Raw genomic sequence first — 42099 nt, forward strand, 5'->3', positions numbered from 1 at the left:
CGCCCCGCGTATCGATTGATCCGAAGCGGCCGTTGGGCGAGGCGGACGCGTGCGGGTATCGCGGGTACAAGGGACGGCGCGGGGAGTCCGGCCGACCGCCCGATCCACCGCCCGGGGCCGGCGAGCACGGCGGCCACCACCGCGCCCAGGTCGCGCGGGGCGCGCCGCCGGTCGGTGGCGAAGAGGCGCACATCGAGGTGAGTGACCGTCACGCGTCGCTCAGCGCCGCGCGCCGCTCCAGTACCTGCGAGACGGTGCGGGCGATGCTCTCGTCGATGCGTTCGCCGAAGGTGGCCTCCGCGAACTGGGCGAAGCGGGCGACCACTTCGGGTCCGGCGCCTTCGGGGGAACCGGCGTCGAAGGGCGGCTGCGGGTCGTACTCCATGGCCAGCTGGGAGAGTTTCGCGGCGTCCTCGCCGAGAACGCGCGCCGGTCGGCAGGACGGCCAGTCCGGTGTCGGACACCACTGGGTCCAGTGAGTCCGACACCAGGTGGACCCGCATGCCCGCACTCGCGAAGGCCAGGTGCGGACCGACGAAGTCGAGCATGGTGTGACCCCCGTACAGCACCATGCCGACTTCCATCGGACGTGCGGCGTCCGTCCCCCGGCCGTTCTCCTGCGTCGTTTCGCCTGCCAACTCGAGCCTCCGTGGTGTGCCTGCCGAACGCGTGGGAATCACGCTTTTTCGGCAGGCTGGACACCGGTCACGGCATCAACCATCAGCGTTTCTGCCGACCCTCCACGGATTCCCGCCAGCGCCTCGCAGGAGGACGCCGGGCCTCAGCCGAACTGGCCGGGCTGGTAGTCGCCGGCGGGCTGCTGGACGATGACGTTCAGCCGGTTGTAGGTGTTGATGATGGCGATGATGGACACCAGAGCGGCGAGCTGCTCCTCGTCGTAGTGCTTGGCGGCGTTCGCCCACGCCTCGTCCGTGACACCACCGGCCGCGTCGGCGATGCGGGTGCCCTGCTCCGCCAGCTCCAGGGCGGCGCGCTCGGCGTCGGTGAACACCGTGGCCTCCCGCCAGACCGCGACCAGGTTGAGACGCGTCGAGGTCTCCCCGGCCTTCGCGGCGTCCTTGGTGTGCATGTCGGTGCAGAAACCGCACCCATTGATCTGGCTGGCGCGGATCTTCACCAGCTCCTGCGTCGCGGCCGGCAGCGCCGAGTCGCCGATCACCTTGCCCGCGGAGTTGAGGTGCTTCAGGAACGTGCCGAGGAGCGGGTTGCCGAAGAGGTTCAAGCGAGCGTCCATGATGGGCTCTCCTATGCGGTTGCCGTGGTTACACCTCCCTGACGGAACGGCTCGGAGAGATGTGACAGGGCCGAATGTGACCTGCGTCTCTCCGGTGGCGGGAGGGCGCCGGCCGGTCAGCGGGCGAGGCGCGGGAAGGGCGCCTCGGCGCTGCCGCGGTCGATCGCCTCGGCCTGGCCGGGGGCGTAGTCGGGGTAGTTCTCCAGGAAGTGGTTGTAGTAGGTGCCGGCGTCCTGGGGCGCGAACGGCCAGTCGCTGCCGTAGAGGACGTGACCGGGCTCGGCGAAGGACAGCAGGGCGGGCAGCGCGCTGGGGCTCGCGGACAGGGCGGTGTCGAAGTAGAACCGCTTCAGGTCCCGCAGGATGTCCTCGGCCTCGCGCTCGCGGTCGACGACGGTGGAGGTCAGACCGGAGAAGCGGTACGCGGCGTAGGGCAGGAAGCCGCCGCCGTGGGAGAGGATCACGCGCATGTTCGTCGGCGGTCGGCCTGTCCATGGCGCAACTGGCCCTGCTCGACCCCCTGGCGCAGGACGCCGAGGGGGACGGCCTGCCGGTCGGCCGTCTCGCGGCCGCCGCCGAGGTCAGCGTGGACACGGCGACCCGTATGCTCCAGCAGTTGGAGGCCAAGGGCGTGATCACTCGGCGCCGCTCTCCGCAGGACGAGCGTCAGGTACTCGTCCGTCTCACCGAAGAAGGCGCCGAACGCCTGGCGGCGATGCGGACGGAGCTACGGGCGCGCCAGTACGAGGCGCTGTCGCAGTTCACCCCGCAGGAGCGCCGCACGCTCGCGGCGCAACTGCACCGGCTGACCGGCATGATCAGCGCGACCGTACCCGGCCCGCCGGGAACGGAGAGCGCCCCGTAACGGCCAGGCGGCCGACTCGAAGCGGGTGGGACGGTCGCGCGTCGCGGTTCGGAGGCGCTCCGGGGACTCCAGGACGGCCCACGAGGGACGCTGGAGCCCCGGAGCCGAGGGCCTAGTTGTGCTGGGACAACACACCTAGTGCGTCAGCGTGTACCAAGCGGTGCTGCCCACCGTGATGCACACGGCCCAGGCCCACCGCAGCGCTTTGGGGGAGATGCGGACGGAGAAGGTCACGTGCTCGTCGAGGTTGACCTCGAGGTGTCGCCGGCGCTTGCGTTCGGCCATACAGATTCTCCTTGGACTTCGTGGCCCTCGGTCATGTGCCGGGGCCGTCTGGTGAGGGGCTGACGGGGTGTCCGGCTCCAACTGCCAGGAAGGGGGGAACACCACGTCGGAACGTACGCCTGCCCGCGGACAGGTGTCGTGTAGTTAACGCAGCCACGTCGCTCGACGCAACTAAACCCGCACTAACCACTGACAAAGCGTCAGCCGCCAGCTGTCGGAGGGTGACACTACAATCCCCCTCCGGTTCAGGGACATTGATCCGCATAGCTCTCATCGCCGACCATAGCGGCCATACTTACCGGCGGGTATTTCGCAACTTTGCGATAGGGAGCGCATGTAAATGCACTTAACGCGCCAGTTGGCCCCGCGTTCGGTATGGCCAACGCCACATTCCAGGTGGGGATGAAGTACCCCAAGGGCCGCTTGGCTCGCATATTCGGCGTGTCTTCGCGAATGCGTCATGTCCGGCATGGGGTGCGGCGACGCTCAGCAGGAGTTTTTGGCTCTCCGGTGTCAGCTAATTGTCACTCAAATTGGCGGCTGCCTGCTGCCCGGCTAAGTGATTGCCCGAGCGGCCTATCCATGGCGGATGCGACGAGATGATCGCGAATGCAAATCATGTGCGGACGGTGTGTGCGAGCGGTGAGCAATGACGGTGTTGGCCGGAAACCGCCGCCCCTCCCTTCCTGGCAGTTGGAGCAGGGGCGGCGGCCCTCACCAGACGTGGAGAACCACGCCCGCTTACTTCGTCGTTGACCCACGGATGTGCGGGCAGCGTCGCTGTTCCGGCCTCCGCCCAGTCAACGACTGGACCGAGGATAGTGTTTTTCTGTGGGGTTCGGATGCACTACAAGGGGTGAATATGTGTTATTCGCAACACTGTTCTGGCCGTTCAGAAGAATGAAAAACCTCGGCTCCGGACCCGATCTCTCAGCGCGTTCTGATAACGGAACCTGTGGTCCCGCCAGGGCTTCGAGGTGCCGCATGATGAGCATGTGGCCGGTTTTCGTCACCTTCTAATAGGGGGGCGGAATTGCCGACGGCCGCGCGGTTCCTTGGCGGGCGCGGTGGTTGGCGACGTTGACGCGGTTACCGCACAGTCCGGGCATGCAGTAGCGGCGGCTGCCGGGCCGGGTGGTGTCGATGAACGCTCCCCGGCAGGTGGGTGCGGTGCACGGGCGGAACCGCCGCTCGCCGAGGGTGTGCACGACCCCGAGGATGCCCATGCCGCAGATCAGTGAGAGGGCGTCGGCGATGGTCGCCCCGTCCCGGAGCGGGACGGCCCACCGTATGCGGCCCTCGTGTGCGGGATCCGGTATCAGGGTGGCGCCCTCGGCGGGCGAGGTGAGCCTGGTGGCACCGGCGATGAGGTGGTCGCGGTCGGGGTGATCGATCAGGTCCCGCACGGTGGTCCGCAGTGCGTGTACCGCCTGGAGGTCGGCTGGGCGTCCCCGGCGGGCGAGTTCGGCCAGTGCACCCCGAGCGGCGTCGTCGCTTCCGGGCCGGTCGCCGTGCAGCTCGGTGAACGCGACGAGGGCGGCCAGGTCGGGCAGGCGGTCGTCGCCGCGCCAGACCTCGGCGGTGGTGTTGACCAGCTCGGTCGCGATCCCCGCCGCCCAGACGTAATCGTCCAACGCCACTTGCATCGTTGACGCACTCCTCGCTACGTTCGGCTAAACGCAATTTTAACCCTTACGCGCGATGCCGACTGCCGGCCCCCGCCCCCGCTCCCCGCTCCGTCAGGAGACCTCGCCCATGTCAGAGCTGGAGATCGACGCCGTCGTCTTCGATGTGCTCGGCACCCTCGTCGACGAATCCACCGGCATCCGCGCCGGTATCCGTGAACTCGCCCCGGCGCTCGACGAGTCCGGGATCGAGCGGCTGTTGTCGCTGTGGCAGCGGCACATCGACCGCGAGCAGCGCCGCATCCTCGACGGCGCCCGGCCCTACGTCACCACCGAGCTCCTCGACCACGAAGCCGCCCGGCTCGTCGCCGACGCCGCCGGAGTCGACGACCCGGCCGCCGTGGCGGCGCTGGCCCTGTCCGGCCGCCGGCTCCCGCCGTGGTCCGACACGGTGGCCGGACTGGCCCGGCTCGCCGAGCGGTTCCCGCTGATCGGCCTCTCCAACGCGAGCCGGACGGCGCTGCTGGAACTCAACGCCCACGCCGGTCTGCGCTGGCACCAGGCCCTGTCCGCCGAGGACGCCCGGACCTACAAGCCGGATCCGGCGGTCTACGAACTGGCCATCACGGTCTCCGGACGGCCGCCGGAGCGGCTGCTGATGGTCGCCGCCCACGCCTGGGATCTGCGTGGTGCGCAGGCCCTCGGTCTGCGCACCGCCTACGTCGCCCGCCCCGTGGGCGACCCGCCCAGCCCCTCGGACCGGTTCGATCTGCACGCCGAGGGCCTGGCCGATCTGGCCGATCAACTCGACAGGAGCTTGTGCCCGCAATAGCCAGCGCTTGCAATCATCTGCGTATGCAACTATCGTGTCGAGTCACCTCGCACACCGCGAAACACACCCGCGAACGGAACGGCTGGAGCCATGACCCGGACCCCCGAGCAGATCTTCCACGACCACGGCCAGGCGCTCGGCTCGGGCGACCTGGACAGGATCAGCGCCAACTACGCGGAGGACGCGGTCTTCGTCACGCCCTCCGGTGTGCTGCGGGGTCGCGAAGGGGTGAAGCGGGGCATCGGCGCGCTGCTCGGCGATCTCCCCGACGCCGCATGGGAGTTGAAGCCCCAATTCGCGGATGACGTTCTCTTCCTCGAGTGGTCGGCCGTCACCGCCCATGCGCGCGTGGAGGACGGAGTCGACACCTTCGTCTTCCGCGACGGCCTCATCCAGGCCCAGACCGTGCGCTACACCCTGGTCGCCGAAGAGGGCTGACCTGCCTCGCCTCCGGCCAGGGAGGGTGCGGCGGCGCGGTCGGCGCATCAGCGGTCCCGGCACATCAGCGGTCCCGGCACATCGGCGGGTCAGCGCACCAGGGGGAGGAAGACCGTGTCCACGATCTCTTCGAGGGCGTCGTCCGGCACGGGGGCGAAGGTCGTGAGGATTTCATGGCGCAGCAGGTCGAAGGGGAGCGACTTGATGCGTTCGGTGAGGAGTTCCGGTTTGATCTCGCCACGGTCGACGGCGCGGCCGAAGAGTGCGTCGAGAGCTTCCGCGCGTCCCGTCACGAGGGGGTCGCGCAGGTCACCGGGGCTGTTTCCGGTCTCCTGGTGGTAGTCGGCCAGGTGCATGCTCATGATGGTGATGAACTGGACGCGGGTGGAGTTGATCTCCCGCATGAGGGTGAGGATGTCCTCCCGCAGGCTTCCCGTGTCGGGAACGTCCAGGCGGGACTCCTTCAGGGTGTGGACGATGGCCGCCCTGACGAGGTCGTCGCGGTTGGACCAGCGGCGATAGAGAACCGGCGGGCTGGTGCCCGCGCGCTTGACGACGGCGTCCATGGTGAACCTGGCGTAGCCGGTCTCCGTGAGTTCTTCCCAGGCCGCATCGAGGAGCGCCTTCTCCAGTGCCGCTCCGCGGCGTCGCTCGGGCATGCGTCCCTCCCTTAGATAGGCTTGCCTTTCTTATTTTAGCGCCTTACTCTGACCGCCGTAAGATAGATCGCTATATCTTAAGGTGGCTGTTCGTGAGCACTCCTCCCAACCGGTCCGACCCCGCATCAACGGCGGCGGCCCCCGATCGTGTGGACCCCGATCGTGTGGATCCCGCCGTGTGGCGCATGGCGATCACCCTCATCGTGGGCGCCCTCGCCGTCGTCTTCGACACCACCATCGTCAGCGTCGCGCTCAACGACCTGGCGCGGGAACTCGACGCCCCGCTGTCCACCATCCAGTGGGTGAGCACCGGCTACCTGCTGGCGGTGTTCGTGACCATCCCACTCGCCGGATGGGCCCAGTCACGGCTCGGCGGCCGACATCTGTGGATCGCGGCCCTGGGCGTGTTCCTGCTCGGCTCGATCCTGAGCGCGCTGGCGTGGGACGCGACCAGCCTCATCGCCTTCCGCGTCGTCCAGGGCTGCGCGGGCGGCATCATGATGCCGCTCATGGCCACGTTGCTCATGCAGGCCGCCCAGGGCCGCAACATCGGCAAGGTCATGGCCATCATCACCGTGCCCACCGCACTCGGCCCGATCCTCGGCCCGGTCCTGGGCGGCCTCATCCTGCATCTGGCCGACTGGCGCTGGCTGTTCTTCGTCAACATTCCCTTCTGCGTCGTCGGCGCCTGGCTCGCCTGGCGCAATCTTCCCGACGACCGACCGGCGCCCGACCGCCCCCGCGTCCGCCTGGACACCGTCGGCCTGCTCCTGCTCTGCCCGGGCTTCGCCGCCCTCGTCTACGGCCTCTCCCAGGTCGAGGGCAGCGCGGGCTTCGCCGACGCCAAGGTCCTCATCCCGTTGATCGGCGGACTCGTCCTGGTCGGGGGCTTCACGGCCTGGGCGCTGACCCGCACCACCGGCGCCCTGGTCAATGTGCGGCTGTTCCGCCACCGCGCGGTGGCCTCCTCCTCCACCCTGCTCCTCCTGGGCGGCATCTCCCTGTACGGGTCGATGATGCTGCTGCCCCTGTACTTTCAGCAGGTCCGCGGCGAGGACGCCCTCGGCGCCGGACTGCTGCTCATCCCGCAGGGCGTCGGCGCGCTCCTCGCCCGCGGCCTGGCAGGCGCGTACACCGATCGCATCGGCCCCCGCGGGGTCGCCTTCGCGGCATTCGCCTTCGTCGCCGCGGCCACCGTGCCGTTCGCCTTCGTCACCGCCGACACCAGCGAGGCCCTGCTCATGGCCGCGCTGTTCGTCCGCGGCGTCGCTTTGGGCGCCGCCATGATCGCACCCATGGGCGCCGCCTACGTCGGGCTGGAGCACGGAGAGATCCCCGACGCCAGCATCATCACCCGCGTCGCCCAGCAGCTCGGCGGCGCCGTGGGCATCGCCGTCCTCGCCGTCATCCTCCAGCACAGCACCGGAGACGCCCACACCCCGGGCGCCCTGGCCGACGGCTTCGGCACCGCGTTCTGGTGGTCGGTGGCCCTCACCGCCGTCGCCGTCCCGCTGTGCCTGCTCCTGCCCAGCCTCCCCGAACCGGCGGCCCCCGACGACGCCGCCGAAGCGGAAGCCGCCGCCAGGGTCTGAAACGCGACCGCCCGGCCCAACCGCGCACCCCAACCCACATATCGAGGAGTACCTATGGCGATCACGCTCCGCCCGGGAGCCACGGTGATGCCCACCGGAGATTCGATCACCCGACTGCCAGCGGCTGGAGAGCGAGGACGGCCTCGGGTTCGGCTACCCGCCGCGGGTCGCGGGCGAATGGGGCTTCAGGCATCCGGACCCGCCCGTGACCTGGCTGAACACCGGGATCGGGGGCCACAAGGTGATGGATCTGGAAGCCCGTTGGCAGGCGGATGTGGTGAACTCGCCCGCGAATACGGCGCGCACCTACTCGCCGCGGACGAAATGTTCGCCGCGCTCGCCGCGACGACAGGGCCGGAGCACTGGGCCACGGACGGCGTGCACCCGACACCGGCCGGTCACGCCGCACTCGCGTCTGCCTGGCTGCGCCTGGTCGCGTGACCGTATCGCGTGTATTCCCCTGCTCACACCCGGGTTAGCCGGCCGTTAGCGGGGCGGCAGTCTTGCGGTAGGGGGCCTGACCAGAGTGGGTGACGCACCGAAGAGACCACCACGCCGATTGCCCCTGGGGGGACCCGAAATGAGCTCCAGCACCGCTGTCCGCACCGTTCGTCGCCGCACCCTGCGCGTCGCCGCCGCGGCCCTGATCGCGGTCGCCGGCCTGACCCTGACCGCCTGCAACGACTCGGACGCCAACGCCTCGAAGCCCGCGGCCTCCGCCGGGTCCAGCAGCGCGGACTCCTCCACCGGAGCAAAGGGTTCCGATGGCAACGGAGCGAAGGGCTCCGACGCCAAGGCCGACACCGAGGCGGGCGCCGCGGACGTGGCGGCATCCCCGGATCGCACCGAGACCCTGGTGGACGGCAGCACCGCCAAGATCTACAAGCTCGGCGACCAGCACTACCGCCTTAAGATCGTCGACGGCAGTGACGTCCTGGCCACGTTCGAGGCGAACGGGCGCGACGCCGGGCTCGACGGCAACGGCATGTATGTCGTGCTCACGGCGGGCGGCGAGGTCCAGTCCTGGATGGGCGGCGAACACCAGGGGCCGGGCACCTTCAAGCTCGCGGGCGGTTGGACCGCCAAGGTCACGAAGGTCGGCGAGGGCCACTACCGTGCGGAGATCATCGGCCACGGTGACGTCATGGGCACGATGGAGGCGAACGGACACGACGCCGGGCTCGACGCCAACGGCGTGTACATCGTGCTCAGCACCGGCGGTGTGATCAGCGCCCACGAGTAAACGCCCATGAGTAAATGCCTGCCCGGCCGCGGCGGTGGAGCCACCTTCCGGTGGCTCCACCGCCGCGCTTTTCGGGTTCTCTCCGTAGACTGACGGGCATGGCATGCCGCATCAGTGAGCTGGTCCTCGACTGCGCCGACCCCGAGCGGCTCGCCGCGTTCTGGAGCGAGGTCCTCGGCTATGTCGAACTCGACCGGGAGGACGACGGAAGCATCGAGATCGGGCCGCCCGACGCCGGCTTCGGCGGCCTGCAGCCCACCCTCATTCTCAGCCCCAGCAGCGACCCCCGGCCCGAGAAGCTCCGACTGCACATCGACGTCAACGCCACCGACCGCGACCAGGAAGCCGAGTTGGAGCGGCTGCTCGCGCTCGGCGCCAAGCCCGCCGACGTCGGTCAGACCGGCACCGAGAACTGGCACGTCCTGGCCGACCCCGAAGGCAACGAGTTCTGCCTCCTGCGCCGTCGGCTCCAGCCCCTCTGACCGGCTTCGCTGACCGGCTTCGACAAAAACCAGTGGAGCGGCACCGCTCCGCGCCATTACCTTGCTGCCGACCCAAGTCGTCCAGGCAAGGACATGCCGTTGTACACCGTGTGAGACCTCCCAAGCGCTGATTTGTCGCGCGTCGCGCCTATGCGCCGCGCTCTTTTTTGCTGCGGATTTCTCACTGAAACCGGTGTACTTCTGTGCTCTGTAACTGGGTGGTCATGCCCACCTGCCTGCCGACCGTTCTCCGCCGCTGTCACGCGTGCGCGTCCGAACGCTTCCGGGCGAGCGGCAAATTCCGCGTCAACGCGAACCACAAGCTCATCGACGCCTGGCTCCTCGTGCTCTGTACCGGGTGCGGGGCAACGGCGAAGCTCACGGTCTTCGAGCGGATGAATGTGCGCTCCGTACGGCCTGAGCTGCTCGACCGGCTGCATGACAACGACCTTGGCCTGACAGCCGAGTTGCTCCAGGATCCGGTCGTGCGGCGCCGTAATCGCATAGCCCTCGACTGGGACAACGCCTGGCGTCTCGACACCGGCGGATCGGATCACCTGGACCGAGAGGTCATCGATGTCTCGGTCCGCTTCGCGGCGCGGATTCCCGTCCGGCCGGCGCGGCTGATCGCCGAAGGTTGCGGTCTTTCGCGGGCCGAGGTCGACAGACTGATCACGGAGGGGAAGCTCGTTTCGGCGGTCCGGCTGAGCACCAAGCTCACCGGCGACTTCACCTTCATGCTCAAGCGCTGAGCCCTCCTCGGGACCAGGGCCTGTCCGGCACGATCCGCCGGACAGGCCCTGGTCCCGGAACGAACCGTCCGCCCTGCGCGCGTGCCTGGCATGCCCGGGTTGTGACCGGACCAGTCCGGGCCCGGCACGGGGCTGTGCCATCGGCGCCGCCGCGTGCGTACGGTGAGGTAGGAGTAACCCTCGGCCGAACCGTCGTCCCGGGTGGTGGATGTGATCAGCGTCACCGCTCCGGGGCGCCCGTACGCGCCGCCTCGTCGTCCCATGCCGCCAACTCATCCGAAACGCGCCCAGGTCGGCCGCCGGGGCGTAACGCGCCGCCCGCCCCGCGTCGCCTCCCGCATCGCGCAGGTGGGCACCGTCACACGCCGAGGGATCCGCCCACGTGGAGCCGGTATGTAGCGTGCGCCCATGCACGCCACGGATGACTCGACCACCCCGCATGACCACGTCCTCGGACAGCGCGCCGCCGGAGGCTGGATGTTCCTCCTCGAGGCAGCCCGCGACATGCGCACCACCGGGGCCCTCGCCCCCAGCGGCAGGGCGCTGGCCCACGCGCTGACCGAACCGGTGCGCTCACAGGCGGGGCGGCCGCTGAGCGTCCTGGAGGCCGGTGCCGGTACCGGGTCGGTCACCCGTTCCCTGATCCACCAGTTGCCGGCGGGCAGCCGCTTGGACATCGTCGAGGCCAACCCCCGCTTCACCGGCCGGCTGCGCGACCTCGTCCGCACCCACCCGCACCTGGCCGGACGGTCCGAGCGGATACGCGTGCACGAGGCGTACATCGAGGAACTCGACGTACGCCGCCGTTACGACGCGATCATCTCGGCCCTGCCCTTCGCCAACTTCGATCCCCACCAGATCGAGGCGATCATGGGCCGGTATCTGGAGCTGCTGCGCCCAGGCGGCCTCCTGGCCTACTTCGCCTACCGCGGCACCCGGCAGGCCCGCAGCCTGCTGCCCTCCCGAAACCAGGCGCGGCGGCACCGGGCCGCCGAAGCGGTGCTGGCCGACTACCGCCGCCGCTACGCCACCGGCCGCAGCACGGTCTGGGCCAACCTGCCCCCGGCCGACGTCTGGCACCTGCGCCGCCCCGCGGGCAGCCTCCCGGCCGCGAGCCGGACATCCGCCGGAGCCGCAGCCGACTGGTGACCGTCAGCCATGGCCTCGCGGGACGATTTGTTCCGGTTCCTGCGCGGGTGCGCCTCGCTCGGCCTGCCGCTGGTTCCGCGTCTTCGATGTCGATCCGGCAAGCGGAGCGGGGAAGCCGCCGGGGACCAGGGGCCCGTCCGGCACGATCCGCCGGACGGGCCCTAGTCCCGGAACGAACCGTCCGCCCTGCGCGCGTGCCTGGACAGCAGGTGCCCGCACTGCGGGCAGTGCCGCCTGAACCCCTTCTTGACCAGGTAGCTGATGCCGATCGTCACCACATGCATCAGCCCCACCGCCAGGTTCTGGAACAGCCGCCCCAGCCACGACCTCGTACACGTCTCACAGTCCCGGCAACCGGCCGCCATGATGCATCCCCCAACTCGTCGCTGACCTGCCCCGCACCACCAGTGTGCGCAATGGAGAACGCCGCCGAGCGGCCAACTGCCGTCCCTCCGCCGGGTTGTGACCGGCCCAGATCGCGTCCAGCACACGGCTGTGACATCGCGGCGGCGACATCGCACGGGCCATGACGTAGATCACAGAGAAAGGGTGACAGGGTGTTGTCGCGGGCGGCTGCGACTGTCGGCGGCATGACGATCACAGATGAGGACTGCCTCGCCGAAACCCTGGCCTTCAACGAGAAGTTCGAGGCCGACATGGCGAGCCGGCCGGCCCGTGGGCCGGTGCCGAGCGCGGCCACGCTGGCGCTCCTGCGGCGCAACCGGCTCGGCGCCGACACCCCACCGGTGCGACTGGAGCACGGCCAGGACCGCGTCGTCGCGGGCGGGGTGAGAGTGCGGACGTTCGTGCCGGACCGTGTCGACGGCGTGCACCTGCACATCCACGGTGGCAGCTGGGCGTTCGGCTCCGCGGACGGGCAGGATGAAAGGCTCTGGCGGCTTGCCGTGGAGGCCCGGCTGGCGGTGGTGAGCGTGGAGTACCGCCTGGCGCCGGAACACCCGTTCCCCGCCGGGCCCGACGACTGCGAAGCGGTCGCCCGGTGGCTGGTGGAGCACGCCGCGGCCGAGTTCGGTACGGAACGGCTGCTGATCGGCGGTGAATCGGCCGGTGCCCACCTCAGCGTCATGACGCTGCTGCGCCTTCGCGACCGGCACGGCATCACCGGCGCGTTCCGGGCGGCGCACCTGCTCTACGGCCCCTACGACCTTTCGATGACGCCGAGCCTGCGGCTGTTCGGCCCCCGACCGCTGCTGAGCAACACCGATTCGCTCCGGGGCGCGTATGAGCTGTTCACGCCGGGGATGGGGGCGGAGCAGCGCCGGGACCCCGAGGTCTCCCCGCTGTTCGCGGACCTGGCAGGTCTGCCACCCGCCCGCATCGTCGTCGGCACCGAGGACCCGCTGCTGGACGACTCCCTGTTCCTGACCCAGCGTTGGCAGTCGGCGGGCGCGCCCGTACGGCTCGACGTCATCGCCGGTGCGATGCACGGCTTCACCCTGTTCCCCCTCACCATCACCGAGCGGGAACTGCGGCGTGAGCGGGACTTCCTGGCCACCGCGTGACGGTAGCGTCGGCTCCATGAACCGCACCGCCCGGCTGTACGCGCTGGTGGAGGAGTTGCGCGCGGCCGCGCCGCGGCCACTGACGGTCGCGGCGCTCGCCGCGCGATTCGAGATCAGCACCCGCACGGTGCAGCGCGACCTCCAGACGCTGATGGAGACCGGCGTCCCGGTGCGCACCACACCCGGGCGGGGCGGGGGCTGGGCCATCTCCCCGGAGATGACCCTGCCCCCGATCCACTTCACCGCCGAAGAAGCCTCCGCGCTGACCGCCGCGCTCGCCGCTGTCGGCGTCGCCACCCCCTACGCGGGCGCGGCCCGCACCGCGGCCCAGAAGATCGCGGCCTCGATGACCGGCCCCGCCTCGACGGCGGCCCGGGAACTCGCCGCACGGATCGTCACGCGGCCGACCCCGACCGACTCCGAGATCCGCACCGCCGTGGAACAGGCCCTCACCCACAACGTGGCGCTGCGGCTGTCCTACACCGACGCGGCCGGACGCGAAACCGACCGCATTGTGGAACCGGCCGGACTGCTCACCGCCGAAGGCCGCTGGTACCTCATCGCCTGGTGCCGCACCCGCCGCGCCGGCCGAGGCTTCCGCCTGGACCGCATCACCGCGGCGACCCCCACCGACGAGCAGGCCCGGCCCCACCACCTGACCGACCTGCTCCTCGGCTCAACCGCCACCGACGCGGTCCGGCCCACCGCACTGGCTTCACTGGCCTCGCGAACCGACACCCGCCGCATCCCTCCGGAGCCCTCGCCCGGACCATGAGCGTGCCGACGTCCTCCGGGTCCGGCGCGGTGTTTGCCGCCCTTTCATCCGCACACGAGCGCTGAGCGCACTCAAGCACCAGGTCCGGCGGCGCGGTTGCTGCCGGGCCCGGCGCGGCCTCGGCGTTCCGCCGTCGGGGTGGGCAGGGCGCGCAGGCGTTCGGTGTGTCGGGTCTGGAGCGCGGTGGTGGACCGTAGGAAATCCATGACCAGTTCCAACTGCTCCGCGCTGTATTTCGCGCCGAGTTCCCGCTCACCGTCCTCGATGAGCGGGGCAATGAGCTCGTAGCAGCGCCGGCTCCCCTCCGGTGTCACCTTGACCACGCTCTTGCGGCGGTCGACGGGGTGGGGGGTGCGGGTGAGCAGGTCGAGCTTCTCCAGTCGGTCGAGCATGGCGGTCACGCTGCCGGTTGTCAGCCCCAGCTGTCTGCTGAGTTCACGCGGAGAAAGTTCCTCAGCGTCGATCAGCAGTTCCAGGCACCGCAGGTCGGTTTCGTTCACATCGAGGAGCCGGGCGGTCTCGCGATCGGAGTCATCGACCGCGGCCTGGTAGCCCTGAATGACTTTGCCCAGCTCAGCGAGCACCTGTGCCTTTTCGTCCGCCAATCGGAGTACCTCCTTGCCGACCAGATGGCTTGACAGTCGAGTCTCTTGATGTTCAAGATGAATATGTCTTGCTATTCAAGATACATGACTCCCAAGGAAAGTGATCCTCATGCATGTCTTGATCATCGGCGGCGGCACCGGCGGGATGTGCCTGGCCCACGGCCTGAAGAAGGCCGGTGTCTCGGTGGCCGTGTACGAGCGCTACGGTTCCCGTCGCGACGGTCTCTACGGCTATCGGGTCGGCATCGACCCCACCGGCAGCCGGGCGTTGCACGAGTGCCTGCCGCCCGAGCTCTTTGACACCTTCGTCGCCACCTCCGCCCGGGAGCCTCGCCACTTCAACGTGCTCACCCAGTCCCTGCGCACCACCGCCACGTTCCCGCTGCCCCCGGCGCGCGACGCGGTCGGCAGCGAGCGCTCCGTGTCCCGCGCGACCCTGCGCCAGGTGCTCTTCACCGGCATGGACGACGTCGTGCACTACGGCAAGGAGTTCACCCGCTACGAGCAGCACCCCGACGGCACGATCTCCGCCCACTTCAGCGACGGCACCACCGCGACCGGCGACGTCCTGATCGCCGCCGACGGAACCCGCTCGGCCGTGCGCCGGCAGTTCCTGCCCCACGCCGAGATCAAGGACGCCGGCGTCACCGCCATCGCCACCAAGACCGCGCTCACGCCCGAGACCCGCGCGCTGTTGCCGGACGAGGCGCTCAATGGCCTCTCCTTGATCTTCGGAACGAAGGGCATGATCGGCATGCTGCACGTCATGACGTTCAAGCGGGACGCGCAGGGCAGTTGCCCGGGGCTGGAGTTCGACACCGACCGCGACTACATCAACCTCTCCATCTGGAGCTCGCACGATCACTTCCCCGAGGACACGACCCGGCGGCGCGGACGGCAGCTCATCGCAACCGCCCTGGAAGCGGCGGCCAACTGGCACCCCAACCTGCGCCGGATCTTCGAACTGTCGGACCCGGAGGCCGCATTCCCGCTGAAGATAGCGACCTCGGCTCCCGTCGACCCCTGGCCGACGACCAACATCACCCTGCTCGGCGACGCCATCCACACCATGACCCCCGGCCGGGGCGTCGGCGCCAACACCGCGCTGCGCGACGCCACACTGCTGTGCCGCGAGCTGACCGCCGTCGCGGGCGGACGCAAGGAACTGCTGGCCGCGATCGGCGACTACGAGGCCGAGATGATCCCCTACGGCTTCGCGCGCGTCGCCGAATCCCTCACCAGCAATGGCACCAGCGGCGACGACCCGCTCTTCCGGCCCGTCATCGGCCGCCTCGCGCTCTTCGCCGCCCGCAGCTACTTCGCCGCGACCAGCAGGGTCCCCGCCCTGCGCCGCAAGTTCCTGGCCGACCTCTCCGCCTCCCGTGGCGAGGACTTGGCCAGCTCTTGATCACTCGGTGAGGGGTTCGCGCAGCTCGAACCAGATGTGCTTGCCGGTGGGGCGCAGCCCGTTCTCCCAGGTGACGCCCCATGCGTAGGCCAGCTCCCGCATCAGGAACAGCCCGCGTCCGCCCTCCTCGTCGGGCGCCGCGTCGCGGGGGTACGGGTGGCGTTCCGGGGAGCCGTCGCGTACGGCGATCGTCGCGATGCGGTCGCGGACCAGGGTGTCGATGTGGATCAGCTGGGTGTTGGTGTGCTGATTGACGTTCGTCACGGCCTCGGAGACCAGGAGTTTCGCCGTGTCCGCGAGGTCGTGCAGGTCGTTGGCCTGGAGAAGGGCGGCGATGGCGTCGCGGCAGACCCTGGGGCTCTTGGGGGAGTTGGGGGCGCTGAGGCGGTAGGCGTACGGGGGTTCGGCGGCTTTGGCGGTTTCGGAGACTTCGGGCATGGCGGTGCTCCCAACGCGGTGCGTGATTGGTTCGATGCGCTGCGCTACCAGGACCATAAGGCATGGATGAGCACTCGTGCTATCACTCGATGGAATTGGTGCTCTGCTTTGATGTGTGGGAACGTCTCACGCAACACTGTGTTCGGGAGCAAAGGGGAGGGCGCATGCCGAGGACGGCCCCGACTGCGCGGCAGCGACGTCTCGGCGCGGAGCTGCGCAAGTTGCGTGAGCACGCCGGGATGAACGTGGCGCAGGCCGCCCAGCAACTGGGAGTGGACCGGACCCGGATCAGCAACACGGAGGCCGGTCGGTTCGGGGTAAGTGACGAACGTGTAAGGGCGCTCGCCGAGATCTACTCATGCGGCGATCAGGCGTACGTCGATGCCCTTGCGGTCATGGCGACGGAACGCGTCAAAGGCTGGTGGGAGGAATACCGTGGGAAGCTCTCCGCCAGTGCCCTGGACCTCGCCGAGCTGGAACACCATGCTGCGGGCCTGCGCCTGGTGCAGATCATGCACATTCCTGGGCTGTTGCAGACGGAGGACTACGCACGGGCCGTGTTCTCCACGGCTGAGCCGGAGCCGACGCCAGCGCAATTGCGTTGCAGGCTGTCCCACCGCCTGAGGCGCCGGGATGTGCTGGACCGCGAAGATCCACCGCAGTGCACCTTCCTTATCCACGAGGCCGCGTTGAGACTCCAGTTCGGCGGTACCAAGGTGGCGCTGCGGCAACTGGAGTACGTTGTGGAGGCATCGGAGCGGGACAACGTGACCGTACGGGTGGTCCCTTTCTCCGCTGGCGGATTTCCGAATGCGGGGACTTCCACGACGTACGTCACGGGGCCGGTGCCGCAGTTGGATACGGTGCAACTCGACTCGCCGAACGGCAGCGCCCTCCTGGACGCGGAAACATACCTGGCCAACTACAGGAGAGTTCTCGACCGGACCGAGGCGATGGCCCTGTCTCCCGACGAGACCCGTGACTTCGTTAACGGGATCGCCCATCAACTGTGAAGGCATGGAGATGTCCGACATACAGTGGCAGAAGTCCTCGTACTCGGCCGACGCCGAGGGTAACGCTTGCGTGGAGCTGGCCCACGCCCCCGACGCCGCGATCCTCCTGCGCGAGAGCGATGATCCCTGCGTCGTGATCACAACCACCCCAGCTGCTCTCCGAGGGCTTGTCGCGAGGATCAAGACCGGCGGGTTTGACCACATGGCTGGTTGAGGGAGGTGGACACGCATCACTGGCGGAAGTCCTCGTACTCAGGTGACGCGGCCAACAACTGTGTCGAGCTGACCCGAACCCCGGACACCGTCCTCCTGCGCGAGAGCGACGAACCGCAGACCGTGATCGCCACCACCCCCGCCGCCCTCCGGGCGCTGGTCCGGGCCGTCCGGGCCGGGCGGTTCGATCAGCTGTCCCGCTAGGGGACAATGGGCGCCATGAGTCTGTTCCGCGACGACGGCATCGTGCTGCGCACCCAGAAGCTGGGCGAGGCGGACCGGATCATCACCCTGCTCACCCGCAACAACGGCCGCGTCCGCGCCGTGGCGCGGGGCGTGCGGCGTACGAAGTCGAAGTTCGGCGCGCGGCTCGAACCGTTCAGCCACGTTGACGTGCAGTTCTTCTCGCGCGGTGGTGGCGAGCTGATCGGCCGCGGGCTGCCGCTGTGTACGCAGAGCGAGACGATCGCTCCGTACGGTGGCTCGATCGTCACCGACTACGCCCGCTACACCGCCGGTACGGCCATGCTGGAGACGGCCGAGCGGTTCACCGACCACGAGGGCGAGCCCGCCGTACAGCAGTATCTGCTGCTCGTCGGCGCGCTGCGCACCCTCGCCGCCGGGGATCATGAGCCGCATCTCGTCCTGGACGCGTTTCTGCTGCGCTCCCTCGCCGTCAACGGCTACGCACCGAGTTTCGACGACTGCGCCAAGTGCGGGATACCCGGTCCGAACCGGTTCTTCTCGGTCGGCGCGGGCGGGGTCATCTGCGGAGAGTGCCGGGTGCCCGGAAGCGTCGTACCCTCGGCGGAGTCGCTGACGCTGCTGGGCGCGCTGCTGACGGGGGATTGGGAGACGGCGGACGCGTGTGAGCTGCGGCACGCCCGGGAGGGCAGCGGCCTCGTGGCGGCGTATTTGCACTGGCACCTGGAGCGGGGACTGCGGTCGCTGCGGTACGTAGAGAAGTAGCTGCAAGCAGCAGCATGAGCAGCACAGAGAGCAAGGGCTGAGGGAGACATGGCAGGCATCGCAGGACGCGGGTTTCTGGGCCGACAGCGGCGCGAGTACCGGACCCCGGAACCGCACCCGTCCGGCGCCCGGCCGCCGAAGATCCCCGGCGAACTGGTGCCGCGGCACGTGGCCTGCGTGATGGACGGCAACGGCCGCTGGGCCAAGGAGCGCGGGCTGCCGCGCACCGAGGGGCACAAGGTCGGCGAGGGCGTCGTGATGGACGTGCTCAAGGGCTGCCTCGAGATGGGGGTCAAGAATCTCTCCCTCTACGCCTTCTCGACCGAGAATTGGAAGCGCTCGCCCGACGAGGTGCGCTTCCTGATGAACTTCAACCGCGATGTCATCCGCCGCCGCCGCGACGAGATGGACGAGATGGGCGTGCGGATCCGCTGGGCGGGCCGGATGCCGAAGCTGTGGAAGTCGGTGGCGCAGGAGCTCCAGGTCGCCCAGGAGCAGACCAAGGACAACGACGCCATGACGATGTACTTCTGCATGAACTACGGCGGCCGTGCGGAGATCGCGGACGCGGCGAAGGCGCTGGCGGAGGACGTCCGGGCGGGCCGCCTCGATCCGTCGAAGGTGAACGAGAAGACGTTCGCGAAGTACCTCTACTACCCGGACATGCCGGATGTGGATCTCTTCCTGCGCCCGTCGGGCGAGCAGCGGACGTCCAACTACCTGATCTGGCAGAGCGCGTACGCCGAGATGGTCTACCAGGACGTGCTGTGGCCGGACTTCGACCGCCGCGACCTGTGGCGGGCGTGCCTGGAGTACGCCTCGCGGGACCGCCGCTTCGGCGGGGCGATCCCCAACGAGGAGCAGCTGAAGAACGACTCTCAGAACGACTCTCAGAAGGACTCCCACTCCGCGTAAGCGGTACGCGCGGGGGCCCGGGCCCGGGCGGTGAGCCCGGGTCCGATCCTTACTCCGCCGCCACGATGCGCTCCACCGCGGCCGCCACCAGCTGATCCCGCTCCGCCTCCGTGAAGACGTCCGGCAGGGTGAGCTGCTCGACGATCAGCCAGTTCAGCGCCAGTATGAGCAGCTTGACGGCCGTGGCGTCGCCAGGGAGGCCCGACTCCTCGTGGTACGCGACGTTCGCGTCGAGGTCGGCCCGGACCCGCTCGGTGAGGACCTTGCGCAGTTCGGGCCGGCGGGTGGCCTCGAGGCGGAGTTCCAGCAGCGCCAGATAGCCGGTGCGGAATGCGGCGACGCGGCTGACGAGCTCACGCATCAGCTCCGCGTAGGTCTCCCGGTCGCGACCGGCCGCCCGCTGGCGGGCGATCGTGGCCTCGTCGGGCTGGAGCCGCTCATAGACCCGGGCACCGGCCTGGGTGAGTACGTCGTCGCGGCTGCCGAAGTAGTTGGACGCGGTCCCGGCGGGAACGGCGGCCTCGGCGTCCACCGCGCGGAAGGTCAGGCCGCGCGCTCCTTCCCTGGCCAGCACCTCGATCGCGGCGTCCACGAGGGCGGCGCGCCGCTGGTCGTTCCGTCTCACCATTGACACCACTCCACCTGTAGTACTACGTTCCAACCACTACAAGCAGAGTACTACGTATGGAGCGACTAGAGATGCGAAAGCTCGTGTACTACGTCGGTATCACGCTCGATGGCCGCATCGCGGGCCCCGGCGGCGAGTACGACTTCTTCCCCAGCGGCGACGAACAGCAGTCCGCCGCCTACTCGACCTGGACCAATACGCTGTTTCCCGAGACCGTCCCGACCGCCTACCGCGCGGCGGTCGGCCTGGCCGACGCGCCCAACTTGCACTTCGACACCGTCGTCATGGGCCTCGGCGCCTACCGCCCCGCCCTCGACGCGGGGATCACCAGCCCATACGCCCACCTGCGCCAGTACGTGGTGTCCAGCACCCTCGAACCCGACACCGACCCGGCCGTCACCGTCGTCCCGGGCGACCCGCTCGCCCTCGTACGCGAGCTCAAGCGGGAGGACAGCGCGGGGCTGAATGTGTGGCTGTGCGGCGGTGGCAAGCTTGCGGGCGCCCTGCTGCCGGAGATCGACGAACTGGTGATCAAGAACTACCCCGTCGTCGCGGGCGCCGGGATTCCCGCCTTCGACGGTGCCTTCGACCCCACCGTCTTCGACGTCGCCGAGCGCACGGCCTTCCCCAACGGCGTCACCCTCACCCACCTCACCCGTCGCTGAATTGGGACTCCGGCTCACCGCTCATTGCCTGCACGCAGCCAGGCGATGTACTCGGCGACCGCGCGCTCGGTGTCATAGGCGGGCGCGTAGCCGGTGTCCTGCCACGGTCCTCGGGACGCGGTACGGGGCGCGTGCTGGGGCGCGTGCTGAGGCGAGCACTCTTTACTCGCTGTAGAGGCGACATTGAACGGTCCGTGATGGTTGCCGCCCTAGCCTGGAAGCTTTGTACGACGAACGCTCAGTTCAGCGGGGGAGGCGTCGCATGGGCAGCGGCGGTGGGCACGGCGGTGGCAAGGTCCTGGACATCAAGGTGGCGGACATCAAGTCGGTCGCGCCGACGTTCCACCATCAGGCGGTGAAGCTGAGTGAGGCGCTGACCACGCTGATCTCGACGCTGGACGGCTATGGGGAGCCGTGGGGGGACGACAAGCCGGGGAAGGACTTCGGCAAGCAGTACAAGCCGAACCAGAAGCACATCGAGTCGGCGGCCGGCATTCTCGTCCTCGGCCTGACCAGCATCTACGAGGCGATGAACGACATGGCCGACGGGCATGTCGACAACGACAAGCTCATCGAGGGCATGTTCACCAAGGCCAAGCACGGCTCCGGCCATGGGCCGGGCGCGGGCGGGCATCGGTGAGTTTCGGGAGCGAGATCGAGGAGAAGGCCAAGGCCCTCCTCATGAAGCTGGGCATGTGGTGGCCGGACGCCAACTCCGGCACGCTGCGCCACGCGGCCGACGCCTGGCGGACGTTCGCCGACAGCGTGGACGATGTGCGGGTGGCGACCGACAAGGCGGCCACGACCCTCATCCACCACAACAAGGGCGAGGCGATCGACGCCTTTGAGACCTTCTGGGAGCGTTACGCCAAGGGCAAGGACGAGGGCTGGCTGAGCAATCTCGCCAAGTCCGCCCGGAACATGGCCAAAGCGCTGGACAAGTTCGCCGACACGGTCGATGACGCGATCGAGAAGCTGTGGACGCAGATCAGCATCGACGCCGTCGCACTCGTTGGCGGCGGGCTGCTGACCATCGTCACTGGGGGCGCCTCCGATGGAGTAGCGGCGGAGATCATCGCCATGGCCGCCGGCCTGGGCGTCGCCGTGGAGGAGTCGGTCGCCATCATCGCGGCGGAGATGCTGACCGGCGCGGTCTTCACCAGTGTGCTGTCGGTGACGATCGATGCGGCGGTGGCGCAGCCGGTGAAGATCGCTCTGGGGCAGCAGCAGGGTTTCAGCCTGGACGAGGTCAACCAGGCGGCCAGGGACGGCATGATCGACGGAGGTATTTTCGGCGCCGGGCTGGGGGTGCTCAAGCCCGGTGTGATGCCGAAGCTCACCGGCGTCCCGGACCTGCTCAAGCCGCCGAAGGTGCCCTCGCTGCGCCCGAACCTCATCGAGGAGGGCCCGGCCGCGCGCCCGGCCAAGAAGTGCCCGTGCACGGGTGAGCCGATCGATATCGCGACCGGCGCGATGCTGATGGAGCACACCGATCTGACGCTGCCCGGTTCGTTGCCGCTGGTCTTCGAGCGCACCCATGTGTCCTCGTACCGGGGCGGGGTGTGGTTCGGCCCGACGTGGGCCAGTCTGCTGGACGAGCGGGTCCAACTGGACGCGGAGGGTGTGGTGTTCGCCGCCGCTGACGGGATGCGGCTGGTGTATCCGGTGCCGGAGCCGGGGGTGCCGACGCTGCCGGCGAAGGGTGCGCGGTGGCCGCTGGAGTGGGACGGCAAGCCGGACGGCGTCATGACGGTCACCGATCCGGAGGCGGGTGTGGTGCGGACGTTCGTCCGTCCCGCCGCCACGGAGGAGCCGGGTGCGGTCTATCTGGCCCTGGAGAGCATCCAGGACCGCAATGGCGCGCGCATCGACATCGAACGCGCCCTGAGTGGCGCCCCGCTGGCCGTGCGCCATTCCGGGGGCTACTACCTGGCCATTGATACCGAGGGCCAGCGGGTCACGGCGCTGCGCCTGCTGGACGAGCCGCCGTCGGTCTATGAGCCCGAGACGCGCCGTGCGAGTGGCACGGTGGTGATGCGCTACGGGTACGACGAGGCGGGCAACCTCACCGAGGTCATCAACTCCAGTGGCACGCCCCTGCGGTTGACTTACGACGGTGAGGGGCGGGTGACGTCCTGGACGGACCGTAACGGCACGTCGTTCCGGTATGTGTACGGGCCGGACGGGAGGGTGGTGCGCACCGAGGGCAGTGACGGTGTCTTCAACGGCGGCCTGGAGTACGACGACGAGGCGCGGACGACGGTCTACACGGATTCGCTGGGCCACCGCACGGCGTATCGGTACAACGCCGATGGGCAGTTGGTCGAGGAGATCGATCCGCTGGGCCACACCACGCTGACGGAGTGGGACGCGCGTGGCGACCGTAAGGTCGCGGTGACGGATCCGCTGGGCCGTACGACCCGCTACGGGTACGACGAGGACGGCAACCTGACCGGCGTCACCCTGCCGGACGGCAGCGAGGCCCGGGCCATGTACAACGACCTGTGCCTGCCGGTGGAGGTCACCGAGCCGGGCGGCGGGATGTGGCGCCATACGTACGACGACACGGGGAATCTCCTCTCGACGACTGACCCCGTGGGGGCGACCACGGCTTACGGCTACACCGAGCGGGGCCACCTGGCCGAGGTGACGGACGCGCTGGGCAACACCACGCGCCTGACCCCGGACCGGGCCGGGCTCCCCATCGCCGTAACGGACCCGCTGGGGCACACCACGAGCGTTTGCCGGGACCCCTTCGGCCGGGTGGTGGAGGCGACGGATCCGCTGGGCCGTACGACCCGTATGGGCTGGACGACCGAGGGCAGACCGGCGTGGCGCCAGGAGCCGGACGGCGCCCGGGAGAGCTGGACCTGGGACGGCGAGGGCAACCTCCTCACCCACACCGACGCGGCGGGCCACACCACCCGCCAGACGTCCACCCACTTCGACGTACCCGCGACCCGTACGGAGCCGGACGGCGCGAGGTACGCCTTCGCCTACGACACCGAGCTGCGCCTGACCGAGGTCACCAACCCCCAGGGCCTGACCTGGACCTACACCTATGACCCGGCGGGCCGGCTCACCTCCGAGACCGACTTCAACGGCCGCACCATCGGCTACACCCACGATGCGGCGGGCGATCTGCTGTCCCGCACAGGCGGCGCGGGCGAGACGCTGCACTTCACCCGGGACGCGCTGGGCCGCACGACGGAACAGCGCGACGAGGCGGGCGGGCGGACGACGTATGCCTACGACGCACAGGGCGCCCTGACGCGAGCGGCGAATCCGGACGTTGAGCTGACCCTGGAACGGGACGCGGTGGGCCGGGTCCTGTCAGAAACGGTCAACGGCCTGACGACGACGTACGCGTACGACGCCGTGGGCCGCCGCACCGAACGCACGGTGCCCTCGGGCCTGAGGAGTGTCTGGACCTACGACGAGTCGGGCCGCCCCGTTGCGTTGCGCACCGGGACGGCAGGCACCCTGACCTTCACGTATGACGCGGCGGGCCGCGAGATGGAACGCCGCATCGGCGAGGCGGTGAGACTGACCCAGACCTGGGACAGGTCAGACCGCCTGACGACCCAGACGATCGCCGAGGGCCGTGGCAATGAGGCGAACCGGATTCTCCAACACCGCTCCTACGCCTACCGCGCGGACGGCTACCTCACCGAGATCCGCGAGCTGACGTCAGGCACGCGCCGTTTCGACCTGGACCCGGTCGGACGCGTGACGGCGGTCCACGCGCACGGCTGGACCGAGACGTACGCCTACGACACGGCGGGCAACCTGACGCAGGCCACGGCCCCTGCCCACGCGTCCCCCGGCGACCGCGAGTTCACCGGCACGTTGATCCACCGAGCGGGCCGCACGACGTACGAACACGATGCCCAGGGCCGCCTGATCCGCCGCACCCGCAAGCTCCTCAACGGCCAGACCCGCACCTGGACCTACACCTGGAACGCCGAGGACCGCCTGACGGACGCGACAACCCCGGACGGCGACCACTGGCACTACACATACGACCCCCTCGGCCGCCGCATATCCAAACAGCGCTTGGCCGAGGACGGCACGGTGGCGGAATCGGTGACCTTCGCATGGGAAGACACCCGCCTGGCCGAGCAATCCACACCAGAGGGCAACCACACCACCTGGGACTACGCCCCGGACACCCATCGCCCCCTGACCCAAACCGACCACATGTCACTGGTGCGTGAGCCCGGCGAATCCCTCATAGAGAAATTCACCGGCGCCGATGACGACACCGCACCCCGCTTCCACGCCATCATCACCGACCTGGTCGGCACCCCAACGGAGTTGGTCACCGCGGCCGGTGACCTGGCCTGGCAACACCGCACCACCCTCTGGGGCACGGACTTCCCCTCCCCGGTAAGCCCGGAGGCCGTTGACTGCCCCCTCCGCTTCCCCGGCCAATACGCCGACCCTGAAACGGGCCTGTACTACAACTACTTCCGCCACTACGACCCCGAAACGGCGCGCTACACCACCCCCGACCCTCTGGGCCTGGACCCTGCCCCCAACCACCACGCCTTTGTGGTCAATCCGATGGGGTGGGCCGACCCGCATGGCCTCAAGTGCGTCAAGGTCACGTCGAGGATTCACGATGACCCACTCCTCGTCCGGGCCGCCCAGAAGGCAGGGAAGGACGAGAGGGTTCAGCACGACCTGGACGACCTCGTGGCCAAGTATCGAGAAGGCAACGACAATCCGGGAATCGGTAGCAAGACTCTACCGGGGTCGAATATACGATACCTACGGGGTAGTAATGGTGGTCGTGTATTCTTCCAGGAGACGTCCGACGGAATAGAGATCCTCGGTAAGTCGGACAAGAAAAACGAGCAACAGGTCATCAATCGCCTCATGAAACTCTACGGTCACTGACATGTATGAAATCAGCGAGAGCGGTCTCAAAGTCGAGATCGAGCTTGGTGGGGACTCTCCCGAGACGGTGGAAAACGCCGATGGGTGGGTCGAGTTGCCCAATGGTGAAAAGTGGGCGGCCACTTTCCTTACCTATGCCGAAGTCGGCAGAATTCTGGACAGGTGGTCACGTACCGGGGAGTTCTTGAGCGGAGGGTACTTCGTCTGCTCGGATTTGGTTATGGTTCGGAATCCGGGCGCTCGTGAGATGTTCAACGCCGTGAAAGACATGGTGGCGACCGGGTCGCACAGGGGGCATCTCACACGAGTCGATCCCGAGTGAACTGGCCTTTTGGCGAAAGGTGACGACAGTCGAGCACCCGCCCAGGTGTCTACAAGCCGCTGAAAGCGATCTACTGAACAAGCTCCTGTCAGCGCGATTTCCCGGTGCTGAGCAATTGAGGCAGCAGGTTCCTCAAGCGCGTGTCGTCGGTCGCTGGGGGAGTGATTCCCCCAGCGTGGACCTCAAAGTGGTTGAGCCTTTTCCGCCTGCGGAGGTCCCCAACGGTGTGATCCCCGCTACTGGCGCTGTGAAGGACTCCTCCGGAGAGTTGGTCGGCGAACTGCTGCTATGGGTAAGCGATGGGAGTCTGTCGGCTCTGGAGTACTCCTGGTACACCGACGAGGCCCCGACGGCGCTGCCTGACACGGGCGATGTGACCATTGCTGTGGAGCAGTGAGTAAGGGGAGGGTGCGTGGATGGCATCGTGGTTCTGGCGAGGGTGATTTCCACTGCTCGGCTTCACGGCGTCGGCATTGGATCGTCCATCGGAGAGGTCGATCAGGCAGTGAAGGCCGACTTCATCGAAGTGGCCGACGAGGGGCACAGAACGCTCCGCAGGGACTACGGATTCGTGGAGCTCTACTTCTCCGGCGGCCCGGGGGAGTGGAGCATGACCAGCGGCATGATCGAACTGCATCGACTGGCGGCTGATGACCAGGGCATGGCAGCGGAATGGCGCCGTGACACGGGCGTGGAGTTCCCGGAGTACTGCTCCTGGAGCGAACTGCGGGAGGAGCTGTCACGGACCCCCGACGCGCCTGACATCGATCTTCGCCCTCAAGGCGGTTATCTCGAATACCGAGTACCGGAGACCAAGGTCTCCGTGCTGGTGGTGGATAGCGAGGAGGAGCGTGACGACTGCCCGGGGCATGGGGACGTCTGGAGCCTGAGCCTGGGCTGATGGCATCGGAGGGAGTACGACGTCAGCCCACCAAAGCCTTGCTGGACGTGCTGACGTCGCACTCGACCACCGGCCGGTGGGTTATCCGGCTTCCTCGACCCCGGCGCGGGCAACCCGCGCCCGGGATGCCGCGACGGTGGCGACCGCCGTCGCGGCCAGGGCGGCGCTGACCCACGCCGCGTCCCGGTAGTCGCCCGTCGTCCCGGTCGCGACGCCCGCGGTCAACGGCCCCAGGAACGCACCCGCGTTCAGCGCGACCGTGGCGAACGAGCCGCCCAGCGAGGGGGCCTGGGGCGCGACATGCATGACGCGGGCGACGAGCGTTGAGCCGATGCCGAACGACAGGGCGCCCTGGACGATCGTCACGACGAAGAGCGGGGCCGCGTAAGGGCTGGTCACGGCGAGCAGGGCCCATCCCACGGGCAGGACGCACAGCGCCAGGAGCAGGCCCCTCCCGAGCCCGCCGTCGGCCGTACGCCCGGCCGTGGTCACCCCCACGAAGGCGCCCACCCCGAATGCGGCGAGCAGGGCCGGGACCGCGGCGGCCGGAAGGTGGGCGATGTCCGTGGCGATGACGGCCAGGTAGGCGAAGGTAGCGAAGGTCGCCCCGTTCACCACGGCCGCGAGGACCATGGCCCACCGCACCGGACGCGACCGCAACGCACGCGCCTCCCGCCTGATCGAGACCTCCGCCCGGCCCGCCGCGTCGGCGGGCGCCTGACGGAAGACCAGCGCCAGCGCGGGCAGGCACAGGGCGGCCACGGCCCAGAACGCGGAACGCCAGCCGGACCAGTCCCCGAGCAGCGCGCCCGCGGGGACGCCCGCGACGCACGACAGCGTGACCCCGGACAGCAGCACGGCGGTGGCCCTGCCGCGCTGCTCCGCGGGGACGAGGGCCGTCGCCACGGACATCGCGACCGCCAGGAAACCGGCGTTGACGATCGCGGCGACGACACGCGTCCCGAAGAGCACGGCGAAGTCCGTCGTGACCGCGCCGATCACATGCACGACGACGAACGCCGCCAGAAAGCCCGCCAGCGCGCGACGCCGCGGCCAGCGCGCGCTCAACGCGGCCATCACCGGGGCGCCGACGATCATCCCGATCGCATAAGCGGACGTCAGACTCGCCGCGGCTCCCACCGATACGGAGAGGTCGCGGGCGATTCCCGGTACGAGGCCGGACAGCATGAACTCGGACGTTCCTTGCGCGAAGACGGCGAGCGCGAGGACATAAAGGAAGACAGGCAAGAGGTCGACTCCAGCGATGGATGAGCGTATGCGGGCAAGAGCAGCCGCGTGCTGGATGTCGGACTACGTGTACGCCACGAGCCCGAAACGGAACCAGACACACGGAGTCGTGTCCGGTCGCTGGAAGCGAGATCGACCCAGAAACCAGGTCGGTGGACCCAGGAACCAGGTCAGTGGTCAGAGAACGACTCGCCGCCGAGCGACCGGCGGCTCCGTTCTGTCTGATTCAGGGCTCATCACGTCGGGCACCGTACCCACAACCCCCACCGAGATCAATCCGATTTCGGCACGCCCCAGCCCCTCCGGTACGCGGCCCAGTCACCCGGCGTCGCCGCGAAGTCCACATACAGCGCGACGCCGAACCGTTTGCGGCGCGCGTCCTCGCGGCTCAGTCCGAGGCGGGCGCCCCGGACGGCCGCCGCCACCGTTTCGGCCGATTCGTGGTGGCCGATGTCGTCGGTGTGGAAGGCCGGGAGGCCCATCAGCAGGTCGGTGCCGCGCGGGGTCGCCTCCAGGGCCAGTCGCGTCTGCTGTGCCACATAGCCTCCGTACAGGCTCTCCATGGGCATCGCCGTGTCGTAGGACATCACCGCGATCTGGTCGACCCGGCGGGCGACCGCGCCGAAGTACGACTGCGACCACCACTTGGGGTGACCGGCGACGAAGCCCGCGACGGAGTGGAGGGAGGGGAGGGGGTCGATCTGGTGGGCGGCCACCGACAGCGGTGCGCGACGGGCGCGGGTGACCGCGTGCACATCGTCCAGCAGCGAGAGGTAGTCCCGGTCGCCGGAGTGCAGGGGCTCCAGATCGAAGTGGACGCCCGCGAACCCCGCGTCCAGCACCTGGCGCGCCGAGCGCACGACGCGTTCGCGCGTCGCCGGTTCGCCGAGGTCCATCCCCGTCTTGCCCTCGGTGGACAGCACATCGCCGAGCCACGCCTGGACGCGCACCCCGGGCAGCTCCCGCCGTACCGCGTCCACCAGCCACCGGGCCTTCGGATAGCGCGCCCTGGGCAGGCTGCCGTCATGCTCCAGCGGGCCCGCGTGGACGTACAGATCCCGGACGCCGGTGCCGCGCATCCGCTGGACCAACTCGGCCAGCTGAGCCTCACCATTGCGCCCGTCCACCCAGGCATGCCCCAGCCACACCGCGTCCCGCTCACGGGTCCGCGTCCCGGGCGCGGGATCCCCCGCGTACTGCAGCCGCAGCGACACCCCGGCGGTCAGCACGGGCACCACCAGCAGCACAGCGGCACCCGCCGCCACCCGCTTGGGCCACTTCAGCCGCGGATGCGCCCAGCCCCGCACAAACGCCACCCGCCCCCGCCCGAGCACGGAGCCCACTCGGCGCAGCACACGGATGGGGGTGCGGTCGGGGTTTTCCGAGGGCATTGGCGGTCAGCCTCCGTCGTAGGACACGACCGTGCCGTGCAGGGTGTCGGCGACGCGTGACCCGAGGTCGTAGTCGCAGAGGTTGACGGTCCAGTTGCCGGCCGTGACCAGGGTCGCGGGCACGCCCTTGTAGGCGATGGCCTCGCGCAGCACGGCGTTTCGGTCGGCGTCCGAGGCGTGCAGGGCGAGGGTGGCGCAGTTGGGTGAGCCGGTGTCCGTGCCGGTGGTGCAGGTCAGGACGGTGTCCGAGCGCTGCTTCCGGTCGTCGCAGCCCACCGCCGCCGCGAGGTCGTCGGCGAGGGCGCCGACGGTCCGGTAGCGGGGGGTGCGGGGGATGTCCGGGAGCGGATAGTCGGGGATCTTGGCCTTCTTGGGCGGCAGTACGACGCCGCCGAGAGCGGCCGCGATCCGGTTCGCGAAGCGGGGCTCGGTGACCCATACGAACCAGTGACCCGCGGCGACCAGGGTCTGGCCACTGGGGGGCTTTCTCCGGGAGGCGATGGAATCGCCGACCTCGTCGCGGTCGAAGACCTCGGGATTGAGCACGTGGATGTCGTTCTCGAACTTCGTGCCGTCGATGACGGACGCGCATCCGAGGCTCGACCCCCCGCGCCCACTGCCCTGCGAGCGGCGAGTGACCTCGCACGGGACACCGCCCGCCTCGAGGGCTTCCACGACCGCGTCGGCGTCGGTGTACTCGGGCTTCGTGGGCACATTGCCCGGCATCGTGGCGCGCGGGCTGGGCGACGAGCCGGTGCCGCCCTGCGTGGTGTTGCCGCACGCGGCGAGGACGGCCATGGCCACCCCCGCCGCGAACACGCTGATCACTCGCTTCATGAACTCACTTCTTCAGGGGGCCTAGCCCGTCGCCGAGGGACGCGGTGTGAGACCGGGGCTTGGCTCGGCCGGCTTCTTGTCGCCGCCTCCGCCGCCCCCGCCGCCTCCATCGTCGTTCTTGCCACCCGAGGACGGCGGGGTGGGGGACTTCCCGGGCTCCGGCGACGGAGTACCGGGCTCCGGATCGCCGGTTCCGGTGCCGAGTGTCTCACCGCCGTAGATCGGGTCGATGGTGAACGAGTGCCCCTTGGGGGTGGAGCCCTCCAACTGCTCCAGGGCCTTCTGGCGCTCTTCGTCGCTCAGGGCCTCCCACGCCTTGGCGTCCTCGAGACGCGGCTGGAGCTTGTCCCAGTTCTCCCCGCGGGTCTTGATGTCGCCCCCTCGGTGGTCCGAGTCGTCCCCGTACTGCTCGTTCTTCTCCCGGACGTCGGGAGTGTCGGCGGCGTAGAGCACGAACAACTGCTTGTCCGTGTCCGAGCCGTACGGATTCTTCTGCAACTCCTTGAGGTAGTAGGCGCTCAGGCGGATGTCCTCGTTGGGGTTCTCCTCGATGTACTTGGTGAGTTGGGCATCGCTGAGGTCTCCCAGATAGGTGCCGTCCGCCGCGGTGAACACATCGCGGTTGTCAGCCATGACCTTACGGGCCGTCCCCAGCTTCATATGCGTGATACCGAGCGACTTGTCCGGCTTGATCGTCTGCTGGAGCGTCCAGTTGAACACCCTGCCGACGCTCGGCAGGAGACCGCGGCCGTCCTTGTCGTAGTTCTGGTACCACTGCTGCTCCTGCCAGAGGATCGACAGCAGCAGCGTCTTGCTCATTCCGGTCTCCTTCGCGGCCCGTTCCACGGCGGCGAGCTGCGCGGGGGAGACGTTGATCGGATGCGGGCCGTCGGGCGCTCCCGTCAGGCGCAGTGCGATGGCCAGCGGGCTGTTCTTCTTCAGCGCCTCCTTGACCAGCTTCGGGTCGGAGATCTCCGTGAGGCCCCTGATGGTCCGCAGCGCGGCCGACGCCGTGGTGTCGGCCTTGGTCGCGCGGGACAGGGCGTCCTCGATGATGCCCTGGGCGTGCCGGACCGGCTCCGACTGGCTGTCATCACCTTGTCCGGAGGCCACCGGCTTGGAGTGGGAGACGCGCCCGCTGTCGTCGACGCTCAGCTCATGGTCCTTGGCGTAGCCGAGCGCGCTGCTCAGATCGCGCTGGGCGGCCTCGATCTCGTCGGCCAGGTCGTCGTAGACGCGGCACAGCTCGCGCAGCGCCAGATGCGCCGCCTCGTAGTCCTCGGCGTGCTTGACGAAGGTGCGGCGGGCGGCGAGCCCCGCGTCGGACACCCACTGCTTCTCGATCGTGCGGGCCACGTCGTCGCGGGCGAAGGTGCCGATCTCCTCGCAGTGTTTGGCGGCGCTGAGGGCATCGGTGGCGGCGTCGCGCCAGGCTTGCGGGCTCGCGGAGCGGAGGTCGGGCACGGAGACCATCAGGCACCCTCCAGCCAGCGGGCGTCCTTGCGGAGTTCCGCCTCGATGGAGAGGTCGGTGTCCATGTAGTCGTCCATGGCATCGGTGATGGCGGCGGCCGCTTCCCTCGCCGACTTGCCGAGCTCGTGCAGGCGGTTGCGCCATGCCGTGACGCACTCCTGGTTGGGATTCGCGACCGCCCAGCCCGAATGGGCCTTCCCGGCGGCCTCGGGGTCGTCCAGCTTGATCTTGCTCTGCCCCGTCGCGCTCGCGGTGTGGAAGGCGCCCGCGGTCTTCTTCGGGGACGGCGGATCGATGAAGAGGCCCGGCAGCCCCGGTAGATCAGGAAACAAGGACATCAGGCTTCCCCCAAGTAGCCGTAATGTTCATGTACTTGACACCGTACTCGGCGCCCCGCCGAAGGGCAGGGTGCCACGCGTACGGGCGTGGTTTCAGTACAAGGCTGTGACGGCCCCGGGGGGAAGCGGACCGCAGGGGTGACCCTGTGGAGTCAGGGCTGACCCTGTGGAGTGGGGGTTGACCCACCGACGTGGGGGGTCAGCCCTGGGATGCCTTTGCCGCGGCGCAGTCGCCGCAGGTGCCGAAGATCTCGATCGTATGGGCCACGTCCACGAAGCCGTGTTCGGCGGCGATCGCGTCGGCCCACTTCTCGACGGCGGGGCCCTCCACCTCGACCGCCTTGCCGCAGGCGCGGCAGACCAGGTGGTGGTGGTGCTCCTCGCTGTTGCACCGGCGGTAGACCGCCTCGCCCTCCGTGGTGCGGAGGACGTCGACCTCGCCGGCGTCGGCGAGGGACTGGAGGGTGCGGTAGACGGTGGTCAGGCCGACCGAGTCGCCCCGGTGCTTGAGCATGTCGTGGAGCTCCTGCGCACTGCGGAACTCGTCCACCTCGTCCAGTGCCGCCGCCACCGCGGCGCGCTGCCTGGTGGACCGGCCGCGTACTGGGGGACCGGCGGTCGCCACAGCTGCCTCCTCAACCTCGCATGCTCCGTCGCTCTCGGGGCTCGTTCCGCGCCCACTGCGCTTTCTGCCCGGCCATTGTGCCAGTTATCGCTTGGGTAGCGGACGAGAGTGATGGGATGGGCGACGGAGCCGAGCATCGGCCGGGCAGTGGACTACGAGCGTGGACCAGGAGCAGTGGACTGTACGAGTACATCGTCCCTCAGGGTGCATCGTTCCTCGGCCGCGGCCACCCGCCCCGCGCGTCTTTTCGCCAGGGGCGCGGCCAGGGCCGTGATCAGGGCGAAGACGCCGATGGCGAGGACGACGATGCTCGCGCCGGGCGGGACGTTCTTGTAGAACGAGAAGACCGTGCCGGACAGGGTCACCACGACGCCGATGGTGATCGCCAGCGCGAGCGTCATCGCGAAGCCCCGGGTGGCCTGCTGGGCGGCGGCGACCGGGACCACCATCAGGGCGCTGACCAGGAGCAGGCCCACGACGCGCATGGCGACGGTGACAGTGACGGCCGCGGTGACGGCCAGCAGCAGGTTGAGCGTGCGCACCGGGAGGCCGGTCACCCGGGCGAACTCCTCGTCCTGGCAGACCGCGAACAGCTGGCGGCGCAGTCCCATGGTGATCAGTACGACGAAGGCGGCGAGCAGGGAGATCGCGACGACGTCCTCGGGGGAGACCGTGGTGATCGAGCCGAAGAGATAGGTGGTGAGGTTGGCGTTGGAGCCGGTCGGCGAGAGGTTGATCAGCAGCACACCGCCCGCCATCCCGCCGTAGAAGAGCATCGCGAGCGCGAGATCGCCGCGGGTCTTGCCGTACCAGCGGATCAGCTCCATGAGGATCGCGCCGAGGGCGGAGACGGCGACGGCGGTCCACACCGGGTTGGTGCCGGTCAGGAAGCCGAGAGCGACGCCGGTCAGGGCGACATGGCCGATACCGTCGCCCATGATCGCCTGGCGGCGCTGGACGAGGTAGATGCCGACGGCGGGCGCGGTGATGCCCACCAGGACGGCGGCGAGCAGGGCCCGCTGCATGAAGGCGTAGTCGAGGATCTCGAGCATCTCAGGTCAGCAACCCTGTCCGGATCGGTTCGGCGTCGGGCGCCGCATGGGGATGGACGTGATCGTGGCCGGGCAGCGCGTGCTGGCCCACGGCCTTGGGCGGCGGTCCGTCGTGGACGACGCAGCCGTCGCGGAGCACCACCGCGCGGTCGATCAGCGGCTCCAGCGGGCCGAGCTCATGCAGGACGAGCAGGACCGTGACGCCGCCGGCGACCTGCTCGCGGAGGGTGCCCGCGAGGATCTCCTGGCTGGCCAGGTCGACCCCGGCCATCGGCTCGTCCATGATCAGCAGCTCCGGTTCGCCCGCGAGGGCGCGGGCGATCAGTACGCGCTGGTGCTGACCGCCGGACAGGGCGCTCACCGGGTCCCGGGCGCGGTCGGCCATGCCGACGAGCTCCAGCGCCCGCTGGACGGCCGCCCGGTCGGCCTTGCGCGGCGGCCCGAACCGGCGGCGGGCCAGCCGCCCCGCCGAGACGACCTCGCGCACGGTCGCGGGGACGCCGCTGGCGGCGGTGGTGCGCTGCGGTACGTAACCGATCCGCGCCCAGTCGCGGAAGCGGCGGCGGGGGATGCCGAAGAGGGCCAGCTCACCGCCGCTGAGCGGCACCTGGCCGACGATGGACCGTACGGCGGTGGACTTGCCCGAGCCGTTGGCGCCGAGCAGCGCCACGACCTCACCGCGGCGGACGGTCAGATCGATACCGCGCAGCACGGGGCGGCCACCCAGGGTGGCCGTCGCGCCGCGCAGGGATATGGGCTCCGCGGCCGGGGCCTCGGCCACCCCGGATTCCCGGGCCATCCCGGATTCCCCGGCCACCCCGGATTCCCCGGCCACCCCGGATTCCCGGGTCTCCTCGGCTTCCATGGCTTCCTCCGTCACTTGGCGCCCAGCGCCTTCCGCAGCGCCGTCAGATTGGCTCGCATGACCTGGATGTAGTCATCGCCCTTGGACTTGGAGCCGATGCCCTCGATCGGGTCCAGCACATCGGTCCGCAGATGGAGATCGCCCGCCAGCGTCCTGGCCGTGCGGTCGCTCACCAGGGTTTCGAAGAAGACGGTGTTGACCTTGTCCTTCTTGGCGATGGTGTGCAGCCCCCTGACCCGGGCCGGGCTGGGCTCGGACTCGGGGTCGAGCCCAGAGATCGCCTCCTGCCGCAGGCCGTAGCGCTCGGCGAGATAGCCGAAGGCGGCATGGGTCGTGATGAAGGTGTCCGAAGAACGGCCCTTCAAACCGCTTCGGAAGTCCTGATCGAGCGTGCTCAGCTCCTTGACCAGGGTGGTGGTGTTCTTCTTGTATGTCGCGGCGCGATCGGGGTCCGCCTTCTCCAGCGCCTTGCCGACGCCCTTGGCCACCTGGGCGTAGCGCACCGGGTCCAGCCAGATGTGGGGGTCGGCGGCCGCGTCGCCGGAGTGGTCGTGCCCCTCGTGGCCTTCCTCGCCCTCGTGCCCCGCCTCCCCCTCGCCGCCGTGCTCGTGCTCGCCCTCGACCTCCGTGCCGTGGTCCTCCAGCGAGGTGTACAAGGCGGCGTCGGCGACCTGCTTCGGCTCGGCCTGGGCGATGGCCCGGTCGACGGAGGGCTGGAGCCCCTTGAGGTAGACCACCAGACCGGCCTTGCTGAGATCGGCGGTCTGCCGGGGGCTGATCTCCAGATCGTGCGGTTCGACGCCCGGCCTGGTCAGGGAGGAGACATGGACGGCGTTCCCGCCGATCCGCTGGGCGAGGAATTGCATGGGATAGAACGACGCCACCACATCCAGCTTGCCGTCCGTCCTTCCGTCCCCGGCGTTGGTGGAGCAGGCTGTGAGGGTGGTCAGACCCAGTGCGGCGGCTCCCACGAGGGCGGTCGTGGGCCTGAGGCGGCGTATGTTCATGACTCTCATTTTCAACAAAGATGGAAACGATTGTCAACAACTGTCCTCTTGTTGATCGCTTCGGCTATCGATTTGATCCGGGGGGTGCCGCCGCCGGTAACCTGAAGCATTCGCTTCGTCGTCAATGTCGTCATCAATGAAGAGAGCACCGTGGCCGCCGACAAGATCGACACCATCGTCAGCCTCAGCAAGCGCCGTGGCTTCGTCTACCCGTGCAGCGAGATCTACGGCGGCCAGCGCGCCGCCTGGGACTACGGACCGCTCGGTGTGGAGCTGAAGGAGAACATCAAGCGGCAATGGTGGCGTTCCACGGTCACCTCGCGTGACGACGTCGTCGGACTCGACTCGTCCGTGATCCTGGCCCGTGAGGTGTGGGAGGCGTCCGGCCACGTCGCCACCTTCACAGACCCGCTCACCGAGTGCACCTCGTGTCATAAGCGGTTCCGCGCGGACCACCTGGAGGAGGCGTACGAGGCCAAGCACGGCCGGCTCCCCGAGAACGGCCTGGCCGACGTCAACTGCCCGCACTGCGGCAACAAGGGCAGCTTCACCGAGCCCAAGCAGTTCTCCGGGCTGCTCGCCACCCACCTCGGCCCGACCCAGGACTCCGGTTCGGTCGCGTATCTGCGCCCCGAGACCGCCCAGGGCATCTTCACCAACTTCCTCGCCGTCCAGCAGACCTCGCGCAAGAAGCCGCCGTTCGGTATCGCGCAGGTCGGCAAGTCGTTCCGCAACGAAATCACGCCGGGGAACTTCATCTTCCGTACGCGTGAATTCGAGCAGATGGAGATGGAGTTCTTCGTCAAGCCGGGCGAGGACGAGAAGTGGCACGAGTACTGGATGGAGCAGCGCTGGAACTGGTACCGGGACCTCGGTCTCCAGGAGGCGAACATCCGGTGGTACGAGCACCCCAAGGAGAAGCTCTCCCACTACTCCAAGCGCACCGCTGACATCGAGTACCGCTTCAACTTCGGCGGCTCGGAGTGGGGCGAGCTGGAGGGTCTGGCCAACCGCACCGACTTCGACCTGAAGGCGCACTCCGCGGCGTCCGGCCAGGACCTGTCGTACTTCGACCAGGAGGCCGGCGAGCGCTGGACCCCCTACGTGATCGAGCCGGCGGCGGGCGTGGGCCGCGCGATGCTGGCCTTCATGCTCGACGCGTACGTCGAGGACGAGGCGCCCAACGCCAAGGGCAAGATGGAGAAGCGCACCGTGATGCGGCTCGACCCGCGGCTGGCGCCGGTCAAGGTCGCGGTGCTGCCGCTGTCCCGCAACCCGCAGCTCTCGCCGAAGGCCAAGGGGCTCGCCGCGGACCTGCGCAAGCACTGGAACATCGAGTTCGACGACGCGGGCGCGATCGGCCGCCGCTACCGCCGCCAGGACGAGATCGGCACGCCCTTCTGCGTCACCGTGGACTTCGACACGCTCGACGACAACGCCGTCACCGTGCGCGAGCGCGACACGATGAAGCAGGAGCGGGTCTCCCTCGACCAGATCCAGTCCTACCTCGGCGGCCGTCTGATCGGCTGCTGACCCGGCTCGGGCCATCGCGCCCGGACCACACGGGTACCGGACACATATCCGACGACGGGCTCCGGCGCCGCGGACGCGAGATCCGTGGCACCGGGGCCCGTCGACTCGGCAGAACGGGGGTTCGCCAATCGTGCGAGGCGTGACGCATCACATCACCGCCATCCACGAGGACGGCACGGTCTTCGAGGTGAGCTACGGCTACGGTCCGGGGCAGCGGCGGCTGCTCGGCTGCCAGCACTGCGACTGGCAGGAGCGGATCACCCACGGCGGCGCCCGGCACAAGGGGCTCGATCACCTCGCCCAGGCGCACGGGGCCCTCGGCTCGCCGCGGATGACCGCCGACGCGGCGGCGCGGCGTCAGGTCGTCCTCATCATGCTGGCCTGTTTCGCGGCGGCTGCGGTCATTGTCTGGTGGGCCGCTTCCCAGGGGTGAGCTGGTCTGTGGTGACCGGGTCCGTGGGCTGGGCTGTGGTGACCGGGTCCGTGGTGAGTTGGTCTGTGGTGACCACGGCGGTGGGCCGCCGTTCCCGGCCGAGGGCCGGCGCAGTGCACACCGCCGCCAGCGGCAGCTCCGCGCCGGCGCAGCGCGGCGGTGGAGAGCAGCCCGAGCGCTTCGAGGCCGCGTCCAGGCCCACCCACGCGACGTTCCCGTGGCCGACCCGCGCCGTGGACGGCAGCGTCCGGGCCAGTACGTACGGCCAGCGGACCAGCGCCGCCCCCGAGACCAGCAGCACCGACTCCGGCCGTATGCGCCGGCGCGGCAGCGCGAACCGCGCCCTCCGCGCGGTCGCCGGGACCCCTGGTTCCGGTGGCCCCAAGTCCCAAGTGGGGGCCCGGCGGCTCCAAGCGGGGCCCGGCGGCTCTAACGGGCCCGCAGACCGTCCAGCAGCAGCTCGCAGACGGCCGCGAAGGCCGGGTCCATGTCCGGGTCCGACCACCGTGGTGCGTAGACGGGGTCGTGGAATCGAGTCGTCGCGTCCCAGAGCGCGCGGGCCGCGGCGCGGGCGTCCCGCATGGTGAACTCCCCACGGGCGATGCCGCTTTCGACGATCGTGGTGAGCTGGTCGAGCATCGTCTCGACATGGCGGGCGACGGTCTCGCTGTTCTCGGAGGCCAGCGCCAGATACGTGGCGAAGAGCTCCGGATCGACGCCCGCCTTACGGCGCTTGGCGGCGAACAGGGTGAGCAGCCAGTCCTCCAGCCGGTCGGCCGCCGGGCCCTTGGCGCGGGCGATGCGGGACAGGTCGTCGTGCTCCTGGTCCAGCCACCGCTCGGTGACCGCCTCGCGCAGCGCCGTCTTGGAGCGGAAGTGGCGGTAGACGCTGCCGTGGCTGACCCCCAGCGCCCGGGCCACGTCCACCACCGTGGCCTTCGCGGGGCCGTAGCGGCGCAGCACGTCCTCGGTGGCTTCGAGGATGCGGGCGGGCGTCAGGGGGGTCTCGGGCGGCGGCGGCATCGGATCCCTTACTTCTTCTCGCTGTCGAGGGTGGCCATCTGGGCCTCCGGGTAGCGGGCGCCCGCGGCGGCGTCCGCCGGGACGGCCTCCTCGATGGCGGCCAGGTCGTCGGCGTCGAGCGTAACGTCAAGCGCGCCCAGGGCCTCGGCCAACTGGTCGCGGCGGCGGGAACCGATGAGCGGGACGATGGCGGTGGAGCGCCGGACGCCCTGGGCGAGCACCCACGCGATGGCGATCTGGGCGACGCTGACGCCCTTGGCGTCGGCGATCTTGCGGAGGGCCTCCACGAGTTCGAGGTTGCGGTCGAGGTTCTCGCCCTGGAACCGGGGAGCCCCGCTGCGGAAGTCCTGGCCGTCCATCGTGCGCTCCCGGCTCCAGTGGCCGCTGATCAGCCCGCGCGAGAGCACTCCGTACGGGGTGATGCCGATGCCCAGCTCACGGCAGACGGGCAGGATCTCGTCCTCGATACCGCGCGCGAGCAGCGAGTACTCGATCTGGAGATCCGAGATCGGGGCGACGGCGGCGGCCCGCCGGATGGTCTCGGCGCCCACCTCCGAGAGGCCGATGTGCCGTACGTAACCCGCCTGTACGGCCTCGGCGATGGCCCCGACCGTCTCCTCGATCGGGACGGCCGGGTCGAGGCGGGCGATGCGGTAGATGTCGATGTGGTCGGTGCCCAGCCGCTGAAGCGAGTACGCGAGGAAGTTCTTGATGGCGGCGGGGCGCCCGTCATAGCCGGTCCAGGCGCCGTCCGGGCCGCGCAGGGCGCCGAACTTCACGCTGGTCAGGGCGCGTTCGCGGCGGACCGCGGGGGCGGTGCGCAGGGCCTCGTTTATGAGCAGTTCGTTGTGGCCCATGCCGTAGAAGTCGCCGGTGTCGAGCAGGGTGATCCCGGCGTCGAGGGCGGCGTGGATGGTGGCGATGGACTCGGCGCGGTCGACGCCGGCGCCGTACATGGGGGACATGCCCATACAGCCGAGGCCGATCGCGGAGACCTGGGGGCCGGTGGTGCCGAGCTGGCGGTTCTGCACGGGTGCTCCTTGGGATTTCGGGGTGGGGTGTCCAAGGAGAGCGTGACATATGCGATGACAGATTTCAATATCTGTCATCGCCTACCAGTCACCCCGTCCGGTTGTTCCGGTTGTTCCGGTTGCTCCGCTTGTTCCGCGACCTCCTACGACACCTTGCGCGGCAGCCGCAGGCTCATCAGTAGGGTCAGCGCGATCGCCGCCAGCTGGGCCGCGAGCGTGATGACCAGCGCGTCGCCCATGCCCGCCGACGGCTCCAGGGACAGGAAGAGCGTGCCGAGCGTGGCCACGCCCAGCGCCAGCGCCGACTGCTGGGTGGTGACCATCACGCCGCTCCCCACCCCGGCCCGCTCGCTCGGCACATCGGCCAGCACGATCCGGATCAGCACCGGAAGCTGCAGCCCCTGCCCGAACCCGGCCAGCGCGACGCCCGGCAGCAGCCCGGCCAGCGACAGGTCCGGCCAGTCCCGCCATACGGCGAGCATCAGCAGCGCGATGCCCACCGCCTGGATCAGCCCGCCCGCGGTCACCACACGGCTGCCGTAGCGGCCCACCAGACGCGGCCCCATCAGCGAGGCCACGAAGAACGTCGTGGCCATCGGCGCCAGCGCCAGCCCGGCCTCCACCGGCCCGTACCGCAGCCCCTGCTGCAGCGCGACCGCGATGACGAACATGAAGCCGCCGAAGCCGATCGAGAACGGCACCACCATCGCGAGCCCGCGCCGCAGCCCGGGCAGGGCGAACAGGCTCGGCGGCAGCAGCGGCGTCCGGCCGGCCCCTCGCCCGCCACCGCCCTCAGCGGAGCTGCGCGCTGCCTGGTCCGCGCGGTCCGCGCGCCGCTCCACGACGTAGAACGCGGCGGCCACGAACGGGAACGCGCCCAGCCCCAGCCAGGTCCACAGCGGCCAGCCCGCCGCCCGCCCCTCGGTCAGCGGCACCATCAGGGTGATCAGCGACAGCGCCAGCAGCACCGTGCCCGGCACGTCCACCGGCGCGGGCCGCTCCGAGCGGGTCTCGGGGACCGTACGGACCCCGAGAGCCAGGCCGATCAGCGCGACCGGCACATTGACCAGGAAGACCGCGCGCCAGCCGGTGCCCGCGATGTCCGCGGCCACCAGCACACCGCCCAGGATCTGCCCCGCGACCATGGACAGACCGGCCGTCGCGCCGTACATGCTGAGCGCGCGGGCGCGGCGCGAACCGCTGGTCGAGGAGTGGATCGTGGCCAGCACCTGCGGAAGCATCAGCGCGGCCGAGGCGCCCTGCGCCACCCGGGCGCCCACCAGGCTCCAGGCGTCCGGCGCGAGCCCGCAGGCCAGAGAGGTCAGCCCGAAGGCCGCCATCCCGGCGAGGAAGAGCCGACGCCGCCCGAAGGTGTCGCCCAGCCGCCCGCCGAGGACCAGCAGCACCGCGTACGCCACGCCGTATCCGGCGACGACCAGCTCCAGCACGGCCGGACCGGCATGGAGGTCGTGGTCCATGGTGGGCAGGGCCACATTGACGATGAAGAAGTCGATCAGCGGCAGCGCCGCGCCCAGCAGCACGGTGAACAGACCGAGGGGGCTCAGCGCGGGTCCGGAGGTGTGGGTCCGCCCGGGGGTCTTCGCCGCACCCGGGGCGGCGGTTCTCGTTCGTATCGTGGAAATCTGTGTTTCGGTCACGCTTACGAAGGTCCCGCGTCGCTCAGGCTGGTACCAGAGTGTCTTTATCCTGGTACAAGAAGTACCTGGCAACCGGCTGAGCCCTCGGGCACCCTGGAGCCATGACCACGATGGTGCGGGATACGACGGCAGGGGCCGCGGCCGAGAGCAGGAGCGCGGGGGCCGAGATACGGCGTCCGGAGGCGAGCGACCCAAGGAGAGGCGAGCTGGCCGCGTTTCTGCGCAGCCGGCGGGAGCGGATCACGCCCGAGCAGGTGGGGCTGCCCCGGGGCCGCCGCCGGCGCACCCCCGGGCTGCGCCGCGAGGAGGTCGCGCAGCTCTCGACCGTCGGCGTGACCTGGTACACCTGGCTGGAGCAGGGCCGCGACATCCATGTCTCGGCGCAGGTCCTCGACGCCATCGCCCGCGCGCTGCTCCTGGACCGCAGCGAGCGCGCCCATCTCTTCGCGCTCGCCGGTGCCATCGACCCGACCCCGGCGAGCGAGTGCACGGGCATTCCGCAGTCGCTGCAGCTCATGCTGGAGCGGCTCGAGCCGTTCCCGGCCTGCGTCCAGAACAGCCGCTTCGACCTGCTCGCCTACAACCGCAGCTACCGGCTGCTGATGTGCGACCTGGACCAGGTGGCGCCGGAGGACCGCAACTGCCTGTGGCTGGCCTTCACCAACGACGAGTGGCGTTCCAGCCTGGTGGACCGGGACGAGACGATCCGGATGATGGCGGCCAAGTTCCGCGCCGTCATGGCCGAGCATGTGGCCGAGCCCGCCTGGAAGGCGCTCGTGAAGCGGCTGGAGGAGGCCTCACCGGAGTTCCGGGAGATCTGGGCGCGGCATGAGGTGATCCGGCCCGGCGACAAGATCAAGGTCTACCGCCAGTCGCGGGTGGGCATCCTCCGGCTGGCCTCCACCAGCCTGTGGACCGGCCCCCAGCAGGGCTCCAAGCTGCTCACGTACACCCCGGCGGACGTGGAGACGCGGGAGCGGCTGGAGCGGCTGCACGCGCTGGCACTCGCGGAGGAGGCGGCAACGGGGGAGGCGGCCCCGGAGGGGGCGGCAACGGAGGAGGCGGCAACGGAGCGGGTGGCCCCGGCGGCGGTCTGATCCGCCGGGCCTCGGGCGGCCTCATGGACGGCCG

At 69.5% G+C, this 42099-nt stretch carries 48 protein-coding genes and 2 pseudogenes; 26 read left to right on the forward strand and 24 right to left on the reverse strand.

What is annotated here, in order from left to right:
* The 4 genes and pseudogenes from GWI24_RS07025 to GWI24_RS07040 all read right to left on the reverse strand — a co-directional run.
* Positions 1-212 (reverse strand): annotated as a pseudogene (locus tag GWI24_RS07025) (hypothetical protein); the annotation flags it as partial.
* Positions 209-385: a hypothetical protein gene (locus GWI24_RS07030; RefSeq protein ID WP_210945033.1), complete on the reverse strand. Its 177-nt coding sequence runs from the start codon at positions 383-385 to the stop codon at positions 209-211. The pseudogene GWI24_RS07025 and the gene GWI24_RS07030, both read right to left, overlap by 4 nt.
* Before the next feature lie 396 nt (positions 386-781).
* Positions 782-1255 carry a carboxymuconolactone decarboxylase family protein gene (locus tag GWI24_RS07035; protein ID WP_210945034.1) on the reverse strand — a complete coding sequence of 158 codons (474 nt, stop codon included), beginning with the start codon at positions 1253-1255 and terminating at the stop codon, positions 782-784.
* 116 nt (positions 1256-1371) lie between these two features.
* Positions 1372-1725, reverse strand: a complete 354-nt coding sequence (locus tag GWI24_RS07040; RefSeq protein WP_247616001.1) for an amidohydrolase family protein — start codon at positions 1723-1725, stop codon at positions 1372-1374.
* Between GWI24_RS07040 and GWI24_RS07045 the strand changes: the two are divergent.
* A pseudogene (locus tag GWI24_RS07045) lies at positions 1701-2120 on the forward strand (MarR family winged helix-turn-helix transcriptional regulator); the annotation flags it as partial. The gene GWI24_RS07040 and the pseudogene GWI24_RS07045 sit on opposite strands and share 25 nt — an antisense overlap.
* Positions 2121-2255: 135 nt before the next feature.
* Here the strand turns inward: GWI24_RS07045 and GWI24_RS07050 are convergent.
* A complete protein-coding gene (locus tag GWI24_RS07050; protein WP_020871413.1) occupies positions 2256-2405 on the reverse strand; it encodes a hypothetical protein in 150 nt (49 codons plus the stop codon).
* A 1016-nt stretch (positions 2406-3421) separates the two neighbouring features.
* Entirely contained in the window at positions 3422-4051 is a 630-nt protein-coding gene (locus GWI24_RS07055; RefSeq protein WP_210945035.1) for a CGNR zinc finger domain-containing protein, read from the reverse strand.
* A 109-nt stretch (positions 4052-4160) separates the two neighbouring features.
* Here GWI24_RS07055 and GWI24_RS07060 point away from each other — a divergent pair, with 109 nt between their 5' ends.
* Entirely contained in the window at positions 4161-4862 is a 702-nt protein-coding gene (locus GWI24_RS07060; protein ID WP_210945036.1) for a haloacid dehalogenase type II, read from the forward strand.
* Positions 4863-4952: 90 nt separating this feature from the next.
* A complete protein-coding gene (locus GWI24_RS07065; protein WP_210945037.1) occupies positions 4953-5300 on the forward strand; it encodes a nuclear transport factor 2 family protein in 348 nt (115 codons plus the stop codon).
* An 89-nt stretch (positions 5301-5389) separates the two neighbouring features.
* On the opposite strand, the gene GWI24_RS07070 is transcribed toward GWI24_RS07065, so the two are convergent.
* Positions 5390-5959: a TetR/AcrR family transcriptional regulator gene (locus GWI24_RS07070; RefSeq protein WP_210945038.1), complete on the reverse strand. Its 570-nt coding sequence runs from the start codon at positions 5957-5959 to the stop codon at positions 5390-5392.
* A 185-nt stretch (positions 5960-6144) separates the two neighbouring features.
* Here GWI24_RS07070 and GWI24_RS07075 point away from each other — a divergent pair, with 185 nt between their 5' ends.
* The 6 genes from GWI24_RS07075 to GWI24_RS07100 all read left to right on the forward strand — a co-directional run bounded on the left by GWI24_RS07075 (position 6145) and on the right by GWI24_RS07100 (position 11177).
* Complete coding sequence (locus tag GWI24_RS07075) at positions 6145-7551, forward strand: MDR family MFS transporter (RefSeq protein WP_210945070.1); 1407 nt, start codon at positions 6145-6147, stop codon at positions 7549-7551.
* A 261-nt stretch (positions 7552-7812) separates the two neighbouring features.
* Positions 7813-7992 (forward strand): hypothetical protein, encoded by a 180-nt coding sequence (locus GWI24_RS44935; protein WP_247616002.1) that lies wholly within the window; start codon positions 7813-7815, stop codon positions 7990-7992.
* A gap of 139 nt (positions 7993-8131) precedes the next feature.
* The gene (locus GWI24_RS07085) at positions 8132-8794 is read left to right on the forward strand and encodes a hypothetical protein (protein WP_210945039.1); all 663 of its coding nucleotides are present in this window, start codon (positions 8132-8134) and stop codon (positions 8792-8794) included.
* A 98-nt stretch (positions 8795-8892) separates the two neighbouring features.
* The gene (locus GWI24_RS07090) at positions 8893-9276 is read left to right on the forward strand and encodes a VOC family protein (RefSeq protein WP_210945040.1); all 384 of its coding nucleotides are present in this window, start codon (positions 8893-8895) and stop codon (positions 9274-9276) included.
* Positions 9277-9479: 203 nt separating this feature from the next.
* Positions 9480-10028 (forward strand): DUF1062 domain-containing protein, encoded by a 549-nt coding sequence (locus tag GWI24_RS07095; protein ID WP_210945041.1) that lies wholly within the window; start codon positions 9480-9482, stop codon positions 10026-10028.
* A 408-nt stretch (positions 10029-10436) separates the two neighbouring features.
* Positions 10437-11177 carry a class I SAM-dependent methyltransferase gene (locus tag GWI24_RS07100; RefSeq protein ID WP_210945042.1) on the forward strand — a complete coding sequence of 247 codons (741 nt, stop codon included), beginning with the start codon at positions 10437-10439 and terminating at the stop codon, positions 11175-11177.
* A 161-nt stretch (positions 11178-11338) separates the two neighbouring features.
* Here the strand turns inward: GWI24_RS07100 and GWI24_RS07105 are convergent, their stop codons facing one another.
* Complete coding sequence (locus GWI24_RS07105; RefSeq protein ID WP_210945043.1) at positions 11339-11542, reverse strand: hypothetical protein; 204 nt, start codon at positions 11540-11542, stop codon at positions 11339-11341.
* Positions 11543-11767: 225 nt separating this feature from the next.
* On the opposite strand from GWI24_RS07105, the gene GWI24_RS07110 reads away from it, so the two are divergent.
* A complete protein-coding gene (locus GWI24_RS07110; RefSeq protein WP_210945044.1) occupies positions 11768-12700 on the forward strand; it encodes an alpha/beta hydrolase in 933 nt (310 codons plus the stop codon).
* A 16-nt stretch (positions 12701-12716) separates the two neighbouring features.
* Complete coding sequence (locus tag GWI24_RS07115; protein ID WP_210945045.1) at positions 12717-13475, forward strand: YafY family protein; 759 nt, start codon at positions 12717-12719, stop codon at positions 13473-13475.
* 71 nt (positions 13476-13546) lie between these two features.
* On the opposite strand, the gene GWI24_RS07120 is transcribed toward GWI24_RS07115, so the two are convergent.
* On the reverse strand, positions 13547-14080 hold the full coding sequence (locus tag GWI24_RS07120) for a MarR family winged helix-turn-helix transcriptional regulator (protein ID WP_210945046.1): 534 nt from the start codon (positions 14078-14080) through the stop codon (positions 13547-13549).
* A 109-nt stretch (positions 14081-14189) separates the two neighbouring features.
* Here GWI24_RS07120 and GWI24_RS07125 point away from each other — a divergent pair, with 109 nt between their 5' ends.
* Positions 14190-15488: an NAD(P)/FAD-dependent oxidoreductase gene (locus tag GWI24_RS07125; protein ID WP_210945047.1), complete on the forward strand. Its 1299-nt coding sequence runs from the start codon at positions 14190-14192 to the stop codon at positions 15486-15488.
* On the opposite strand, the gene GWI24_RS07130 is transcribed toward GWI24_RS07125, so the two are convergent.
* Positions 15489-15926, reverse strand: a complete 438-nt coding sequence (locus GWI24_RS07130; RefSeq protein ID WP_210945048.1) for an ATP-binding protein — start codon at positions 15924-15926, stop codon at positions 15489-15491.
* Positions 15927-16090: 164 nt separating this feature from the next.
* On the opposite strand from GWI24_RS07130, the gene GWI24_RS07135 reads away from it, so the two are divergent.
* The 5 genes from GWI24_RS07135 to GWI24_RS07155 are packed head-to-tail and all read left to right on the forward strand — an operon-like array spanning position 16091 to position 19036.
* Positions 16091-16939, forward strand: a complete 849-nt coding sequence (locus GWI24_RS07135) for a Scr1 family TA system antitoxin-like transcriptional regulator (RefSeq protein ID WP_210945049.1) — start codon at positions 16091-16093, stop codon at positions 16937-16939.
* Positions 16940-16943: 4 nt separating this feature from the next.
* Positions 16944-17153 carry a DUF397 domain-containing protein gene (locus GWI24_RS07140; protein WP_374103278.1) on the forward strand — a complete coding sequence of 70 codons (210 nt, stop codon included), beginning with the start codon at positions 16944-16946 and terminating at the stop codon, positions 17151-17153.
* Positions 17154-17158: 5 nt separating this feature from the next.
* A complete protein-coding gene (locus GWI24_RS07145) occupies positions 17159-17356 on the forward strand; it encodes a DUF397 domain-containing protein (RefSeq protein WP_210945050.1) in 198 nt (65 codons plus the stop codon).
* Positions 17357-17371: 15 nt separating this feature from the next.
* Positions 17372-18121, forward strand: coding sequence for a DNA repair protein RecO (gene recO / locus GWI24_RS07150; protein WP_210945051.1), 750 nt, complete (start codon positions 17372-17374; stop codon positions 18119-18121).
* A gap of 57 nt (positions 18122-18178) precedes the next feature.
* Positions 18179-19036 (forward strand): isoprenyl transferase, encoded by an 858-nt coding sequence (locus tag GWI24_RS07155; protein ID WP_210945072.1) that lies wholly within the window; start codon positions 18179-18181, stop codon positions 19034-19036.
* A gap of 49 nt (positions 19037-19085) precedes the next feature.
* Here the strand turns inward: GWI24_RS07155 and GWI24_RS07160 are convergent, their stop codons facing one another.
* Positions 19086-19664 carry a TetR/AcrR family transcriptional regulator gene (locus tag GWI24_RS07160; RefSeq protein ID WP_210945052.1) on the reverse strand — a complete coding sequence of 193 codons (579 nt, stop codon included), beginning with the start codon at positions 19662-19664 and terminating at the stop codon, positions 19086-19088.
* A 71-nt stretch (positions 19665-19735) separates the two neighbouring features.
* Between GWI24_RS07160 and GWI24_RS07165 the strand changes: the two genes are divergently transcribed.
* From GWI24_RS07165 to GWI24_RS07190, 6 genes are all read left to right on the forward strand, one after another.
* Positions 19736-20329, forward strand: coding sequence for a dihydrofolate reductase family protein (locus tag GWI24_RS07165; RefSeq protein ID WP_210945053.1), 594 nt, complete (start codon positions 19736-19738; stop codon positions 20327-20329).
* A gap of 262 nt (positions 20330-20591) precedes the next feature.
* Complete coding sequence (locus GWI24_RS07170; protein ID WP_210945054.1) at positions 20592-20969, forward strand: hypothetical protein; 378 nt, start codon at positions 20592-20594, stop codon at positions 20967-20969.
* Positions 20966-25231 carry a DUF6531 domain-containing protein gene (locus GWI24_RS07175; RefSeq protein WP_308343532.1) on the forward strand — a complete coding sequence of 1422 codons (4266 nt, stop codon included), beginning with the start codon at positions 20966-20968 and terminating at the stop codon, positions 25229-25231. Before GWI24_RS07170 ends, GWI24_RS07175 begins: the two co-directional genes overlap by 4 nt.
* Before the next feature lies 1 nt (position 25232).
* Positions 25233-25553 carry a hypothetical protein gene (locus tag GWI24_RS07180; protein WP_210945055.1) on the forward strand — a complete coding sequence of 107 codons (321 nt, stop codon included), beginning with the start codon at positions 25233-25235 and terminating at the stop codon, positions 25551-25553.
* A gap of 175 nt (positions 25554-25728) precedes the next feature.
* Positions 25729-25950 carry a hypothetical protein gene (locus tag GWI24_RS07185; protein WP_210945056.1) on the forward strand — a complete coding sequence of 74 codons (222 nt, stop codon included), beginning with the start codon at positions 25729-25731 and terminating at the stop codon, positions 25948-25950.
* Between the two features lie 15 nt (positions 25951-25965).
* Entirely contained in the window at positions 25966-26454 is a 489-nt protein-coding gene (locus GWI24_RS07190; RefSeq protein WP_210945057.1) for a hypothetical protein, read from the forward strand.
* An 81-nt stretch (positions 26455-26535) separates the two neighbouring features.
* On the opposite strand, the gene GWI24_RS07195 is transcribed toward GWI24_RS07190, so the two are convergent.
* From GWI24_RS07195 to GWI24_RS07235, 9 genes are all read right to left on the reverse strand, one after another.
* On the reverse strand, positions 26536-27702 hold the full coding sequence (locus tag GWI24_RS07195; RefSeq protein WP_210945058.1) for a Cmx/CmrA family chloramphenicol efflux MFS transporter: 1167 nt from the start codon (positions 27700-27702) through the stop codon (positions 26536-26538).
* Between the two features lie 272 nt (positions 27703-27974).
* Positions 27975-29093 (reverse strand): hypothetical protein, encoded by a 1119-nt coding sequence (locus tag GWI24_RS07200; protein WP_247616005.1) that lies wholly within the window; start codon positions 29091-29093, stop codon positions 27975-27977.
* Between the two features lie 6 nt (positions 29094-29099).
* The gene (locus tag GWI24_RS07205; protein WP_210945059.1) at positions 29100-29930 is read right to left on the reverse strand and encodes a hypothetical protein; all 831 of its coding nucleotides are present in this window, start codon (positions 29928-29930) and stop codon (positions 29100-29102) included.
* A 21-nt stretch (positions 29931-29951) separates the two neighbouring features.
* Positions 29952-31403 carry a hypothetical protein gene (locus tag GWI24_RS07210; protein WP_210945060.1) on the reverse strand — a complete coding sequence of 484 codons (1452 nt, stop codon included), beginning with the start codon at positions 31401-31403 and terminating at the stop codon, positions 29952-29954.
* Positions 31403-31741 (reverse strand): hypothetical protein, encoded by a 339-nt coding sequence (locus tag GWI24_RS07215; RefSeq protein WP_210945061.1) that lies wholly within the window; start codon positions 31739-31741, stop codon positions 31403-31405. The genes GWI24_RS07210 and GWI24_RS07215 overlap by 1 nt, the downstream gene beginning before the upstream one ends.
* A gap of 199 nt (positions 31742-31940) precedes the next feature.
* Entirely contained in the window at positions 31941-32366 is a 426-nt protein-coding gene (locus GWI24_RS07220; RefSeq protein WP_020871449.1) for a Fur family transcriptional regulator, read from the reverse strand.
* A 152-nt stretch (positions 32367-32518) separates the two neighbouring features.
* On the reverse strand, positions 32519-33418 hold the full coding sequence (locus GWI24_RS07225; protein WP_210945062.1) for a metal ABC transporter permease: 900 nt from the start codon (positions 33416-33418) through the stop codon (positions 32519-32521).
* A gap of 1 nt (position 33419) precedes the next feature.
* Complete coding sequence (locus GWI24_RS07230) at positions 33420-34217, reverse strand: metal ABC transporter ATP-binding protein (protein ID WP_210945074.1); 798 nt, start codon at positions 34215-34217, stop codon at positions 33420-33422.
* 77 nt (positions 34218-34294) lie between these two features.
* Positions 34295-35290: a metal ABC transporter substrate-binding protein gene (locus tag GWI24_RS07235; RefSeq protein WP_210945063.1), complete on the reverse strand. Its 996-nt coding sequence runs from the start codon at positions 35288-35290 to the stop codon at positions 34295-34297.
* A gap of 150 nt (positions 35291-35440) precedes the next feature.
* On the opposite strand from GWI24_RS07235, the gene GWI24_RS07240 reads away from it, so the two are divergent.
* Together GWI24_RS07240 and GWI24_RS07245 are read left to right on the forward strand one after the other, a co-directional pair.
* Positions 35441-36823, forward strand: coding sequence for a glycine--tRNA ligase (locus tag GWI24_RS07240; protein ID WP_210945064.1), 1383 nt, complete (start codon positions 35441-35443; stop codon positions 36821-36823).
* A 139-nt stretch (positions 36824-36962) separates the two neighbouring features.
* The gene (locus GWI24_RS07245) at positions 36963-37256 is read left to right on the forward strand and encodes a hypothetical protein (protein WP_247616006.1); all 294 of its coding nucleotides are present in this window, start codon (positions 36963-36965) and stop codon (positions 37254-37256) included.
* Here the strand turns inward: GWI24_RS07245 and GWI24_RS07250 are convergent.
* The 4 genes from GWI24_RS07250 to GWI24_RS07265 all read right to left on the reverse strand — a co-directional run bounded on the left by GWI24_RS07250 (position 37225) and on the right by GWI24_RS07265 (position 40968).
* Positions 37225-37641, reverse strand: a complete 417-nt coding sequence (locus GWI24_RS07250; RefSeq protein ID WP_210945066.1) for a hypothetical protein — start codon at positions 37639-37641, stop codon at positions 37225-37227. The genes GWI24_RS07245 and GWI24_RS07250 overlap by 32 nt on opposite strands.
* A 44-nt stretch (positions 37642-37685) precedes the next feature.
* Positions 37686-38279, reverse strand: coding sequence for a TetR family transcriptional regulator (locus tag GWI24_RS07255; protein WP_210945067.1), 594 nt, complete (start codon positions 38277-38279; stop codon positions 37686-37688).
* A gap of 8 nt (positions 38280-38287) precedes the next feature.
* A complete protein-coding gene (locus GWI24_RS07260; RefSeq protein WP_210945068.1) occupies positions 38288-39310 on the reverse strand; it encodes an aldo/keto reductase in 1023 nt (340 codons plus the stop codon).
* Between the two features lie 143 nt (positions 39311-39453).
* On the reverse strand, positions 39454-40968 hold the full coding sequence (locus GWI24_RS07265) for an MFS transporter (protein WP_210945069.1): 1515 nt from the start codon (positions 40966-40968) through the stop codon (positions 39454-39456).
* A gap of 101 nt (positions 40969-41069) precedes the next feature.
* Here GWI24_RS07265 and GWI24_RS07270 point away from each other — a divergent pair, with 101 nt between their 5' ends.
* Positions 41070-42065 (forward strand): helix-turn-helix transcriptional regulator, encoded by a 996-nt coding sequence (locus tag GWI24_RS07270; RefSeq protein ID WP_374103279.1) that lies wholly within the window; start codon positions 41070-41072, stop codon positions 42063-42065.
* The last annotated feature ends 34 nt before the right edge of the window (positions 42066-42099 follow it).

The organism is Streptomyces sp. MK37H, from assembly GCF_018035285.1.
GTDB classification, from domain to species: Bacteria; Actinomycetota; Actinomycetes; order Streptomycetales; family Streptomycetaceae; genus Streptomyces; species Streptomyces endocoffeicus.

What these genes read in the sequence shown, in the direction of transcription:
- GWI24_RS07030 (WP_210945033.1), bottom strand. Translation starts at nt 385, where the DNA reads ATGGAGTACGACCCGCAGCCGCCCTTCGACGCCGGTTCCCCCGAAGGC.
- GWI24_RS07035 (WP_210945034.1), bottom strand. Translation starts at nt 1,255, where the DNA reads ATGGACGCTCGCTTGAACCTCTTCGGCAACCCGCTCCTCGGCACGTTC.
- GWI24_RS07040 (WP_247616001.1), bottom strand. Translation starts at nt 1,725, where the DNA reads ATGCGCGTGATCCTCTCCCACGGCGGCGGCTTCCTGCCCTACGCCGCG.
- GWI24_RS07050 (WP_020871413.1), bottom strand. Translation starts at nt 2,405, where the DNA reads ATGGCCGAACGCAAGCGCCGGCGACACCTCGAGGTCAACCTCGACGAG.
- GWI24_RS07055 (WP_210945035.1), bottom strand. Translation starts at nt 4,051, where the DNA reads ATGCAAGTGGCGTTGGACGATTACGTCTGGGCGGCGGGGATCGCGACC.
- GWI24_RS07060 (WP_210945036.1), top strand. Translation starts at nt 4,161, where the DNA reads ATGTCAGAGCTGGAGATCGACGCCGTCGTCTTCGATGTGCTCGGCACC.
- GWI24_RS07065 (WP_210945037.1), top strand. Translation starts at nt 4,953, where the DNA reads ATGACCCGGACCCCCGAGCAGATCTTCCACGACCACGGCCAGGCGCTC.
- GWI24_RS07070 (WP_210945038.1), bottom strand. Translation starts at nt 5,959, where the DNA reads ATGCCCGAGCGACGCCGCGGAGCGGCACTGGAGAAGGCGCTCCTCGAT.
- GWI24_RS07075 (WP_210945070.1), top strand. Translation starts at nt 6,145, where the DNA reads ATGGCGATCACCCTCATCGTGGGCGCCCTCGCCGTCGTCTTCGACACC.
- GWI24_RS07085 (WP_210945039.1), top strand. Translation starts at nt 8,132, where the DNA reads ATGAGCTCCAGCACCGCTGTCCGCACCGTTCGTCGCCGCACCCTGCGC.
- GWI24_RS07090 (WP_210945040.1), top strand. Translation starts at nt 8,893, where the DNA reads ATGGCATGCCGCATCAGTGAGCTGGTCCTCGACTGCGCCGACCCCGAG.
- GWI24_RS07100 (WP_210945042.1), top strand. Translation starts at nt 10,437, where the DNA reads ATGCACGCCACGGATGACTCGACCACCCCGCATGACCACGTCCTCGGA.
- GWI24_RS07105 (WP_210945043.1), bottom strand. Translation starts at nt 11,542, where the DNA reads ATGGCGGCCGGTTGCCGGGACTGTGAGACGTGTACGAGGTCGTGGCTG.
- GWI24_RS07110 (WP_210945044.1), top strand. Translation starts at nt 11,768, where the DNA reads ATGACGATCACAGATGAGGACTGCCTCGCCGAAACCCTGGCCTTCAAC.
- GWI24_RS07115 (WP_210945045.1), top strand. Translation starts at nt 12,717, where the DNA reads ATGAACCGCACCGCCCGGCTGTACGCGCTGGTGGAGGAGTTGCGCGCG.
- GWI24_RS07125 (WP_210945047.1), top strand. Translation starts at nt 14,190, where the DNA reads ATGCATGTCTTGATCATCGGCGGCGGCACCGGCGGGATGTGCCTGGCC.
- GWI24_RS07130 (WP_210945048.1), bottom strand. Translation starts at nt 15,926, where the DNA reads ATGCCCGAAGTCTCCGAAACCGCCAAAGCCGCCGAACCCCCGTACGCC.
- GWI24_RS07135 (WP_210945049.1), top strand. Translation starts at nt 16,091, where the DNA reads ATGCCGAGGACGGCCCCGACTGCGCGGCAGCGACGTCTCGGCGCGGAG.
- GWI24_RS07140 (WP_374103278.1), top strand. Translation starts at nt 16,944, where the DNA reads ATGGAGATGTCCGACATACAGTGGCAGAAGTCCTCGTACTCGGCCGAC.
- recO (WP_210945051.1), top strand. Translation starts at nt 17,372, where the DNA reads ATGAGTCTGTTCCGCGACGACGGCATCGTGCTGCGCACCCAGAAGCTG.
- GWI24_RS07160 (WP_210945052.1), bottom strand. Translation starts at nt 19,664, where the DNA reads ATGGTGAGACGGAACGACCAGCGGCGCGCCGCCCTCGTGGACGCCGCG.
- GWI24_RS07165 (WP_210945053.1), top strand. Translation starts at nt 19,736, where the DNA reads ATGCGAAAGCTCGTGTACTACGTCGGTATCACGCTCGATGGCCGCATC.
- GWI24_RS07170 (WP_210945054.1), top strand. Translation starts at nt 20,592, where the DNA reads ATGGGCAGCGGCGGTGGGCACGGCGGTGGCAAGGTCCTGGACATCAAG.
- GWI24_RS07180 (WP_210945055.1), top strand. Translation starts at nt 25,233, where the DNA reads ATGTATGAAATCAGCGAGAGCGGTCTCAAAGTCGAGATCGAGCTTGGT.
- GWI24_RS07200 (WP_247616005.1), bottom strand. Translation starts at nt 29,093, where the DNA reads ATGCCCTCGGAAAACCCCGACCGCACCCCCATCCGTGTGCTGCGCCGA.
- GWI24_RS07205 (WP_210945059.1), bottom strand. Translation starts at nt 29,930, where the DNA reads ATGAAGCGAGTGATCAGCGTGTTCGCGGCGGGGGTGGCCATGGCCGTC.
- GWI24_RS07210 (WP_210945060.1), bottom strand. Translation starts at nt 31,403, where the DNA reads ATGGTCTCCGTGCCCGACCTCCGCTCCGCGAGCCCGCAAGCCTGGCGC.
- GWI24_RS07215 (WP_210945061.1), bottom strand. Translation starts at nt 31,741, where the DNA reads ATGTCCTTGTTTCCTGATCTACCGGGGCTGCCGGGCCTCTTCATCGAT.
- GWI24_RS07225 (WP_210945062.1), bottom strand. Translation starts at nt 33,418, where the DNA reads ATGCTCGAGATCCTCGACTACGCCTTCATGCAGCGGGCCCTGCTCGCC.
- GWI24_RS07230 (WP_210945074.1), bottom strand. Translation starts at nt 34,217, where the DNA reads ATGGCCCGGGAATCCGGGGTGGCCGAGGCCCCGGCCGCGGAGCCCATA.
- GWI24_RS07235 (WP_210945063.1), bottom strand. Translation starts at nt 35,290, where the DNA reads ATGAACATACGCCGCCTCAGGCCCACGACCGCCCTCGTGGGAGCCGCC.
- GWI24_RS07255 (WP_210945067.1), bottom strand. Translation starts at nt 38,279, where the DNA reads ATGCCGCCGCCGCCCGAGACCCCCCTGACGCCCGCCCGCATCCTCGAA.
- GWI24_RS07270 (WP_374103279.1), top strand. Translation starts at nt 41,070, where the DNA reads ATGACCACGATGGTGCGGGATACGACGGCAGGGGCCGCGGCCGAGAGC.